A 52,503-nucleotide genomic window follows, 5' to 3' on the forward strand; every position below is an offset into this window, starting at 1 on the left:
CGCGGTTGTCGGCGAGTGCGTCGGCGTCGACACGGAACAGCGGCTGCGGCAGCGCGAGCTTGTACTTCAGCGTCTCGTTGCCGCGCAGGCGCGACCCGACGACGACGAGCGCATCGCACGTCCGATAGAAGCTCTCGACAGCCGGATGCACGTTGAACGCGCCGAGCGTGGCCGGATGATCCTCGGGCAGCACGCCGCGCCCCTGCACGCTCGTCACGACGCCGAAACCGAGCGCCACGAGCCGCTCGACCGCAGCGCGCGCACGGCGCGCGCCGCCGCCGAGCCACAAGAGCGGCCGCTTCTTGCTCGCGAGCGCATCGGCAAGCTGCGCGACACGCGCGCTGTCATGCGTGAGCGGGCTCACGTGCGGCGCGGCCAGGTCCGCGGGCCAATCGACGAGCGCGGCTTGAATGTCGATCGGAATCTCGACGCTGACCGGGCCGCTCGGCGCGGTCAGCGCAACGCGCACCGCTTCGCGGATCGTCGGAAACGCGGTTTCGACCGAGCGCACGCGGTATGCGGCCTTCGAAATGGACTTCAGCATCGACAACTGGTCGGGCGCCTCGTGAATGTAGGCGAGGTCCTGGTCGAGATATTCGGTTTCGATCTGCCCGGTGATGTGCAGCAGCGCCGTGCCGGCCGTCAGCGCCTCGACCATTGCACCCGCCGCATTGCCGGCAGCCGTGCCCGTGCTCGTGAACGCGACACCCAGGCCGCCCGACACGCGCGCGAGCCCATCGGCCATATTGAGCGCGCCGGCCTCGCCGCGCGCGCCGACATAGCGGATGTTGCCGCGCCGTCCTATCGCATCGAGGATCGGCATGTTGTGAATCGAAATCACGCCGAACGCCGTGCGCACGCCGCATTGCTCGAGAAATGCGGCGATCAGCTCGCCAACGGTGGTTTGATCAGACATGTCGTGCAACGCCTCCAGAAACATCGATATGACTGCCCGTCGTGTACGACGAGAGCGGGGTAGCCAAATAAAAGAGCGCCTGCGCCGCCTCTTCGGGGCGTCCGAAGCGGCCAAGCGGAATATTCTTTTTGCGCGCGAGCTCCCCAGTCCAGTCTTCCCAGCTCTGGCCCGGTTGAGCCTCGCGCTCGAAGCGGCGCCGCCATTGTCCGGACTCGACGATGCCGATCAGGATCGAGTTCACGCGGATACGCTGCGGCGCGAGTTCCGTCGCGAGCGACTTGGCGAGGCTCAGCACGCCGGCGCGCGCCGACGATGTCGCGACCATATGCGGCTCCGGTTGCAGCGCGAGCAGCGAGTTCACGCAGACGATCGACGGGTGGGCCGCGCCGCGCAGCATCGGCAGGAATGCGCGCGTCGGACGGATGATGCTGAAATACTTCAAGTCGAACTCTTCGCGCCAGGCCTCGTCGGTGGTGTCCGCAAAGGTCGACACGCGCCCCTGGCCCGCGTTGTTCACGAACATGTCGGTGCGGTGAAAGCGCGTCCCTACGGCTTGCGCGAACGCATCGACATCGGCGGCGTCGAGCACGTCGCAGCGCATGGCGAGCAGTTCTCCATTGGGAAACTGCTCGCTCAACGCTGCTTGCGCACGCGCGAGACGCTCGCCGTCGCGGCCGCAGATCGCCACCGAGGCGCCTGCTCGCAGGAACAGCTGCGCGGTCGCGAAGCCGATGCCGGACGAGCCGCCCGTCACCACAGCCACCTGGCCGGTCAAATCGATCTCGATCATCGGAGCCCCAACGCCTTCATGTATTTGGCCTCTTTGGCGGGCCGGTAGTTGAGCCGCAGCGACAGCTTATCGGCGGCACACAGCACCTTGTCGACGAGACCGGCATCGAGCAACGACGTGTCGATCTCGGGGCGAGGGATCGTCGTCGTGATGACGGCCACGATGCCTCCCGTGTCGTTGCGCACCGGTGCGGTGACGACCGAGATGCCGCGCTCGAACGACGAATTGCTCACCGCGTAGCCGCGCTCTGCGTACTCGTGCACGCGCTCGTAGAGTTCGTCGACCGTTTCCGGCGTCGACTTCGTGTAGCGCTCGAGCGTTGCCTCCGGATACAGCGCCCGCAACTCGGCGAGCGACAAATCCCCCATCAGCACATGGCCGTGCGTCGTCGCATGGGCGGGCAGACGCGTTCCGACGTTCACCTTCACCGAACTGAAGATCGGCGCGTGGCTCTGAGCTTTTGCGACGAACACGACGTCGCGGCCATCGCGAATCACGATGTGGCTCGTCAAGCCGGTCTCGTCGCGCAGCGCTTCGATGATTGGCAGCCCCAGATCCGTCAGCTCGAGCGAGCTCAGATATTCGAAACCGAGCCGCAAGACGGCCACACCGAGACGGTAGTTGCGATCCTTGTCGGCACGCTCGAGAAAGCCGAGCGCCTCGAGCGTCTGCAACAGACGGAACACCGTGGTGCGCGGGATGCGCAAGCGCTTCGCCAACTCCGGCGCGCCAAGCACCGGTTCGCGCGGTGAAAACTCGGTCAGGATCTTCAGCCCGCGTTCAAGGCCCGGCACCATGTAGGTCGTCTCGGCCTTGTCGTCTTCTACGCCAGATGCGCCCGCTGTGTCGGGTGTCATTCCATTACTCCGTTATCCTATCTTTATGCCGGATTTGCGCGGCAACATGCGCCGATGATCGCCGAGTACGCATCGGGCGCTTCGACATGGCGCGAGTGTCCGGCGTGCAGCGCGCCGGACACTCGCGCAAGCCTGGTCTCGAAGGGCGCGGCATGCTCGTCAGTGGCGAAGGTGTCTCTGCCCATCGTCGCAGCCCCCGCCGCTTAGCGCTTGATCTTCGCGAGCGGCGAATCGGGCGGATACGTCGGCGTGATCGGCTTCGGCGAACCGAGCATCACGCACATCAACGCATCTTCGTCGCCGATGTTGATTTCCGTGCGATAGACGCCCGGCGGCACCGAGATCAGGTCCCGTTCGCCGACGATCGTCTCCCACGTCTCGCCATCCTTCTCGCAGATCACCTTCATCTTTCCGCGAATGACGAAGAAAATCTCTTCGACGTCGATGTGGATATGGCTCGGGCCGACGTTGCCGGCCGGAATCACCATCGTCGAAAACGTGAAGGCGCCCGCGGGGACCGTATTCACGTCCTTTGCGACACCGGTGCCGCCCGTGCCGACATAGCGCATCTGCGCACGGCGATACTTCGGGTCGTAGTCGGCCTGGAACTTCAGCGCGTCCCAGTCGTACTTGCGCGAGGCAAGACGCGCGACGCGTGACTCCATCCATTCGGCAAAGCTCGCCCGTGCGGGCTGTTCCCATGATTTGCGTTCGAGATCGGCATCCGCCATCGTTTTCTCCGTTTCAGTTGAGACCATCAATTCATCACGAAGCCGCCGTTGACCGGCAGCAACTGGCCGGTGACGAAGCGCGCGGCATCGGACAACAGGAAAAGGACCGGACCGGTCACGTCGTCGGGCACCTGCGCGCGCGCGAGCGCGCGGCCCTGCAGGTAGTAGGCGTGGCGCTCGGCCGGCACATATTCGGTCGCCTCGACCTCCGTGAGTCCAGGCGCGATCGCATTGACCGTGATCCCGTACGAGCCGAATTCACGCGCGAGCGAGCGCGTCAGCGCGATGACCGCGCCCTTGCTCGCGACGTAGGCGGCAAGGTTCGGCGCGCCCCAGAGGGCGGTGTCCGACGCGATGTTGACGATGCTGCCGCGCCCCGAGTCACGCAGATGCGGCAGCGCCGCGCAGCTCGCGAGCCACGTGCCGCGCACATTGACGTTCATGACGGCGTCCCACGTGGCCACCGACAGACTCTGCGCGGGCTTGCCGCCGGAGTTCGTGATCGCGGCGTTGTTCACGAGCGCGTCGACGCCGCCGAGCGTGACGGCGCTCGTTGCGACGAACGACTCGACGCTCGCCGGATCGGCAAGATCGAGGGGCACGAAATGCGCGGTGTGGCCGTCGGCGCGCAGCGCGTCGGCAAGCGCACGTGCTGGTTCTTCGAGCACATCGCCGAATGCCACTTGCGCGCCGGCTTGAACGAGCGCCTTGACAAAGGCTGCACCAAGACCGCGTGCGCCGCCCGTCACGAGTACGCGCCTGCCTGCCAGGAGCGGATGATCAGCCTCATGCATGGATGTGCCTCGTCGTGGAGCCGCCTTCACCGGCGCCCGCGCCGGCGCGCAGTGTGTCGAGCGCGTCGAAATGCTGCTGCGCGCGCTGGCGCAGCATGCGGCGCACGCGCGTCATGCCGACGTCGTGCTGATAGAGGAATTCGTGATCGCGCGCATTCGGCGCCATGCTTTCGAGCACGTAGCGATCCTGCTCGAGCACCGCCCAATGCAGGCCTTCGAGCCGGTTGCGGTACAGGAAGCGCCATGCGTCGCGCTGCCAGCCGCTGACTTTGCGCGTGCGCCAGAAATAGACCTGGCAGTTGTTCTCGTCGACGGGCGTCGCGAAACCGATGATCCCGAAGCTGCCGCCCGGGCCGAACTTCTTCTTGTACGGAATGGCAAGGCGCATCCACAGGCAGCCGGTTTCGCCGAGCTCGACCCAGTCGAAATTGACGCCTCGCTGGTTGACCTTTTCGAATATGAGGCCCGTTTCCGTCTTGCGCACGCGCATGTCAGCCTGCTTGTCGCCTTCGGCCATCGAGTGCGAGCTCGCGTGCAGATAGGCCCCGTGCATCGGGTCCATCACGTTGTCGATCGCGTATTGGTAGTTGCACTTCCAATGCGACATGCACAAGAAATGCGAATGCTCGTCGCTCACGAGTTCTTCAGGCAGATCGAGCGGCGCGGGTTCCTTGTGCGCGTCGTCGCCGAACCACAGGAAAATCGCGCCGGCGCGCTCCTTCACCGGATACGACTTCACGCACTGCTGCCCTTCGAGCGGACAGTTCGACACGGCCGGCACCTTCGTCACCGTGCCGCCGCCGTTCACTTCGACGCCGTGATACCAGCAGGCCACGCGGTCGCCGAGATTCCAGCCGAGCGACAGGCGCGCGCCGCGATGCGGGCAACGGTCTTCTAGCGCGTGCACGTGGCCGTCTTGATCGCGCCAGAGCACGATCTGTTCGCCAAGGCGCGTTAGCCCGATCGGCGCGTTCGCGACCTGCCAGCTCGGCGCGACCGGGTACCAATAGTTGCGAAGACCGCGATCGAGGTAGGCCTGAATCGGGTCGGCGGCGCTGCTTGTATTGGAGGGGGATGTCATCAAGAGACTCCGAATGCGCATGCGTTGAGTACGCGGGAGAAGCCGAGGCCGTCGTACAGACGCTTGCGGCTTGCCACGCGCGTCTTATTCGGCAAGCGCGCGAAATTCGGCGGCCAGCCGCTCGGCGGTCCAGGGCGCGCCCTCGGGAGACCGAAAGCCGACCTGGTTCAGCCCGGCCACCACGTCGTTGAGCTCGGTCGCTCCGGCTTCGAACACTTGCTCGAGCGCATCGCCGAAGTCGTTTTCGTATTGGGTCGGCTCGGCCTTGCGTGTTTGCCAGATGAAGTTTTCGGTCTTGCCCGGCTGCTCGATCGCGCCCTTGCCCGCGACGTTGTTCGGCTGCGGCGCGAGCCAGGGCTTCAGATAGGGATTGAAATTCACGGTGACCTCTTGCATGTCATTGCACCTTGATCTGGATTTCTTCACCGGCAAGACGCACGGCGTACGTCTTCAGGTCGCGGCCGCCGGGCTCTTTCAGGCACTTGCCGGTGGGGATATGGAAGACCGCTTCGTGCAGCGGACACTCGACGGTGTCGCCGTCGACAAAGCCTTGCGTAAGCAGCGCATACGCGTGCGGGCAGACGTTTTCGAGCGCGTAGAGCGCGTCGCCCACCTTGTAGATGCCGATCTCCGTACCGTCGAGCTTGAACTCGATCGGCGCGTCCTCGGACAAGTCGCCGGCATGTCCGGCGCAGCGCCATTCTTCAGACATCTCACTCACCTTCCTCGTGCCATATGTTCCATACAAGGAACAATAGTTTATGTATGGTCATTATAGAAAGGCAAACTGGGAAAGCAAACAGAAATCCTCGCGTCTAGGGGAAAGTACCGAGTCTGCGCCGGGGATTCGTTGCGCGCGCATCCAATCGCTTCTGTCCGGACGCGCCGGGGACCGTCGGATAAGGCGATCGGCAATTTCGATCCGCGCCTTTATTGGCGTTCCGGAGCGTCGCCGACACGCAAAAAAGTATTTCTTTTCGCACGCCGATATGCCTATACTTTCCATAGGAAAGACAGTTGTCCATATATGGAACAAAGAGGACGCTAGCTTGCCTGTGTTGGCGGGTGGAGACAATCCAGATTCGAACCAAGGATGAGGCGAGCCGGCGACGGTTCCTGGCTTGCATCATGTGATTAGGATAACGAATGGTTAAGCAAACGATTGCAGGAGCATTGATCGGGGCCGGCGTCATGTCGGGAGCATGGGCGCAAAGCAGTGTGACGCTATACGGCAGCATAGATGCCGGCGTTGCGTACATCAGCAACGTCGGCGGCGGCACCACGTGGATCGAGGAGCAAGGCAACACGCAGCCCGACCGCTGGGGCCTTACGGGCACTGAGGATCTGGGCGGCGGATTGAAGACGATCTTCAAGCTCGAGAACGGCTTTCATACGAACACCGGCACGCTTGTGACGAGTCTCTTCTCTCGCCAGGCTTATGTCGGTCTCAGTTCCGATCAGTTCGGCACGCTGAGGCTCGGCCATCAGACGCCGTTCAGCTTCGACGTCCTGAGCCCCTTCAGTACCGCTTATCTTGGGCAGAGCTGGTTTGCCTTCCATCCTGGCAACCTCGACGAGCTTGCCGATACCCTCGGCGTTCCGTTCGATAACTCGGTGAAGTACAACTCGCCCAACTGGTATGGATTCTCGTTCGGCGCAATGATGGGGCTCGGTAACACGACTAACTTTGCTACGGGCCGCAGAATGAGCTACGCGCTCAGCTATGCGAATGGTCCGCTGAAGGCCGGCGCGACGTGGTCGGACGAGAATAACCGGATGGTGTCGATCGCGCCCACGGGCATCGCGACCTTTCAGGGGCAACCGAGCGCAACGTACGTTGCCGACAAGCTTCAAAACATGGGAGCCGGCGCCTCATACCAGCTCGGCAAGCTGCTCTTGCATGCGCTCTACACGCGCACGAAGCTGCAGTCGAACGGACACTCCGATACGTTCCAGAGCTACGATGCCGGCGCCAACTATCAGTTCACGCCGGCCAACAGCATCGCGGGCGGAGCTGCCACGACGACGCTCGCCGGCAAGCGCTGGACGCAGTTCGAGCTGGGCGACATCTACGCGCTGTCGAAATCGACGCAGCTGTATGCGAACGTGCTGTACGAGCATGGAAGTTCGGGCACGAACGCCGCATTCTTCACGGCCGGTGTTTCAAGCAGCCAAAATCAGGTCATCATCCTGACCGGGATCCATCACTCGTTCTGAGGCTCCAACGCGCGCCCGTCACGTCGCCGCAAAGGTTTTGCGTTGGGCGCGCGCGAAGGTGGGGTCGTCCGCACGGGGGCGGTAGTTCAAGCGAATCGAGAGCTCGTTTGCAGCGCCGCACGCGGCTTCGATGAGCTGCTCCTTCTCGTGCGGCTCGCCAAGATCGGAGCGCGGCACGGTCACGGTCACCGCGGCCGCGATCTTGCCCGCCTGGTCGCGCACCGGTGCGGTTACGACGGATATCCCGCGTTCGAACGACGCTTCGCTGACCGCGTAGCCCTGCAACGCACATTCGCGCACGCGCTCGTACAGTTCTTCGATAGTCGTGGGCGTGCGCTCGGTAAACGGCTCGAGTCGCGCGTGTCCGTAAAGCTCGCGCAATGCAGCGAGCGTCAGGTCGCCCATCAGCACGTGACCGTGCACCGTTGCATGCGCCGGCAAGCGCGTGCCGATCTGCACCTTGACCGAACTGAATATGGACTGCTGACTCTGTGCCTTCGCGACGAACACGACGTCGCGCTGATCGCGTATCAGCAGATGGGCGGAGAGCCCGGTCGCATCGCGCAGACGTTCGAGAATCGGCGTACCGAAATCGGTCAATTCGAGCGAGCTCAGATATTCGAAACCGAGCCGCAGCACCGCGACGCCGAGCCGGAAGTACCGGTCGCTGTTTACGCGCTCGAGAAAACCGAGTGCCTCGAGCGTTTGAAGGAGACGGAAGGTCGTCGTGCGTGGAATGCCGATGCGCTTGGACAGTTCGGGCGCGCAGAGCACCGGATCGTGCGCCGAAAACTCGGCGAGAATGCGCAGGCCGCGCTCGAGGCCGGGCACTAGATAGGACGAATTCGACGTCCCCGATTCCTCGTCGTTTGCTTCGGCCGGTTCGAGGTTTTCAGCGGCAGGCTCACACGCCGCATCTGCCGCTTCTGACGCATCGCGTGATTTTCTGGGTGCCTTCTTTGCGGCCGCAACCGTGCTTGCTTTTGCCATGTCGGCTTCGATTGAGCTAATGACCAAATCGAATCATAGCGCGAAGGCGGTCACGGCACTGCCGCGCTCGGCTCGCGCCAGGCGAGGCTCCGAGAAGCAGGCCGCCGATCGAGGACAAGAAGACCAACCCCGGTGGGATTGGGCAACGCCGCTTTGCGGCGCTCGAGGGCTCTGGTAGCGAATGGATTGCGATGCTTTGTTCGCCACCCATGCAGAAGTAAATCAGTCGTGACGCCAGCACGCAGTGGGCCGCGGCGCCCGACTGAGACGAGCCAGCCGAAATCATGCGACTGCAACGGAACGGCTAGCAGACCACCTACCTGGCGCCCGGCACGTGAACTGCGGCCAAGGGCCGGGCGTCCGGCCTAGGCCGTTCTGAGGCATAGAATCTGAGCGATGTTCGGATGGCGTCGTAACGGCTCCGGCATAGCACATAAGCAAAAGACAACGTCAGAGATGCTAAAGAGGTGAACAATGGACGAACAAGAATTGCGGGCTGCTCAGCGGCAGCTGCTGGAATCGGTTATCGCGGCAGCGGGGGCAGAGTATAAGACGCTCTCCGATACGTACGAGATGATAGACACCAAGGCTCAGGCGGCAACCACGATTGCAGGGGTGTTCCTAGCCGCAATGTTTTCTTTAAGTGCCCTTCGTTTCCACGACAGCGTCAGCGCCATTACGATAGGGTGCGTCTTCTTTATTATGCTATTGCTCTTGGCGTGCATCGTCTTTGCAATAGCCGCCATGTACACTCGTGAAACAGAAGACCCGCCATGCACGAATCAGTGCCTTCCGGAAGCCGTAAAAGTGTTAGAAACGAAGGATATTGCTACGTTTCAAGATGAGCGCTTACGCTTGATGAAAGGCTGGGGAGATGGATGGGTAAGGGCAAACGTTTCTGTTCAAAAGGCTAATGGGGAGAAGGCAGTTTGGCTGCATCGAGCCCAGCTTACGATACTCGCGGCGGCGTTTATCACCGTCCTCCTCGGGGCACTACTGTTGTTTTTGCCTGCAACACTGATTCCTGCCAGTGCTACGCCCGCGCAGGTTGCAACGCACGCGCAAGATCAGCCGCAAACCGCACCGAATTCGATTACGATCTCGCCGACCATCACCGTAGACGGTCAACAAGAGCGCCCGAAGGACCCTCTTGTCCAATGTTGCTGTACGTCAAACGATGCCGCCTCGCATAGCCTGCCGCCCGCTCGTAAAAAGGCTTGTCACTAGATAATGGTGCTTGCCAAGGTGCCGCTTGAAGTCCGATTACCGTGGTCTGCCGTAGCCCATTTTGCGAGGAGCACCCACATGATGCCCATCGACGATTCCGCTGCGGCAGGCGCGCCGTTCAAGACGCAGCCAGTGCAGCCTTCGGACCGTAGCAGGGGGTGCATTCGCATCCCGGTTGCCTCGATGTCGCTGTTCCCGCCATCAAAGGCCGTGCTGAAAGTCATCTTGCGCGGGTGACCAATCGACGATGAACGCTGGGCCCCCAAGACAGACCCGACAAGCAGCGCTCCGGGAGGATCCGCGTTGGAATAGACGCGCTGCGGGAACTCGTGCTCGACAGCGACAGGCTTACCATTGGCCCGGCTGGGATCGAACCAGCAACCCCTGCCTTCGGAGTTTTGCTGGCGCGCAATACATTCTTATAAATCAAAGCCTTACGCAACTCGCAAACTGCAAAATCAAGTCTCCACAAGGTCATTCAAGGCCAATCCAGCTCGTTCAAGCTGCAATTTAGCTGCACGGTCGGAAGAGCAACCGCCGCGTAGCTCAACGGGTCCGCGGCCGCCTGTAGTCGCCCAATCCTGTCAACCGTTCACACACGGACCCGCGCATCCGTGCGTTGACATATGGTGTCAATAGTGACACCATTTCATCACGGCGAACGAACAAAAAATCCTCGAACAAATGCGGCGCGAGCCAGCGAATGTGCGGTTCAACGATCTGTACAAGGTCTGCGAGGCGCACTTCGGGAAAGCCCGCCAATCCGGCTCCAGTCACGCGATCTTCAAGACACCGTGGCAAGGGGACCCCCGAGTGAACATTCAGAACGATCGCGGCAAGGCCAAGGCGTACCAAGTTCGGCAGGTCCTCGAAGCGATCGACAGACTGAAGGAGAAGAAGTAATGACCCAAGACCACTTTACGTACCGCGTAACGTGGTCCCCGGAGGACGGGGAGCACGTTGGTCTCTGCGCGGAATTTCCGTCCCTTTCGTGGCTCGACGCGACACCGGAAGGTGCGTTGGCCGGTATTCGGCGGGTTGTCGCCGACGTCGTGCGCGATATGGTCGAAAACGGCGAAAAGGTACCTGAGCCGATCGCCGATCGCACGTATAGCGGCGAGTTCAAGGTTCGGATTCCGCCGCAAGCGCACCGCGCGTTGGTTATACAGGCGGCCGAGCAAGGGGTAAGCCTGAATCGCCTTGCGAGCGCGAAGCTCTGCGCCTAACGCCACACCTTTTGGCCGCAGGCATGGGGCGCCCGGCTTCCAGTATGGGGCCGGGCGTTCGCATGTGCGCGCGCCGAAGTGGCCGCGCGATCGATCGCGCGCAGGCCGTCCGCGCTTCGGGCCGGGAAATCCGGGCGCGAACCGACACTGCGGTCGGCTTTCTGGAAAAGTCCCGGTAGCGTTGCATCAATCCGCACTCACACGCATCAAAACGCGCGACTTTTTCGGCACCGGAAACGCCCGGAAATCCGTGCCACAAGGACCGGCAGGCCAGGTGGGTGGGTGCACCAAAACCACCCTCTCAAGCAAAGCCCGCAGGCGGGGAGGGGACTGCAATTTTGGGGGCATGGGGTCGGGTGCCCGCCCGGCCTGGCACCCCCGATCAGAAGTGGGTGCCGCCTCGCGGGAATACAGGCGCGTGGCGGGCCTCGTGACGGTGGCGGAGTGCCCGGCGGGTGTGCTGGCCCGCGCATCAACTGTGCAACGCCATGCTGAGAAGTGTCTTGCCGTCAACTGCAGTTGACATAGCGTGATCTATAGATCACACTTACCCCATGCTGAACATCCGCACAACCGAAGTATTCGACACATGGTTCGACGGCCTGCGCGACCGCATCGCCAAGCGCCGCATCCAGGCGCGCATCGATCGGCTCGCGATGGGAAATCCGGGCGATTGGAAGTCGGCGGGCTCACCGGTCGTAGAGATGCGTATCGACCACGGCCCCGGCTACCGGGTCTACTACGTTCAGAGAGGATCTGTGTTGGTCATCCTGCTGTGCGGCGGCGATAAATCGACACAGGAGACCGATATCCGCGCAGCTCACAAGATGCTCGCGCACCTTGATACGGAGTAAATGATCTATGGACAAGATCAAGACCCGGCCGTGGGATTCGGCCGAGCACCTGAAAACGGAAGACGACATTGCCGACTACTTCGAAGCCTGCCTGCTGGAGGGCGGCGACGATCCGGCATTCATCGCGCACGCGCTAGGCGTGATCGCACGTGCGCGCGGAATGTCTCAGGTGGCGCGCGATGCGGGGATCTCGCGCGAAGGGCTGTATAAGGCGTTGTCGGCCGAAGGCAATCCGAGCTTCGGCACCATCCTGAAGGTGATCAAGGCGCTCGGCCTGCAACTGCACGGGTCGAAAGCGCCTGCATGATGGCTGCCCCGAGTCGCAGCGGCCTCGGCGGCGGCCAACCGCGCGAGCGCCGGCCGGCCTCGATATCCCTCCCTCTCACCGCGTTAGCGGGTCGAAGCGCCGTCCCCCAGCGCGTCACCGACGCCCGGCACATTATTTCGATGAGGAAGCCAAATGAACGCGAGAAAAAGCGCTTTGCACAGCGACTTGGCGAAGGCTGACGCCAGCGGCGTCACATCCGCCGACTTTGACGAAATCCCGGAACTCGACGACGACTTCTTCGAACGCGCGGACGAGTATCACGCCGGCGAGCTCGTGAAGCGGGGGCGCGGCCGGCCCGCGGGTTCGAAGAAGGCGCAGATGAATCTGCGTATTGATATTGACGTGATCGAAGCCTACAAGGCGCAGGGCGATGGCTGGCAGACGCGAACGAACGACGCGCTGCGAGACTGGGCGAAAACGCACGGCATGATGCGTTAAGCGGCCACAGGCGCCGGCGGAATCTCGTAGTCGTCGAACTGGACGACCTCTTCGCCGAGCCACTCGTTCAACTCGGCAAAGCGGGTCTGCAGCGGCTTGATTTCGTTGCGCCCGAACACGCGCGCAGCCGTGTCCGGCGTGCCGAATCCGCCCGAGTTGCTCGGCACGATGCCGAGCAGTTGCGGCGGCACCCGGTGCGCGGCGAGCAGGTCGTCGCGCGTGACGTTCTTGATGTTGAAGAACTCGTCTTTCGCGGCGACCTCGGACACCGGAATGAGCTGGATCCCATCCTTCTTCCCGTTCGGCGCGTACATGAACACGTTGCGGAAATTGCCCGGCCCCTTCGCGTTCTTCAACGCTTCGCGCATCGTGTCGACGTCCTGCTGGTTCTGCGCAGCGTCCGTCATGTACAGGATGAAACCGGCGTGACTGCCGTTCTCGTAATACTTTCGCCGGAACAGCGTCGAAGCCTCGTTCAGCCAGGCCGAGTGAAGCGAACTGAGGTACTCGGGCAGCCCGTACACCTCCTGGTTGATGTCCGGCCGCACGAGCTGGAAGATGCTGCCGGGCTCGAACGCGTGCCGGTCCTGCCAGCCATTGACGTACACGAAGCCGCTGAAGTCTGCCTTGCGCCGCGTGTACTTTGCCAGGGCGGGCTCGAACCGCAGCGTGCCGCCAAGCTGATTCGCGCGACGCTCGAGGTAGCCGTTGCCGAACGTCAGGAAATCGAGCGCCCATCGTTCGAAGGCATGCCGCGACAGCCATTTGTGCGGGCGGAACGTCGACGCGAGCACGTTCGCCTTGAAGTACAGCGCCGAGCTGTGGTGCGTGCTCGCGCGGAACGACTTCGCCAGGCCCGCGAAGCTCACGGGCGGCTCGAACCAGTCGCCGTTCGACCAGCATTCAACGTAGTCGAGAATCTCGGCCCGGTTCATCACCGGCGTGGGATCGTCGAAGGTGAAGACCTCGGTGCGCGACGCGCGCGATCGGCGCTTGCTCATGAATAGAACTCCGTGAAAGATGAAGAATTGACGCCGCCGCCGGCAAGCGGCTCGCGATCGATTGCGTGCAGGCAGGCCCACGCCAGATCGGCGTGGCCGGTCTCGACGTTTCGGTCGGCCGCGAACGTCGACTGCCGACCGCTCGCCGTCATGGTCTGCTTGATCGCCATGAACGCTGCGGCCAGGTCGGTCCAGCCGGCGTCGAATTGCAGCCGGCCGTTGCGGATCACCGACTGGCCCTTCAGCACGAGGCGAGTTTTCACCTCGGGCGAATAGTTCAGCGCGACCACAGCCGGGTAGAACTTGCGCACGAGCTGATAGACGCCCTGCCCCATGCCCGTCGTGTCGATCGCTATGTAGCCGACGTTGTAGCGCTGCGTGATCTGCTCGATTGCCGCCGCCTGCTCCTCGAAGTCGTTGCCGCGGAACTGGTGACGCTCGAGCACGCGGAACGGCCCGCCCTCAACGCGCGGCGGCGCCACGACGACGAGCCCGGCCGAGTCGCCCGTGAGCGCCGGGTCGTAGCCGACCCACACCTCGCGATAGCCGAACGGGCGCAACAGCAGCGGCGAGAAGTCATCGGACCATTCCTCCCACGAGTCGACCATGCAGCGCTGCAGCTCGGCCAGCTTGAACACCGACACCGAGTCGTCGATGAACTGGCACATCAGCAGGTTCGCGAACTCTTCCGGGCTGTACCGCCGCCGCAGGTCCGCCAAATCGAACAGGCTGCAACCGCCCGCGATCGCGTCCAACACCGTGACGACCTGGCGCCACTGCTCGTCCGCGCACAACCCGCCAGCCGCGAGCGCCTCGTGGCTCGTGTCGATCTGGATGCGGTCGCCCGCGGCGCGGCCGCGGTTCACGTGCGCACCGCTCCAGAATGCATACGCCTCGTGCGTGATACTCGACGGCGTGCTGAAGTAGGTCATGCGCCAGTGCTTGTGCATCGCCATGCCCGACGCGACCTTGTTCAGCTCGCGGAACTTCGGCACCCAGAAGTACTCGTCGAAATAGAAGTTGCCGTGGTACGACTGCGCGGTACGCGCGTTCGTCCCCAGGAAATACAGCAAGGCGCCGTTCGGCAGCAGGATCGGATCGCCCGTCAGCTCGACGTCGGCCGCCTCGCGCGCGAGTTGCAGAATGTAGTGCTTGAAGACGTGCGCCTGCGCTTTGCTGGCCGACAGAAAAATCTGGTTGCGCCCCGTGTCTAGCGCGTCGACGAGTGCCTCGCGCGCGAAATAGAATGTCGCGCCGATCTGCCGCGACTTCAGGATGTTGCGCGTGCGCTGATCGCCGTTGCGGTACCAGACCTTCTGATAGTCGAAGAGCGATTCGCGGAACGCCGTCACGATCCGCTCGTGCTGTTCCTCGCTGATATCGTTGCGCGGCGGCCGCCGCTTCGGCCCCGCGTTGCGCGCGGCGATATTCGGATTGAGGTCGCCCTCCTTCCCCGTCTCGCCGTACTTGCGCACGCGCGCCAGCCGCTCAACCTGCCGGCCGAGCAGGTCGATTTCCTTGTAGTCCGCGCCGTCCTTCTTGTCCTTCGCGATGAGGACCATCAGGCGCGTCTCGAGCGACGCCTCAATGCGCTCGACAGGCGTAGCGTCCTTCCACTTGTCGCGGCGACACCAGGACGCCACCGTCGCCGGCTTCAGTTCGAGATGCCGCGCGATCGACGTGATGCGCCAGCCTTGCCAGTAGAGCGAACGCGCGATCTTGCGCACGTCCGCTTCGCGTTGATTGGGGTCCGTCGTGTTGAGCATGCGGCAAGCGTAGGGCGCCGCGCACGCGCGAGCACGCGGAGCCGTACGTCCCCGCGCGAGTGACGCACGCCGTTCGTTGAGCCCTGGCGCGCGAAGTTCGAACATGAGCACCACATTCACTGACCTACGGTTCGACACCTCGCTATGGCAAGCAACACGAAATCGAAATTCTTCCGCGTCGCGGTGGAAGGTGCGACCGTCGACGGTCGCGAGATCAAGCGCGACTGGCTCACGCAGATGGCGAAGCACTACAACCCCGAGCTGTACGGCGCCCGCGTGAACATCGAGCACATCAAGGGCTGGGCGCCACTGTCGAACGCCAACCCGTTCGGCTCCTATGGTGATGTACTGGCGCTCACGGCAAGCGAGATCGAAGATGGGCCGCTGAAGGGGAAGATGGCGCTGTACGCGCAAATCGATCCGACCGACGACATGCTCGCGCTCTCGAAGAAGCGCCAAAAGATCTACACGTCGGTCGAAGTCAATCCGTCGTTCGCGGACAGCGGCGAGGCCTATCTTGTCGGCCTGGCCGCGACCGACGATCCGGCAAGCCTCGGCACCGAAGCGTTGCAGTTCGCCGCGAAGCGCTCAAACAATCTCTTCTCGGCAGCGTGTGAGACGTCGATCGAATTCGACGGCGAACCCGAATCGCCCAGCCTGCTGTCCATCGTGAAGGGCATGTTCGCGCGCACCAAAGCGACCGACGAACAGCGATACCAAGACGCTCGTCGCGCCGTCGAAGAGGTCGCCGATTTCGCAAGCAAACAGGATCGTGCCGTGGCCGCGCTGCGCACTGACCTCACCGCCACGCAGCAGGACGCCGCCAATGCTAAGAAGCGCGCCGACGAGGCTGTCGCCGCCGTCGAAGCGCTGACCGCGAAGCTATCGAACACCGACAACGGCGCACCGCGGCGGCAGCCGTCGACCGGCTCGACCGGCGAGCTCGTAACCGACTGCTGACCCCTTCCACGCTCTCACCCCGGAGAACCCACCTCATGAAGAAGGAAACGCGCCAGGCATACGAGAAGTACGCCGCGCAAATCGCCAAGCTGAACGACACGGGCGACGTGTCGAAGAAGTTCGCTGTCGAGCCGACCGTGCAACAGCGGCTCGAAACCAAGATGCAGGAATCGAGCGCGTTCCTGAAGCGCATCAACGTGTTGCCCGTCACCGAGCTCGAAGGCGAGAAACTCGGCCTGTCGGTGTCCGGCCCGATCGCGAGTCGCACCGATACGACGAAGGCCGAGCGGCAACCGGTCGACCCGACTGGCCTCGACAGCAATAAGTACCGCTGCGAGAAAACCGACTACGACACGGCGATTCTGTACCGCAAGCTCGACGCATGGGCGAAGTTCCCCGACTTCCAGCAGCGCATCCGCGACGTGATCGTTACGCAGGCGGCGCTCGACCGGATCATGATCGGCTGGAACGGCGTGAAGGCTGCGCCGACGACAGACAAGGCGGCGAACCCATTGTTGCAGGACGTCAACATCGGCTGGCTGCAGCAGTATCGCGACCGCGCAGCGCAGCGCGTGCTGCACGAGGGCGCGAAAGAAGCTGGCAAGGTGCTCGTCGGCAAGGCAGGCGATTACGAGAACCTCGACGCGCTCGTGATGGACATCGTGTCGTCGATGATCGACCCTTGGTTCCAGGAAGACACGGGCCTCGTCGCGATCTGCGGCCGCGAGCTGCTGCACGACAAGTATTTCCCGATCGTCAACACGACTCAGGCACCGACCGAGCAGCTCGCGGCCGACCTGATCGTCAGCCAAAAGCGCATCGGCAATCTGCCGGCCGTGCGCGTGCCGTTCTTCCCGAAGCGCGCGTTGATGGTGACGAAGCTCGAAAACCTGTCGATCTACTACCAGGAAAGCGCGCGCCGGCGCTCCCTGATCGACAACCCGAAACGCGACCAAATCGAGAACTACGAATCGTCGAACGACGCGTACGTCGTCGAAGACTTCGGCTGCGGCTGCGTTGCAGAAAACCTTGAGCTGGTGGCGGCATGACGATCAGCACGCCCGCCCGCGCCCACTTCGCTCGCGTGAGCGCCGCTCAGGCGGCGGCCGCGGCGACGCCTGGTCAAACGATGGCTGGAGCCACGCCCTACGAGCTGATGCTCGCCAAGCTCGCGGCCGACCGCCGCGCCCTGAAGGGCGTGCAGTCGGTCGCCCGAAAAGTCGAACTGAAGCGGAAGTTGCTGCCGGAGTACGCCGACTACGTGGCGGGCGTGTTGAACGGCGGCCGCGGTGCGCAGGACGACGTGCTCGTCACGGTGATGGTCTGGCGCATCGATGCCGGCGACTTCGACGGCGCGCTCGCGATCGCCGCCTACGCGCTCGAACATGGCCTGTCCCTGCCCGACCAGTTCGAACGGTCGCTCGCATCGCTTGTCGCCGAACAGTTCGCCGACGCCGCGCTGTCGTCCTTCATGGACGGCGGCACGTTCGACGCGGCGAGCCTCGCACGCGTCGACACGCTGACACGCGACCAGGACATGCACGACCAGGTGCGCGCGAAGCTTTACAAGGCGCTCGGCTACGCGGTGCAGGAAGTCGATCCGCCGCGCGCCCTCGAATATCTGCGCCGAGCGCTGTCGTTGAACGACCGCGTCGGCGTGAAAAAGGACATCGACCGGCTCTCGAAGCTGATCGAAGCCACGGGCCGTGCGGGCGATAGCGCCGCCGGTACCGACGGCACGTAAGGAGCCCACCCCGGCATGGCGGCACCGGCGTTCATTCCCCACACCTGACGGCAACGGGATTCGAACGCCGGTCCACCGCCACCTCTTCACCGCCTCGACACCATGAGCAGCTTCATTGCGACCGCTGATCCGACCGTGCCGGCCTCGCCGGCCGACGCCGCGACCGTCACGAACGACGGCTGGTTTCCCGACATCGACCTGACCGACCTGCGCGATGCGATGCGGCTCGACGGCACGGTGACACAGGAGCGCCTGCGTCTGGCCGCCGTCGATGCGATCGCGAGCGTCAACAACGAGCTGCGGGCGTGGCAATCCGCCCAACGTGCGGCAGGCCGTGCGGCTTTGGCGAGCGTCCCGGCGCCACAGCTCGGCGGTGTAAGCACGCACGTGCTGCGCTACCGCCGCGCGGTCTACAACCTGACGCGCGCCGACCTGACCGAGCAGTACCGCGCCTATGACGCCACGAGATCTGGAGGCCAGCATGCCGAAGACCTCGAGGCGACGATCTGCGAGTCGCGCCGAAACGTCCGCTGGGCGCTGAACGATCTGCGCGGCATCGCGCGCTCGACGATCGAGCTGATTTGACCATGATCGTCCGCGCACTTCAGGGTGACACCGTCGACGCGTTGTGCTGGCGTCACTACGGCCGCACCGACGGCACCGTCGAGGCGGTGCTGGAGGCGAACGCGGGCCTCGCCGACATGGGCGTCGTGCTGCCCGTCGGCACGCCCATCTACCTGCCGGCACTCGAGAACGTGACAAGCACGAAGCCGCTGCTGCAACTGTTTGACTGACCTGGGAGCCGCCTAGATGGCCGAACCGAACACCACCACCGCCGCGGCGCTGTCAGCCGCGATCGGCCTCGCGGCCCTCGCGCCCGGCATCGACGGCAATGCGCTGATCGGCGCCTTCACGGGCGCGGCACTCGTCGTCGTCACCTCGAGGGACATCGGCGTCGTTCGGCGCGCAGCCTACATGCTGATTTCGCTCGTGATGGGCTATCTCGCCGCACCCGAAATCGTCGACGCCACGCCGATCCACTCGACAGGCGTCGCGGCGTTCTTCGCGGCCGCGCTCGTGATCACCGTGACGCTGCAGCTCATCGAGCGAATCAAATCGATCGACCTGCTCGCGTGGTTGAAGAAAGGGAGCTGACATGCATGTCTCGTTCGCACTGATCGCGCTCGCCGCGCACCTCGCGGCACTCGTGCGCGTGCTCACCTACCAGAGAAACGGCGCGCGCCACCGCCGCCACGTGTCGTGGATCGCCTGGGCACTCGTCACCGTGATGGGCGGCTCGTCAATCGAGCTGGCGCTGCGCGCGCCGCGGGTCGATTTTTTTGAGGCGGCCACCGCAGTGTTGCTTGCCCTGTTCGTGTACGGCGTGCGCGGCAACGTCGCGCGCCTTCTCCGGAGTGAATGACTGATGAAAACCCATCGCCTCGGCGACTACGGCGACGACGTCGGCCTGCTGCAGCGCCGGCTCGGCCGCGCGGGCTTCCCGCTCGACGTGACGCACCTCTACGACGACGCCACCGAAGCGACCGTCATCGCCTTCCAGCGGAGGACCGGCCTCGTCGACGACGGGATCGCCGGCCCAAAGACCTACGCCGCGCTCGCCACCGGCCGACGCGATTCCAAGCACCTGAGTGCCGCCGACCTCGAGCTCGCCGCGCAAACGCTCGGCGTTCCCGTGGCCTGCGTGCGCGCCGTGAACGAGGTCGAATCGCGCGGCTCGGGCTTTCTGCCGGACGGGCGCCCCGCCATCCTGTTCGAGCGGCACGTCTTCTGGAAGCGCCTGAAAGCGCGCGGCATCGATCCCGCGCCGCTCGCGGCGAAGTATCCGATCATCGTTTCGCAGACGCACGGCGGCTACCAGGGCGGCGCCGCCGAGTACACGCGGCTCGCCGCGGCCGAGCTGATCGACGCCAGCGCGACGTGGGAGTCGGCGAGCTGGGGCGCGTTTCAGGTGATGGGCTACCACTGGGAGCGCCTCGGCTACGCGAGCGTCGACGACTTCGTCGCGCGCATGGAGAGCGGCGAAGTCGACCACCTCGACGCGTTCGTGCGGTACGTCGCGGCCGATACGGCGCTCGCCGCGGCACTCAAGGGGCGGAAGTGGGCCGCGTTCGCCAAGGGCTACAACGGCCCGGATTACGCGGCGAATCTCTACGACGTCAAGCTGGCGCGCGCGTATGACCGATACACCGCGCTCGCGACGGCAACCACGGCGGCCGTCGCATGAAGGGGCTTGCTCCGAAGCTGATCGCAGCGCGCCAGGCGAAGGCTCAGCCGGCCGTTGCCGGAGAACGCATTCATGATTAAGCCCGCCAGCCTGCGGCGTGCGCTCGTCGCCGCGATCCCGTCGCTCGAAGCGGAACCCGACAAGCTGTCCGTGTTCATCGACCAGGGCTCGATCGCCGCGACCGGCACACGCTCGCTGTCATTCGAATACCGGTACATGGTGCACGCGCTCGTGTTGGATTTCGCGGGTGACGCCGACACCGTGTTCGTCGCCCTGGTCGAATGGGCGCGCGCGAATCAGCCCGACCTCGTGACGAACCCGGACGAGCGCGATCACGGCATGACGTTCGAAGTCGACATCCTCAACCACGCGACGGCGGACCTGTCGATCAAGCTGCGGCTCACGGAAAGCGTTGCCGTTTCGATCGGGCCGGACGGAACGCGCGTCATCGAGCATGTCGACGACACGCAGGTCGACGCAGCCAACACCCTGACGTGGGTAAGCCAACCGAGAGGGGCGTGAAAGTCCAAAGAGCGCGGCGAAGCCGGGCTTAGCTTGCCATCGTCTTTACGCCGATGGAGATGAGTTCACGCACCGCCGTTTGTAGCAAATCTTTTGCTGAGCCCTTGGCGGCATTCACCATGCGTTCGCCGAGAGGTTGCGGATTGTTGAGCGAGTCCGGCACGGCATTCAGCGCTTCGAGTCCCTTCGGCGTGAGAACGCAGTCGCTAAAGGCGTGCTGTGTCTCAGACCCAGAAATGTAACCGGCTGACCGCAGCCAGCTTACGGTGTGCATGAAGAAGCCCGCCTCGGGCGTCAATTCGGCTCCTGTGAAGCCTGTTGGATCGAGAACCGCACTCTCGCCACCGTCAATGAATTGTCCGGGCAACAGCGGGCGCGGTGTGGGGAACACTTCGTAGAGAGCGGCCAGTACCTGGCCTGCATAGTCGTTAAACCGTTCGATGTTGGAGAGTGTCATGAGCAGCCCGTCCATGAAGGAAAGGACCGATCATATCCAAACCATTTCGACTGCCGTCCGATGGCAGGTTCGCCGGGACATGGACGCGGTGAGGGCGCGCTCCTTCTGGCTTGCGCTACTGGAAAAAGTGCCGTCCGACGTCGTTGCGGAGGCACTCGCGATGGCATTGGGGAGTGGATCGTATCAGGAAGTGCCGGTATGTCAGTGCTGCACTACCGGTTACGTTCGCTGCGCGCGCCGGTGAAGAATATATGGTGTCCCCAGTAACTGGCAGCGGGATGGAAGCCCTTGAAACGTGGGCCGGCTCGCTGCTTGCGCAGCTTTCGCCCGCCGGCCGCCGCGCGGCAATGCGGGACATCGCGCGCGAGCTGCGCCGCAGTCAGCAAACGCGCATCGTCGCGCAGAAGAATCCTGCCGACAGCGCATACGAGCCGCGCAAGGCGAAGGCTGGCGCGAAGAAGCTGCGCGACAAGCGCGGGCGGCTCAAGCGAACCGCGATGTTCATGAAGCTGCGCACGACGCGCTGGATGAAGATCGAAGCCACCGACAGGGAGCTGGCGATCGGCTTCGCGGGGCGCGTCGCCCGCATGGCGCGCGTGCATCAGTTTGGCGAGAAAGCCCTCGTCTCCTCAAGTGGGCCGGAATACCGCTATCCCGCGCGCGTGCTGCTCGGCTTGACGGACACTGAGCGCGAAATGGTCCGAGACCGGCTGCTGAGGCACGTCACGGAAATGATCGGACCGCAATGAAATAGAGCCGTACGGCTATCTGCCGCTGCGGCTGTTCGACACGTAGGCAAGGGCCTTAGTCGGCCAGATCCGGCCGTCTGCGTACGCAACTGGGAGGACGTTCAAACGACGATTCCACACGGACAGCAGACGCTCGCTCCGGCGATGACAGGCGTCGCTTAGTCGACTCGTCTGCGGCATTTGTTGGGGCGCGCCCGGAAATGGAAAGCCCGCGCAGGGCGGGCTCGGTCAAGCTCAATAAAAAATCGGCAGCTGTTGAAACTGGCAGATGTAGCCGAAGAATTCATGTCGGCACTGAGCCGACTAATTGAACCAACCTGAAGCTTTCTTCACTTCGGCGGTGCCAGTGTCCTGCAAAAGCGTCTTCTGCCCTTGCGAAATATTCCGGTTGGCATCCGCCTTCGACTGAACTAGATCAGTCTCGGCCGTATCGCGCTTAAGCTGCTGATCGATCAGCTCATTTTCGCGGTTGACTTGCGTTTGTCGCGCCTGCAGTTCCAGCTTCTTTTGCTGCAGTTCAAGCTCTTTGAGTTGATCTTGATACGCCTCATCGTTTGCTTCGCGTGCTTGACGGGCCGCAGCAATACGATCCTGTCTCGCCTGCTCCCGTGCCCGAGCATCGGCTGCGGCACGAGCCTGTTGCGCGGCAGCGCGTTGTTGTGCGAGCTGTTGCTGTCGGTATTGTTCCTCTCTGGCAGCTTCCGCTTCAGCCTCTTGCTGTTTTTGTTGCGAAACCGCCGAGTTTACTGCGCCAATCTGATCGCTCAAATTTGTCTGGGCAAGCACTGCCGACGAGCCAAACAGCAATGCGGCCCCTATGAATCTGAAATGGCGCATTTGTTACCCCTGTTTCTGTGCCGGAGGTGGGCAAACGGCATTGGGCTGTATGCGAGTCTCGTTTGGTCCGGACGATACGATGATTGCGGTACCGGGCTGAAATTGACAGAGCTGCCCAACTTGCGCCGAGTTATAAACCTTGCCTTCCTGCTTGTAAGCGATCGATACGCCGTCCACCAAGACAGTTCCCGGTACCAACGATCCTAGCGCTGCGCCTGCTACGCCACCGCCTGCGGCACCGAGCACAGTGTTTTGCTGGTGATAGTGGCCGACGTTTGCTCCAGCCACGCCGCCAGCTAGGGCCCCGAGTACGCCACCCGCAATTGCGGCCGCGCGCTGGTTCTGCGCGTTGCTGACTTGAACTTTTGCCGGCAGCACCGCCAGGATCTGGACGGTTGCAGCTTCCTGCCTGGTATTCACTTGTCCGGCGTTATAAACGTTAGCACCGTATTCCTGACCGGGGGTCTGGCACCCCGCCAAACCAGCCATCAGTGCCACAACCCCGACTACCCCGATTGCTTTCTTCATTTTTGGTATTCCCCGTAAAAAATGTAATTTTTTGAAACCTTTTGTGAGTTTTTGTATTCTCAGACAAAAAACACAACTTCGCAACGGCATCGATGCGCGCTTGGACTTTTAAAGCTGCCAACAACGAAGCGCTCGGTCGAAGGGCGGGAACGGGTCGGCAAGCGACCCTCGTTCCCCCCGCAGATAGACGAAGAGCTTTTCTCGGTCAGGCGGCCTGAAGGGACGGCGTGTCAGCGCTGTGTAACCGCTCCGTTGCCACGCCGTAATACACATCGTTTGCTTCACACCCCACCCAGCGCAGCCCGGCATCTTTCGCAGCAACGAGGAACGTGCCCGATCCAGCGAATAGATCGCACACAACCCCGCCTTTCGGCACGAGCCGCACGACCTCGCGCGCCAGCTCGAGCGGCTTTTCGGTCAGGTGTTTCTTCGGCAGTTGCAGCGCGCATGGGAATTCCCCCCGGCAGGTAGATGTCGTTCGCTTTCACCGCCCCTTTGCTTGCCCATACGATGAATTCGGCCTGCTGCTTGAAGCCGCCGCGGCGCGGCCGTGCGCGGCTCGGCGTTTTATCCCATACAGCGATCCCGCGCTGAATGAAGCCGGCCGCCTGAATCACGTCAGTCAGCGTTGGCAACTGTCGCCAGTCGATGAAGCACACCAGTAGCCCACCTGGTTTCAACGCCCGACGTCCTTCGGCCAGCCACGCGTGACACCAGAACGCCCACGAGCGCTGGTCCATGTTGTCCGACTCGAAATCCTCATACACCGTCTTCGTGTTGGTATTGATGTATTTCTGCATCGTCGACTGCGCGCGCGTGCTGGCGTGCAGCCCACCCGATGAGTATGGGGGATCAGTAAAGAGCATGTCGATCGATTGATCGGGCAGCGTCCGAGCGAATTGCAGCGCGTCGGTGCGATGCAGACGATTGAGCAATGGCGCGATGTCGGGCGATGGCGAGTTCGGGCGAGTCCTATCGGTCATGTTTCAAATGCGTTTCGAGTAAGAGGCCCGCGATTGTCTGCTCGCGGCCCCGCGCTTCGCACGCCTGAAGCGATGTAGTTCGCGTCGGCACATAAGCGAGAGCTCGCATCGCGCGCGTGCGGTGGGCAACATGCCCGGCATGGACGCAAATGAAATTCAACGGCAGGCACGCAACGCGGTGCGCAAGGGATCGATCCTCGATATCGACCATGCGGCCGCGTTGTGTCGCGTGTCGGTGGGCGACCCCGACGACGACAACGGCCACCTCGAAACGAACTGGATTCCGTGGATCGCAACGGCCGCCGGCACGACCCGCGAATGGTTGCCCCCGACCAAGGGCGAGCAGGTCGTATTGCTCTGCCCCATGGGCGATCCGGCGCAAGGCGTCGCACTGCGCGGCATCTTTTCGGACGAAGCGCCGGCGCCGAGCGAGAGCCCCGACGCACACACGCGCGTCTATCCCGATGGCGCGCGCATCGAATACGAGCACGCCACGCATTCCCTCACAGCTGAACTACCCGCCGGCGCGACGGTGCTGATCGTCGCGCCAGGCTCGGTCACAGTGCAGACGAAGGACGCCACGGTGACGGCAGATAACGTCACGCTCGACGCCGAGCTAACCACCTGCACCGGCGGCCTGCTCGTCAAAGGCCCTTTCGCCTTCGAATCCGGCATGACCGGCAAAGGTGGCAAGGGCGGTGCCACGATGAAGATCAACGGCGGCGCCGAGTTCTCGCAGGACGTGATCGCCGCGGGCGTGAGCGTGTCGCAGCACCCGCACGTGGCGCAGGGCGCCAACGCGCAAACCAGTAAGCCGATCGCGGGGGCAGCATGAAGGGCATGAGCGCCACGACCGGCCGCACCATCAGCGGCCTCGAGCACCTGTATCAGTCCATCGGGCAGATACTGACCACGCCGCTCGCGACGCGCATCAAGCGCCGCCCGTTCGGCTCGAACGTGCCTGACCTAGTCGACGCGCCGAACAATGGCACCACGCGCACGCGCCTATACGCGGCGATCGCCACGGCCTTGATGCGCTGGGAGCCGCGCCTGACGCTCACGCGCGTGCTGCTGTCGACCGAAACGAGCGAGACCGGTCAGGGCGTGCAGGTCGTCGATATCGAGGGGATGACTAGCGAATCCGGCGAGCCGGTGTCCACGCGTGTTCGCCTCACGGGCGGTGCCGCATGAGCGCGACGCCAATCGATCTCTCCCAGCTGCCGTCGCCCGATATCGTCGAGACGATCGACTACGAAACGCTGCTCGCCGAGCGCAAGGCGCGACTCGTGTCGCTCTATCCGATCGACGACCAGGCCGAAATCGCCGCGACGCTCGAGCTCGAATCCGAACCGATGGCGAAGCTCCTGCAGGAGAACGCCTATCGCGAAGTCCTGCTGCGCCAGCTCATCAACGACAAGGCCCGCGGCATCCTGCTTGCATACGCGCGCGGCACGACGCTCGAACACATCGCTGCGCTATTCGACGTGGAGCGTCTCGTCATCTCCGCGGGCGATCCCGAGAACGGCGTTGATCCGGTCTACGAAGACGACGAGAGCCTGCGCGAACGCGTGCAGCTCGCACCACGCGGTTTCTCTGTTGCCGGCCCGAACGAGGCGTACGTGTTTCACGCGCGAGGCGCAGACGGTCGCGTGCTGTCCGCGTCGGCGTATAGCCCGGAACCGTGCGTGATGGTTGTCACTGTGCTGTCGCGGGAAGGCGACGGCACCGCGAGCGAAGAGCTGATCAAGATTGTGAAGAAAGCGCTCGAAGGCGTGCGCCCGCAGGCCGACGAAGTGATCGTGCAGAGCGCGAATGTCGTGCGCTACGCGATTCGCGCGACGCTGCGCTTCTTCTCCGGTCCGGATCGCGCCGTTGCGCTCGCGGAAGCGAACAAACGCACCGCGAAGTTCACGGCCGACATGCACCGCATCGGCATGGAAGTGACGGTCGATGGGCTGCACTCGGCAATGCGCGTCGCGGGCGTGCAGAAGGTGCTGCTCGACTCACCGGCCGGCGGCGTCGCCGTAACGGCTGAGCAGGCGCCGTATTGCATTGGGATCGAGCTGATCGACGGCGGGGTGGCGAATGAATAGCTTGCTGCCTCCGAACGCGACCGTGCTCGAACGGCGACTCGCGCAGGCCAACGCCGGCGTCAGCGACATCCCGGTCGACATCGGCACGCTGATGAACCCGGACGACATCCCGCTGCCGTTCCTGCCGTGGCTCGCCTGGCACGTCGGCGTCGAGACCTGGAAGGACTACTGGCCCGAGCAGGTGAAGCGCGCACGCGTGAAGACGGCGATCCGCATCGCGCGCATCAAGGGCACAGCCGAAGCCGTGCGCCAGGTGTGCACGTCATTCGGCGCAAACGTCGCGATGCGCGAGTGGTTCGAGATGACGCCACGCGGCAGGCCCGGCACGTTCGAAATCCTGCTGACGGTCGGCGCGCGCGACGGCGTGCCGGCCACCGTCGAATACGTCGCCGACATCCGCGCCGAAGTCGATCGAGCGAAGCGCGGCACCGCGCACTACACCTTCAAGCAGGGCTATGACGCGACCGGCGCGCAGCGCATCGGCGCCGGCGCACGCGCCGCGGTCTATCGCCGCCTGTCCCTCTCGGATACCTGAACATGGCTGGAAACCTGATTCAAATCACCGACGCCGGCCGCGCAGCGCTCGTCGACGCGGGCAACACCGGCACCGTCGCGCGCCGTGTCGTCGAAATCGGCATCGGCACCGCGGGGTTCGCGTTCGACAAGGGCATGAAGACCCTGCCGAACGAGCGCAAGCGCGTGACCACGTTCGGCGGCGAAAACGTCGCCCCGGACACCATACACGTCGTCATCCAGGACGACTCAGACGACCAGTATTCGCTCTACGCGTACGGCCTGTACCTGGACAACGGCGTGCTGTTCGGCGTCTATGTGCAGAACACGCCGATTCTCGAAAAATCGCCGGCGGCCACGCTGCTGCTGGCGAGTGACGTCGTGTTCGCGTCGATCGATGCCGCGCTGCTTCAGCTCGGGCCCGCAACGTTCCTGAATCCGCCGGCGACGATCGCGCGTCAGGGGGTCGTCGAGCTGGCAACGCAGGCCGAAGTCGACGCGGGAATCGACGATGCGCGCGCGATCACGCCGAAGACCGCGGCAAAGCGCTACGCGGCGCTTGCGGGCGCCGCATTCGTCGGGCCGGTGAGCTTCGCCGCCTCCGCGACCGCTATCACGCCACCGGCCGGCGACTCCTCGAAACAGGTCGCAACCACCGAGTTTGTCGTCGCCGCCATCGTCTCCGCGACGATCGGACAAATCGTCATGGAAGCACGCACGAGTGCACGCGCGGGCTTCTTGAAGCTGAACGGCGCCTTGCTCAACCGCGCCGACTATCCGGCACTTTGGGCCTACGCACAGGCGAGCGGCGCGCTCGTCACCGACACGACCTGGTCAGCGAACAATTGGGGATGCTTCTCCAGCGGCGACGGCGCGACGACCTTTCGACTGCCTGAGCTGCGCGGCGAATTCCTGCGCTGTTGGGATGACGGGCGCGGCGCAGACTCCGGCCGAGGCATCGGTACCTTTCAAGCCTCGCAGAATCTGAACCACGGCCACGGGGCCAGCTCGTCGACCGCTGGCGATCACATACACAGCGCATGGACGGACGGACAGGGCTGGCACGGCCACGGCGTCGGCGATCCAGGCCACGAGCACACGATCGACACAGGACACGGCGGGGGCGTAAACGGCCAAGTCAACATCAACGGCGGTAGCGCAGGAACGCGGCAAGCAAGACGGGCTTGGACCGGCATCTCCATTGCTGGCGACGGTTACCACGGCCACAACGTCGGCATCGGCTCGACCGGCGCACACGGCCACGCGATCACCATCAACAACGACGGCGGCGACGAAGCGCGACCGCGAAACGTCGCACTGCTCGCGCTGATTCGCGCTTACTGAGGATATCGAACATGCTCATTCACCAATACGACGCCTTGACGGGCCAATACATTTCGAGCCGACTGGCCGACTCCGACCCGCGCAACCTCGACTGCTGGCTCGTGCCCGCATTCAGTACGGTCGACGAGCTGCCGGCACGCACGCCGCTTACATGGCCGTTCTACCTCAACGGCGCATGGAAGCTGCTGCCTGACTATCGCGGCCGGATGCTGTATCGCCAAGACAACGGCGAGGCGGCCGAAATTCTCGTCGCCGGTATGACGCCGCCCGATGCCGGCCTGACGGAAACACCGCGCCCCTCGGCGGAGCACGTTTGGCACGATGGCGCATGGGTGATCGACCCGGCCGTTGTCGCGCAGAACGTCCGCGCGAGCGCGATGGCCGAGTTTGAAAAGCGCCTGGCGCACGCACGCGACATGAACGCCGGCAAGGCCGACGCGCTCGCGGCAGGGCTGCTCACGCCCGAAGAAGCCTATTACTTCCGCGCGTGGTCGACGTATCAGCTCGACCTTGTGCGTGCGATCCAGCGCGACGGGTTCCCCGAAACCGTGACGTGGCCGGCCGAGCCGATTTCGTTCGACGAAGCAATGGCCCCCGTAATGGCCGAATTCAATGCGCGCATGGCGAAGGCGAGGACCTTCACGGACGGCAAGGCCGAGGCCTATGCGGCCGGCACGCTATCGGACCGGAAAGCCTACGAATACTGCGTGTGGAGCGACTACGAGACCGCGCTTTCGCTCGCGCTCGAGCGCGACCCGCTGCCGGCCGTGCGCTGGCCGGCCGAGCCGCAACCCTATCCACTGCCCGCAGACTCGGAAATTGCCGACGAGTCCCCGGCCGAGAGCGCGCCGGATACCTCGGCCTCCGCGTAACGCCGCAAGCGTCGCGAGCTGCAACCCGCCTTCTTCACTGTCTTACTGCCCCTAACGAGGATCACACATGGCAACTGACTATCACCACGGCGTGCGCGTGTTGGAAATCAACGAAGGCACGCGCCCGATTCGCACCGTGTCGACGGCGATCGTCGGCGTCGTTTGCACGGCCGACGATGCCGACGCTACCGCGTTCCCGCTCGATACGCCGGTGCTGCTGACCAACGTCGTCGCCGCGCTTGGCAAGGCCGGCACGAAGGGCACGTTGCGCAAGACGCTCGATGCAATCGGCAAACAGACGAAGCCGGTCACGATCGTGGTGCGCGTCGCTGAAGGCAAGGAAGCCGCCGAAACCACGTCGAACGTGATTGGCACCGTGACCGCAGAAGGCAAGTACACCGGCATGAAAGCCCTGCTCACGGCGCAGGCCAGGCTCGGCGTGAAACCGCGCATTCTCGCCGCGCCCGGCCTCGACACGCAGGCCGTCGCCACCGCTTTCGCCACGCTCGCGCAATCGCTGCGTGGCTTCGCCTATGTGGCGGCGCACGGCTGCAAAACGAAGGAGGAGGCAGCCGCTTACCGCAAGCAATTCAGCCAGCGCGAAATCATGGTGATCTGGCCGGACTTCCTCGGCTGGGACGACGTGACCAGCTCGACCGTCGTCATCCCAGCGACGGCGATCGCCGCAGGCCTGCGCGCGAAGATCGATAACGATACCGGCTGGCACAAAACGCTCTCGAACGTTGGCGTGAACGGGGTCACGGGTATCAGCGCTGACGTGTTCTGGGATCTGCAGGACTCGGCGACCGACGCTGGATATCTGAACGAGCAGGACGTGACGACGCTCATCAACCGCGACGGCTATCGCTTCTGGGGCTCGCGCACCTGCTCGGCCGATCCGTTATTCGCGTTCGAGAACTACACGCGCACCGCGCAGGTGCTCGCCGACTCGATCGCCGAAGCGCAAATGCCGGTCGTCGACGGGCCGTTGAATCCCTCGCTCGCGCGCGACGTGATCGAAAGCATCAACGGCAAATTCCGCGAATGGATCTCGCAGGGCTATCTGATCGGCGGCTCGTCCTGGTTCGATCCGGAGCCAAACACCACTGACGTGCTGAAGTCCGGCAAAGCGTACCTCGACTACGACTACACGCCCGTACCGCCCCTTGAAAACCTGATGCTGCGCCAGCGCATCACCGATCGCTACCTCGCCGACTTTGCTGCGCGGGTCACCGCGTGAGCGGTCGGCCTAACTAGGAGCCACATACATGGGGATGCCTCGTAAACTGAAGGGATTCAACCTTTTCCAGAACGGCGAAAACTTCGTCGGCCAGGTCGCCGAAGTCACGCTGCCCAAGCTCACGCGCAAGATGGAGGACTACCAGGGCGGCGGCATGAGCGGCCCGATCAAGATCGACTTCGGCCAGGAGGGCATTCAGCTCGAATGGACGTGCGGCGGCTTCATGCGCGCGGTGCTTGCGCAATACGGCATCACGAAGCATGACGGCGTGCTGCTGCGCTTCGCCGGCGGCTACCAGTCCGAGGATTCGACCGGCGTCGACTCGATCGAAATCGTCATCAAGGGCCGGCACATGGAGATCGACCCCGGCACCGCCAAGACGAAGGAAGACACCGCGTTCAAGGTGACGACCGTCGCGAGCTACTACAAGCTCACGATCAACGGCGAGGACGTGATCGAAATCGACTTCATCAACATGGTCGAGAAGATCAACGGCAACGATCTGCTCGCCGCGCTGCGCACGGCGATCGGCCTGTAACGCTTCCCCGTCCTGCCCGCCTTGCGGGGCAGGCCTCTGACTCTCACTCGAACCGAATACACCATGCAGACCAACGCACAGGCTTTGAACGACACCGCCGCCGCCACCGACACCGCGGCCACGGATCCGAACACCCACACCCTCGACACACCGCTCGTGCGCGGCAACCAGACCATCGAAAAAATCACGTTGCGCAAGCCGAAATCGGGCGAGCTACGCGGCGCGTCGCTCTCCGATCTCGTCAATCTGGACGTCATCGCGCTGTCGAAGGTGCTGCCGCGCATTAGCTCACCGACCCTCACCGAAGCGGACATCGCCAACATCGACCCGGCCGACCTCGTGATGCTGGGAGGCATTTTTGCGGGTTTTTTGATGCCGAAGGCCGTCAAGTCGAAACTGGACTCCCTGAACGGGTAGAAGACCCGATGGCCGATATTGCGACGGTGTTCGGCTGGGCGCCGTCGACGATGGACGAGTTCAGCCTTGCCGAGCTGATGGACTGGCGCGAGCGCGCCCGACTGAGAAGCGGAACCGAATAGCGATGGACAACGTCCTGAAACTGCGCGTCATGTTCGACGTGATCGACAACATGACGAAGCCCCTAAAAAGCCTGCTGGCTGGTAACAAGGGGCTGGCGAGCTCGCTCAAGGAAACCCGCCGCGAACTGGCCGAGATGGGCAAGACGCAAAAGCGCGTCGCCGAGTTCCGCGAAATGCGAGGCGGGCTTGCCGCAACCGCCTCGCAGCTCAATGCGGCACGCGAGCGCGTGAACAGCTTGGCCGGGTCGATACGGGGGTTCGGCCCGCCGTCGCGCCAGATGATTGCCGAGTTCGAAAAGATGAAGCAAACGACCGCGCGCCTCACGGCCGAGCATGACAAGCAAGCCGGCCGCGTGCGCACTCTGCGCGACCAGCTCGCAGGCGCAGGCGTCAACACACGCAACCTTGCGCAGCACGAGCGAGAGCTGCGGGCGAGCATCGCGTCGACCACCTCGGCGATGAGCGACCAGATGCGCAAGCTTGAGGCGCTCGGCGAGCGTGAGAAGCGCGTCGCGGCCGCGCGCGCGAAGATGCAGTCCGCACAGGGTATCGCGGCCAATATGGCGATCGGCGGCTATGCAGCAAAGAGCACTGGCGCACACATCCTTGGCAGTGTAGGCAACACACTTAACGAGGCCAAAGCCTACGAACAACAGGTTTCGCAATTTCGAGCACTTGGCGTCGGCGAATCGAAACTCAAAGACGCGATTACCTTTGCCGACAATATCGATGTAAAGGGGCTGAGCAAACTTGACAAGCTCAAGCTGTTAAAGGAAACGTACACCATCACGCGCGACATGCACCATGCAGAGGAAATGGCGCCGATCCTCGCCAAGATGAAGGTGGGGATTGAATCTGTCATGGCGCGGCGTGGCCTTGGCGAAGGGCATGGCGAAATCGCCGAACAGATGCTGATGGATCTGGTAAAAACCACTGAACTGCGCGGATCGCTAAAAAGTCCAGAAGCATTTAAGCAGGCGGTCGACAATGCGACAAAGGCCTATGTCGCGTCGGGCGGTACTGTAAAACCCGAAGAATTCTTGAACGCGATTAATACTGGCGCCATCGCGGCCAAGCAACTCGGCGACAACAGTTTCTATTTCGGGCTGCTGCACACGATGCAGGAAATGGGAGGCTTTCGCGCCGGGACCGGCTTGATGAGCGCTTATAGCAACTGGGCGCAGGGCCGTACCACGCAGCAAGCATCGGAGGATTTAGTCAATATTGGGCTAATTGACCCGAAATCTGTGAAGTACGGAACGACCGGGCATGTGACAAAGGTAATGAGCGATAACCTCAAACAGGTCGAGCTGTACAAAACCGATCCGTTCGAATACCTGATGAAAGTCGTGGTACCCAAAATCAATCCGAACGGCAAGCTTGACGACCAGCAGGTCGTCAGCCGTATCGGCCAGCTATTTTCGTCCCGCAAGGGCGGCGACTTGTTTGCTTCGCTGTATCTCGAACGGGCCAACATCATGAAGCATCGAGAAAGCGCGCCCAAAGCGTACAGTGTCGATGCGCTGTATGACGAAGGGATGCGCGTCTCGTACGGCAAAGAAATGGATGTTCTCGCCAGAAAAGCCACCCTGGAAAAGGAGATTGGAGAGAAAGTCCTGCCGCTCTATAACCGTGGACTCGAAATCACGGCTAGGCTGATCGAGCGCGTGAGTGTTTGGATGGAGCGAAATCAGGATACAGCACGGATACTCGCGATCAGCATGGCGGCGCTCGGCGGTCTACTGGTCACGGGCGGTACGCTGACGCTTGGCCTTGCGGCGATCATCGGGCCTTTGGCGCTCACGCGCTACGGGATGACGATGCTGGGCATCAAAGGTGGGGTGGTGCGCAGAGTTTTCGGGCGGTTGGCGTCCTTATTGCGTGGTGGCATTGCGCGTGGCTTTACGGGTGCATTTCGCAGCACCTTGATGCTTTGGCGCACGTTGAGGGGCATGTCGACGTTCTTGCGCAGTGCCGCGGTACGCAGTGTCATGGCACTGGCTCGAGCAAGCACCAGTCTCGGGCGCGGACTTCGCATCGTTTCCTCACTACTTCGGAGTGGCTTCATTCGGGGAATTGCAATGGCCGGCCGGGCGTTGGGCATGCTAGGTCGGGCGTTCATTGTTTTAGGCCGTCTCGCACTCGCGAATTCAGTGCTGTCGATCGTTACGTTGCTCGCCCTTGCGGCCATCTACGTGTGGCAGAACTGGGATACGCTGGGGCCAAAATTCACGGCACTGTGGGAGAGAATCAAGGGCGCATTCGGTGCCGTCGGCGACTGGATCAAGACGAAATGGGACGAGACAGTCAAATGGGTGAAATCAGCTCTCGAAGGTATTGGCGACTGGTTCGGTAACGTTGGCTCTCGGTTCACGGGGATTGGCGGCCATCTGATTGACGGTTTGGCTAACGGCATTAGGAACGGGCTGGGCACGGTGAAAGACGCAATCGTCAAGGTGGCCGACAGCACGATCGGATGGTTCAAGGACAAACTCGGAATCCACAGCCCGAGCCGCGTATTCGGCGAGCTGGGCGGCTTTATCAGTCAGGGGGCGGCGCTCGGCATGGAATGCGAACAAGGGCGCGTCGTGAAGGCGGCGATCAGCCTCGCGACGGTCGCCGCGACCTCGTTCGGTGCGCCAGCGCTCGCGTCCGGCGCGCCGCTCACGCAGTTCGCCCAGGCGGCTGCCGTGCCGCTCGTGCGTCCAAGCGTACCAATTGACCGCCGGCCAGCGCTCGAAGCGGCGCCCACGACCGCCAGCGTGGCGGGCGCTGCATCGCAAATCGTCATCAACATTTACCCGGCCGCTGGTGCAGACCCGACCGCGATCGCGCAGGCCGTGCGCACCGAGCTGGACCGCCGGGAGCGCGCGAAGCAATCGCGCATCGGCTCGCGCCTGTCGGACTCGGCAAGCTAAGAGGGCGACCGCTCATGATGATGTCGCTCGACCAGTTCGTTTTTAGCCTCGCCACGGTTCCCTATCAGGAGCTGCAGCGACAGCGTAACTGGAAGCACCGGACCAGTTCGCGCGTCGGCGCGCGCGACGCCAGCCAGTTCACCGGGGCCGGCGAGGACACGATCACGCTGAACGGCATGATTGCGCCGGAGGCCATCGGTTCGATTGCCTCGCTCGACGAGCTCGCGAAGATGGGCGATGCGGGCGACGCCTATGTGCTCGTCGACGGCATCGGCAATGTGTACGGCGCCTTCGTCATCGAGAGCCTGAACGAGACGGCGAGCTACCACACGAAAGAGGGCATCCCGCGCAAGATCGAGTTCAACCTCGCGTTGAAACGCGTCGACGATAGCGTGCTGTCGGCCTCGAGGAGGAAGGAAGGCAAGGCATGAGCAGCCAGAGCACCACCACGACCAGCAAGCCCGCCCGCCTCGATCGCACGCAACCGCAAGCCGATTACCGCATCACGCTCGACGGCCGCGACCTGTCGCGTTTGATCGCGCCGAGCCTGATCAGCCTGTCGCTGTCGGAATCTCGCGCCGAAGAATCCGACATGCTCGATATCGTGCTCGACGATTCGCAAAACACATTCGCAATACCGAAGCGCGGCGCCAACATCAAAGTCTCGATCGGATGGGTTGGCGAACCGCTCGTCGAAAAGGGCACGTTCACCGTCGACGAAGTCGAGCACAGCGGCGCGCCCGACATCATCACGATCCGGGCGCGATCGGCATCGATGACCAACGCGATGCACGAGAGACGCGAGCAAAGCTGGCACGGGCAGACGATCGGCTCGATCGTGCGCGCCATTGCGGGGCGCCACTCGTTGAAGGCGACCATCGCCGAGACTTTGGCAAAAGTCGCGATCGCGCATATCGACCAGACACACGAATCAGATATGTCGTTTCTGACGCGCCTTGCGAAGCGCTACGACGCGGTAATGAACGTGAAGGATCTGAATCTGCTGTTTATGCCGATCGGCACAGGCAAGACCGTGAGCGGCAAGACGCTCGACGTGCTGCAACTTACGCGATCGAGCGGCGACCAGCATCGGTATCACATCGCGCAGCGCGAAAGCTATTCGGCCGTGCGCGCGCACTGGCACTCGAACGGCAAGGCGAAGCGCAAATCGGTCGTGATCGGCGGGGAAAACAACAAGAACGTAAAGGTGCTGCCGGAAGATTACGCGACCGAAGCCGAAGCGCGCGCAGCGGCTGAAGCCGAGTTCAAGCGGACGCAGCGCAGCCAGGCGACCATGTCATACACGCTTGCGCTCGGCCGGCCGGAGCTGTTTCCTGAATTGCCCGTTACCGTGTCCGGTTTTAACCCGGAAATCGACGAAACGCCGTGGCTCGTGAAGCAGGCGACTCACACCATCGGCGAAGGTGGATATACGACCGCGCTCGATCTCGAAGTGCGCGACGATCCGGCTACGGATCGACACCGTTCACACTTCCGCAAGGGCCATCGATAACGTAGTTACAAAAACTTGTTGCGACGAAATGTTTTTGTAACTACAATAACCTCATGAAAACGGCCCACGACAAAGCGAAAAGCGAAGCCAACGAACAGAAACATGGCATTTCTTTGGCACTCGCCGAAGCGATCGATTGGTCGTCTGTTTGGTGCGCACCCGACGATCGCAAGGATTACGGCGAGCTGCGCGAGATCGGCTATGCGGTGATCGGAAACCGTCTCTACTGCGTGGTCTTCACGCAGCGCGGCGAGACGTTTCGAGTTATCAGTCTGCGCAAGGCAAACAACCGGGAGATTGAGCGCTATGAAGAAGCAACCCAAATTGATCCGTAACACGCCGGCCGAAGAGGCGGCGATCGCGCGCGGAATTGCGGCGGACCCCGACACGTTCGAGCCGACCGATGAACAGTTCGCGCAAATGAAACGGCGCGGCGGCCGCCCGAAGCTCGAGCAGCCGAAAATCGCCGTGACGATACGATACGACGCCGAGATCATCGAGCGGTTTAAGGCCAGCGGCGAAGGCTGGCAGACACGGATGAATAATGCGTTGCGCGACTGGCTCAAGACGCACCCCGCATGATCGTCCCAGCAATGCGACGCTCGCACCGAGCAAGATTCGGATCATCGACGGGCCGCGTGGATAGGCGGCCACAGTTCCCCGCGCGCCTGGGCTTAGTCTAGGCGGCGTACGGACAAAACGAAGCGCGTGAGCGGCTACGCGAAGCATCGCGCGCGAGAATCGCCGCGGCGCTTGGCATCACGCACGAACGGCCTGATTTCTGCGCACGGTCCCAGCTGCTCGCTCGCACGGGAAGCCGCGGATAGCGCCGCCTGAGGCTTTTCTATTTGCAGTGCCAGTTGCGACCGAATCGCGGTAAGCCGCGACATCAGGCTCAACGCGGACTCCAGAATCAAACCGACCTCGCCTATCACCTCCGCTATCTGTTCGAGAGCTTCCCTGCTCCCCGTGTCGCGCCGACTGTGTACACGAACCGCGCACGGCCAAAGGACTTCCTGAAAATACTCACCGCCCACGTTACCCAGAATTTTGTATTTGTCGTTGTACTTATTAATTGACTCACAAGCTGACTGCATCAACTTCCTCCCCTCTCAGTTACCCATGTCCGACCGAGCGCGAGCACTGCGTACTATGCAGCGCTCGTTTAAAACAGACGCTTCCTATTAACGCAGAAAACGGCGCCTTTGGGAACGAAACCGCTAGGTCAACACAATGCAACCGTAGGGCTTCCTTCTCATGCTTATTGCATAATCTCGCTGCGTTCAAATTTAGGCATTCAGCAGTCGCCACCCACCCGCACAAAACATGGAGGCTTTGTAGATGGGCGCTCCGAAAAGAAAGGATGGGCTTAATTGGAATCTGCTAAGGGATTTTTCAAACCTGATTCGCCACGAGACGTTCAGCGATGCCGCTGATGCACTAGGAATATCGCGGCCGGCCGTCAGCAAGCGCATAGCCGAATTGGAAGAATCCCTCGGCTTTTTGCTCGTCGAGCGCACGCGCGGAAAACGTGAGCTGCGGCTCACTGAAAGCGGCCGGCGACTGCGGGCCGCTGTGATCGATTTTGAGCAGAACCTGGCGGCACTGCGCGGAGACACGGCGCGCTCCGAAATCGATGTTCTGACGCAAGCGGAAGACATTTTTCTCGCGGCCCACGATCTCGTGATAACGCTGCAAAGACAACGGCGAGTGCGCACTCCGCCGGAGTGACTGGGCCGGGCGCTGCGTCGCTCGGGCCTTACTCGCCCTTGCCGCGCGCCGCGCGCTCCGCTCGTAGGCGTTCAACTTCCTTCATTGCCCTGTCGACGTTCTCGACCGTGCGCGCATCGAGCGCTGCGCGACGGTTTTCGGAGAGGCGCTTGACGCGACGCTCTGCCGGTGGCGGCTTGCCGCTCAATGTCAGCGCACCGGTATTGATCCAGGTGGCAAGCATCGCTTGCATCGACGCTTTGCCGGCCTCGTTGAGCTGGTTGTAGGCGTCCAGGATTTCCCGTTCTTCGCTGGTTAGCGAGCTTTCCGCTGTGGGGGCCTCGGCGGGTGTGTCCATCGCCGTTTGTCCGGTCAAGACGTACCACACGTTGACGCCGATACTCCGCAAAGCAATTAGGAAATTTGCGTCAGGCGCCCTTTCGCCCGTTTCGTAGTGGCGAAGCGCGTTTCGACCCAACCCGCCGACAGCGGCGAATTCATCTTGACTGAGGCCAATTCGTAGGCGCTCCTCACGCAAACGCGTGCCAACCGTATTCATTTGATTGCGCTTATAGTTTATGCATCCTTTTAGATGCATTACACTGGCCTTACGTAATGCAAGACTACCCAGGAAAGTATACCTGCCATGACTACCGCCAAAGGCCCGAGCCGCTCGCCGCGCGGCACCCTCTCCGACAAACCTTTGTACGTCGGTCTCACGCCCGCCGAGCACCTCGCCGTTAAAACGCTCGCTCGCCAAATGAATTGGGGGATGTCGCTTGCTGCGCGCGCGCTCATCGTTGCCGGCCTGCAAGGCACCGACATCCCGAAGCCAGAGGCCGCTCCTGACCTCAACGCCTGAACCTGGAGACGCCCGCATGTACCCCGATCCCAAACGCGTCCGCGACCGTCGCTTGACGTTGCGGCTCGACGAGTACGAACACGCCGTTGTGGTCGCACTTGCGAACTATCAAGGCGAGCAACCGGCAGCCCTGCTTCGCACGTTGGTCATGCGAGAAGCGGCAACGCTGCTTGTCTCTCGCGACGACAGCATTCTCGACCGTGCGAGCGCATAAACGAAGCCGACAAAGAGCTGCTCAAGAGAGGCTTCCGATTAAAACCGTAGTCACTATTCTTGATACCGAGCGCGATGTTCTGGAACGCATCCGTAGGCAATACGGATTGTCGAGTATCGAACAGACCGCGGAATGGCTCGCGAAGCGCCACCTGCGGCGCGCGGCGAAACAACTGAACGGCCGCGGCCGCGCCCTGTATCTCATCCGGAGTAAGCAGTGAGGATCCTGAACCGTTGCCCGCATTGCCAAACTCGAGCCACCGCGCGCAGCAGCCGGGATATGTCCCTGACCCTCCGCGAGGTGACGTTCATGTGCAACAACCCCGAATGCGGGCACACGTATGTCGTCAACATGGAATTCGCGCGCACGCTTTCGCCGTCGGCAATGCCCAATCTTGCGCTCAATCTTCCGCTCTCGCCCCACGTACGTGAGCGACTTGCGCAACAGCTAGAGCTGCCCGTCTAGCGCCCCTAACCGATCCCCGTTTTCCCCTTGCATCGTGCCTGAACGGCGCGAGGGGATTTTTTTGCCTGAAAAAAGGAGAAATACATGCAGCAAACCTCGGTTCTCGTGTTTGAAAACGTCGAGTTCGACGTGGTCGATATTCACGGCGTGCCGTGGCTAAGGTGCTCGCAAGTTGCGAGCGCCTTGGGCTACAAAAACCCACGCGCGGCAATCAGCGAACTCTACGACCGCAACGCCGACGAATTCACCGCCGAGATGACCCAGCTCGTCGAGCTCGACACCGCCGGCGGCCGTCAACAGGTCCGCATCTTCAGCCCGCGCGGCTGTTATCTGCTCGGCATGCTGGCCCGCACCGAGCGCGCCAAGGGTTTCCGCGCCTGGGTGCTCGACGTGCTCGAGGGCCGGCTCGTACCCCACGCCACCGGCCGCCTCACCGTAAGCCAACGTTTGGCCGCGCTGCGCTACCGCGGCTCCCTCGCCAAAGACCTCGCCGGCACTAGGCACCGCGGCGTCGCGCTGGAGCTGTACGCCAACCTGCGCCACCTCTCCCGCCTACTCGGCATGCCCGTCACCGATCTCGAAACGCTGGCGCCGGGCCTCAAGCAGCAGAACCTCGTCAACTGACCTTTGGAGATACCCATGAACGACCCCTACAAAGACATCGCATTCATTTTCGAACGGTATCCGGAGCCGGATACCGCACCGTTTATCGACGGCTGGCAATCACCGAGAAATATCGTTTTGGACATCAAGTTGAGCCGCGACTGCGGGAGCCTTCTCGTCAGCAAATTTGTTGCATGCAGCACGATCAGGTACCAACCCCCGAGCGCGGCACCACGCTGGGAAGGTATCCGGGTCGATGTACACGCAGACGACACGTGCACGGGTGTCCTTAGCGTAGCGTTTAGCCATGGTCTCAGCATCCTTCTGCCACTCGTCGAAAGGCTTCGTCAACGTCTCGCCATCGACCAGCAAAACCCGCATCCGCTCGTAGTCCGATTCGTTTGCGAACCAAGCCATGCCGATTGCACCGCGTGATCGGTCAGTCATATGCACTCCTGTGTGGTGGGTTGATGAAAGAGAGCCTTCGATTCTGTCACACAGGAATCCAATACCTAAACGGCATACAAACAGCCCCTTGTATGGAGACCACCATGGCTCGCGCTGCCTCCGCTCCGCTGTTCCTATTCCCCGCCCCTCGTCACGTCGTGCTGTCGATGGAGCACCGCCGCGCCTATTTGCGCGACCTGTGGGAAGCCGACGTCGACCCGCTGGTCTTCCGCGACGCCGCGAGGCGTCTCGGCTACGTCGTCCGCTGCCAATGGGACGAGCGCGCCGGCATGCCGATACTCACGCCGAAATTGGTGCTCTTGCACTGATCGCCATGCAAGCGCCCCTCACCGATGCCGAGCTGCGCGCCGCGTGGGAACGACTGCGCATGACTGGCGATTTCGACGAATCGATGCGTCACCGCGCTGTGCGGCGTGCGGTGGAAAGCGCAGCGCGCGCGCTGCAAACCCGCGAGCACGTCCGCAGATTGCGCAGTTACGACGCCAAGCGCCGCGCGGCGAACGATTTCAACGATTAACCGAACCGGCGCCGGCCATCGGCGCCAATACGAGGAACCAACCCGATGAAAGCCTACGTTTTCGGCATCGGCGTGTTGCTGATGCTTTCCACCTCGCTCGCCGGCTGGACGTGGACAGCCGCTCTCACGCTTCGTCGTACGTCTGCTCGAACCCGCCCGCTGACAGCCATTGCGATCGGTTTCGCATCGCTGATTGTGCTGATAGGCGCGCTCGCTTGGTCCGTTCCGCCACGGGGGTGAGCGATGAACTCTTTGAAGGATTCGAATCGACGCTGGTTACTCGAAATGATCGCCGAACTGCCGGACACCACGCTCGGCTCCTGGGCCTGCGTGCTCTTGAAATTGCAGATCATGAGCACCCTATACCGACTTGGCGGCCTTGCGGGGGAATGGTGAACCATGAGCAATTCCTCTCCCACCCTCGACGACGCATTGCTGGCCGTCCTCATTCAGCGCGCCGCACACGACCTGCCCTTCAACAACCGCGCCGGCAGTGAAGCACGCGCCCGCACGCTGTCGCTATTGCTGGCGACGGTCTCCGGAAGCCTGGGCGTTCTCGAATTCAGCCAGTCCGCACACGCCCTCGAAATCGTTCTGTTCGGCCCGCCGTCGATCGGCAGTCCGTTCGCTGCTTCGTAACCAACATCAAGGGAGATCAACATGAACAACAATAGCCTCTATCCCCGGTCCCGTACGCCGCATCAGCCGCTCGCCACGCGCGCCTCGACGCCGCTCACGCTCGGCCGCCACACCGTCCAGCGCTTCCACGTTCAGGGCGACCTCTACACGCGTTACGAGCTGCGCTACCGAGGTGTCATCGTGCTGAGCCAAATCAGCCCGCCGAGCGCCGATGACTGCACCAGTGCGGTTCGCGCTCACCAGCGCCGACAGCGCCGTTTTGTCACGCACAACTGGTCGCGCGAATCGATCACAGCCGCTTCGGACGGAACAGGGCAAGCATAACGATGGCATCGATTGACGAACTGAAACAGCGCATCGACTTGCACGACCTCGCCGACCGCCTCGGCCTCAAGCGGGGTCGCGGCGGCGACAAGGCGCTCTACCACTCGCCGCAGCACGAGGACAAGAGCCCATCCCTGTCGATCTACGTCAACCACCCGAAGCACGGCACCGGTTGGCGCGACCATAGCGCCAACGTCGGCGGCTCATGTGTCGACCTGGTGATGCACGCGCGCGGCGGCACCATCGCCGATGCCATCCGCTACCTGCACGAAGCCTATGCGATTCCATTCGACCGGCCGGCACCGGCCGAGCGGCGCGAAAAATCTACCGTCGAATTCATCGCCGATCGATGCTACGCAGAACGCGATCGCGCCCGAGACTACCTCGCCGGCCGTGGCATTTCCGACGCTGCGATCGACGCGGCGCTCAACGCAAAGACGCTTGGCTTCAACGACTGGACAAGCTCGCGGGTGCAAGCCGGCGAAGTTGGTCACGGAGGCCCCGCTGCTGCGTTCATTGTGCGTGCACCCGATGACGGCCGCGTCGTGGCCGTCGACACGCGTTATCTCGATCCGGCACTCAACGGCGGCGTCAAGACGCAAACCCAAGGTGAGAAATCCGGCTACTTCTGGACCGCCGTCCCTCGCAAGCTCGAGGAGGCGATGCGCGTGATCGTCGTCGAAAGCGCGATCAACGCGCTGTCGGTCGACACCTGTGCGCTTCCCGAGACCGCTGCACTCGCGCTACGCGGCCTGGCAAACGTCGACGCGATCGACTTCTCGTTCCTGCGTGGCAAGCAGGTCGTGATCTGCCTCGACAATGACGAGCCGTTCCCGGACGGCCACCCGCGCGCCGGCCACCGCCCCGGCCCCGAGGGCATGTGGGCACTGTACGAGCGCCTGACGAGCCTCGACATCAGCGCCGTGCTCGTCGACCAAGCCGAGTGGCTCGCCGAACGCTCGGAAGGCGAGTCGGCACGCAAGCCGATCAACGACGTCAACGACTACCTGCAACTGTTCGGCGCGCCCGCGTTGGCGCGTGCACTCGAGCAGTTCGAGCCGTGGCTCATCGCCGGCATGGCGGGCGACGCCACACGCCGCGGCCGGTCGCGCATCTACCTGCCGTCACACGACTTCGCGCAATACTGGCGCTTCCGCGTGCGGCCCGACTTCACGAGCTACATCACGAAGATGGAGCGCAACGACGAAAGCGGCGTCGAAACGCCTGTCACGACAGATCTGTGCGGCTTCCGCATCGCCTCGATCAGCCGCGTATCGGTCGCGAGTGCAACGTCGACGATGACCGGCGATACCGACCAGGCGCCGACCGTCTACTTCGGCGTGTCGGTTCAAGCACCGCGCCACGGTGCCGAGCTCATCCGCCGCGTCATGTTCGACGACCAGCTCCACAACGTCGACCAGTGGGGCAAGTTCGGCCCGATTTGGGCACCCGCTCCGTTCAAGCGGATGGTGAACATCCTCGAGCGCGGCGCCAACCTCGGAGCGCGCCAGGCGGCGAACTTCGTCGGGCTCGCCTAGCGCGACGGCCGCCTGATCGTCAACGAAGGCCCTGACTGCTACTTCACGGACGCGAGGCAGCAGTGCGCATACCATAACCTGACATTCCCATCCGGCCCCGTGAGCGACGCGCGGCGCGTCATCACTGCCTACCAGGAAACGTTCAAACAGAACGCCGCGACTATCCCGCTCGTGTGGGCGCTGGGCGGTCACCTGAAAGTGCTAGTCGGCTTCTGGCCGCACATGACCATACAGGCCGACAAAGGCGTGGGCAAATCGACGCTCATCAAACGGCTCGAGCGCACGCTCGCCTTCACGATGTTTTCGGCGCAGTCGATCCAAACCGAATTTCGGCTCCTGACAAGCATCAGTCATACAAGCCACCCAGTCGGTTGGGAAGAGCTGTCCGCGCGCCGGCAAGACGTGATCGACAAGGCGGTAGGGATGTTGCAGGAGAACTACCAGTACACGGTGACGCGCCGCGGCACTGACATGACCGAATACCTGTTATCCGCACCGGTGATGCTGGCTGGTGAAGACGTGCCGGTGCGCAGCCTGATCGGCAAGCTGATTCGCACGACGCTAACGCACGGCAAGCGTGGGCCGCTGATGCCGGAAGACCTGCCGCGCTTCCCGGTACGTCAATGGCTCGAATTTCTGGCGGGCCTCGGCAAGCGCGACGTGCTCGAGCACTACCGGCTGATTCGCGAGAAGTGCCTCGCGAACAGCCGCGCAAGCGGCACGGACAACGGCGCGCTGCGCATGGCCGGTAACTACGCGGCCGTCGGGCTCGCCTGGCGCTACTTGTGCGAATTCGCCGGCATGGATCACAGCGAAGGCGACTTCGGGCGCGACCTGCTTGCGGAGATGAACGGCCATATCGGCGAGACCAGCGCCGACCGCGAGCCGTGGGTGTGGATTATGGAAACCGTGCTGTCCGAGATCGACGGCGGCAACTACAAGCACCCGTACACGTTCGACATGGTCGACGGCGAGTTCTGCATTCTGCTGCGCACCGGGCACGTAATGGACCATATCGCACACACCAGCAGCTTGCGCGACAAGTGGAACGGCCTACCGGTCAAATCGGACCGCGTGTTCAAGAAGCAACTGCACAGCGCCGGCGTCGTCGTGGGCGAGAAGGAAGTCGAGCGCCGCATCTTTACGCGCCGCGTGCCCTACCTGACGCCGGTCTCGATGCGCCGCCTCGAAGGCTTCGGCTTGCATGTGTCCGTGCGGGACGATCTCGTGCGGGAGGGGCTGTGCTGACGCTTCCTAGCCGTTCCCGGCCGCTCGGCCGTACCCCGTGCTCTGCTCATTCTGGCCGCGTAGCGGCCGTGGCTTTGTGTTTCAACTGCGCGCGCCGATGCGCGTTGAGGATCGCACACACCGTCGCCCGCGCGTCGCTCGGTTTCCTTCCCCCCGTTCCCCCAGCGAATCGAAACGGCCGGGCAACGGCGCAAACCGAGAAGGCCGGGGGCCGAGCAGGCGGATTTTTCCGCGACCGCGGCACAGGCAGCGCACGTAACGCATGGTTTTCGCGGGTCAGCGTACGTAAGTCATTGATTCCGGAAGCGAGTGCCGCCACGAATCGCCCTGCGTTTGCCACGAGTTACGCCCGCTTTGCCACGAGTCGGTTTTTTGCGCTCGGCCGCATCGCCCCTTCTTTCTCTCTCTCTAATTCATTGAAGATAAAGAAGAAAGAAAGCAGGGAAGGGCAGGAAATCGGTCACACCGACATGCCACGAGTCGATCGCGTTTTGCCATCAATTCGGTGTGCTGCCTATTTTTTGGGCCACGAGTTACAGATCACGAAAACGCCCGACTCATGGCAATTGATGGCGCGCAATTCCTTTCAAATCAATCCGTTACGCGCGCAAACCGGGTCCACCACGTGTCCATGTGTTGCGCTGCGTGTGGTCCCCCCGCGCGCCGTCGCGAAGGGGGCGCGATGACGACGCTCGACACGATCGATTTGACCGCCGCGGCCGCGCTGCTTGGCGCGCATCCCGAGACGGTGCGGCTCAAGGTCAAGGCGGGCGAGCTGCCCGGCCGCAAGGTCGGAAAACGCTGGATGTTTTCGGTGGTTGCCCTGGAACGTTACCTCGCCGGAGAATGGACCCCGCGAGTTGTGCAGGGCGATCAGGCTAAGGAAACACAAACATGTCGCTCTTTAAACGTAGTTCAAGTCCCAACTGGTATTACAAGCTGTACCCGCCGGGAGGCGGACAGGCATTACAAGGCAGCACTGGCACCCAGGACAAAACGAAAGCGCAGGAATTCCACGACCGGATGAAGGCGGATCTGTGGGATCAGGCGAAGCTCGGCCACAAGCCGCGCTACACCTGGAACGATGCGGTCGTCCGCTATGTCGCCGACCGCGAAGGTCTGTCGAGTCTCGAGACCAGCAAGACGCACCTGCGCTGGCTCGATCAGCACCTGTCCGGCGTGCAATTGGTGGATATCGACCGCAACCGTATTGACGCAATTGCGCACATAAAGCGGATGGAGCCCCGACTCGTACAGACGCGCAAAGGTCCAAAGAAGCTCGGGCGTAACGTCAGTGCAGGAACGGTGAATCGCGTCATCGGCGTGCTCAAAGCCGTGCTGAACGCCGCGGTCGAATGGGAGTGGATCGACCGGGCGCCAAAGATGAAAAGGACGAAAGTGGTGTCGCGCCGGATACGCTGGCTGACCCCAGCGGAAGCCGAACGTCTGCTGGCCGAGCTGCCGACGCACCTTGCCGACATGGCGCAGTTCAGCCTCGAAACCGGGCTGCGCCGCGCCAACGTAACGGGCCTGCTGTGGTCACAGGTGGATGTCGTGCGGCGCGTCGCGTGGATTCATCCGGACCAGGCGAAAGCCCGCAAGGCGATCACGGTGCCGCTGTCGGACACGGCAATCGCGGTGCTGCTGCGGCAGCGCGGGAAGAAGCGGAAGCCCGAGCACGTCGAAAGCGTGTTCGTGTACCACGGCAAGCCGGTCTACCAGACCGTAACGGCCGCGTGGACAAAGGCGCTCAAACGCGCCGGCATCCGCGATTTCCGCTGGCACGATCTGCGCCACACGTGGGCAAGCTGGCATGTGCAGCGCGGCACGCCGTTGCAGGTGCTCAAGGAGCTGGGAGGATGGGAAACGCTGGAGATGGTGCAGCGGTACGCGCATCTGTCGGCCGGTCACCTGGCCCAGTGGGTGCAGCCGATGATGGCGCCAGCAATACCGCAGTTAGCTGCAATTTAGCTGTAGTTCGGAGGGGGAGGAAACGGGTGGGTTCGCTGAAACCCTTGTCAGACTTGGCGCGCCCGGCTGGGATCGAACCAGCAACCCCTGCCTTCGGAGGGCAGTACTCTATCCATTGAGCTACGGGCGCTTTAGCGACGGCGCCACCCGTTTAAAGGGACATAAAGGGGCGACGCGCATGCGAGGAGACCGAGAGAATACCCGGTTTCGCCCAAACCGTCCACCGCGCGGCCCGTTGGACGCCTTTTGAGGGCATTTCCAGCCCCTTTCCCCTCCGTTTCACCCCCTCCCGCTGCGGGTAAACGCCTGCTGAAGAGCCCCGTGCCGCGCTCGCCCGCGCCAAAACGTTGCGTCTATAATCGTCCGTGTTTGATCAAAGACAAGCTGTTGCCGTTGCCGTCGCGCTGTAGCGCTCACCTAACAAAATCCTTGGGAGACGACACAAGCATGAGCGAAGCACCACACGGAGCACCGATCAAAACACCTGGGCAGCTCATCGCCGCGATCGTCGCGAGCTTTGCCATCCCGGTCGTCATCATCATCCTTCTCGTCAACTACGTTAACGAGTCGACCCGCACCGGCGCCGGCACGGACGGCCTTTCGGACGCCGCCGTCGCCCAGCGCATCGCGCCGATCGCGCAGCTCAATCTCCGCGACGTCAACGCCCCGCACGTCTACAAGACCGGCGAGCAGGTCTACCAAGCCGTCTGCTCTGCCTGTCACGCGACCGGCAACGCCGGCGCGCCGAAATTCGGCAACGCCGGCGATTGGGCGCCGCGCATCTCGCAAGGCTTCGATACGCTCTGGCACACCGCGCTGACCGGCAAGGGCGCGATGCCCGCGCGCGGCGGCACGAGCCCCGACGATTACAGCGACTACGAAATCGGCCGCGCGGTCGCCTATATGGCCGACCACGGCGGCGCGCAGTTCGCCGATCCACCCGCTCCGGCAGCGAGCGCGCCTGCGGCGCAAGGCGCGTCGGCGGCAGCGGAAGCGTCCGAGGCTGCGGCGACGAGCGCCGCCAGCGCGCAAGCCGCGGCCGCAATCGCCGCGCTTTCCAACGCGCCGCAAGCGAACGCCGCCGCGGGCGCCGCACCCAGCGCGGACGCGGCGCAAGCGGGCAAGGCGCTCTATCAGCAGGTCTGCCAGGCCTGTCACGCGACGGGCGTGCTGAACGCGCCGAAGTTCGGCGACAAGGACGCCTGGGCCCCGCGCCTGAAAGACCCGATGGACGTGATCTACAACTACGCGCTGCACGGCAAGGGCAACATGCCGCCGAAGGGCGGATCGACCGCGTCGGATGCGGACGTGAAGGCCGCCGTCGACTACATGGTCAGCGCGGCGAAGTAACGAACGGCGAATCGGCGTCCAGCGACGCCGATTTTCATCCCTGCGAGCGCCTCGCGCCGCAGGTTTTTTACGTCCGCCGCTGTCGATAAGAAGAGACTCGACACCCCTCGATCAAGGCTTCTGCAACAACGCCTTCAGGCTCGCGAGCCGGTCCTTCGGCGTCATCGGCGCTTCCTCCGGCGCCGGCGGCGGCGCGTCGTCGAGTCCCATTTCGGGGATGAAGCGCGACGGCTCGCACACCACCGTCTCTCTCGCTCGCTTGCGCTTCTTGCACCAGTTCAGATGCAGGCTGCGCTGCGCGCGCGTGATCGCCACGTACATGAGGCGCCGCTCTTCTTCGATGCGCGCGTCGTCGATCGGCTCGTCGTCGGCGCCGCCGCGGTGCGGCATGATGCCTTCCTCGACGCCCACCAGAAACACGTGCGGATACTCGAGTCCCTTCGACGCGTGCACGGTCGACAGGCGGACCGCATCCGGATCCTCTTCCTTGCCTTCGAGCATCGACATCAGCGCGACCGTCTGGATCAAGCCGAGCAGGTTCTTGCCTGTGTCGGCGAGGCCGTCGGCGTTGTCGTAGCCGGTCGCTTCGCTTTCGCCGTCGTCCGAGATTTCGCGCTCGGGCTTCGTCCCCTTGCGCTTGAGCCATTCGAGAAACTCGAGCACGTTCTGCCACTTCGACTGCGCCTGGCGTTCGTCGAACGCGTCATACAGGTACGCCTCGTAATGGATCGCTTCCATCAGGCCGTCGAGCAGCGTCGTGGCCGGATCTTTGTCGGCGCGCTCGGTGATGCGCTGCATGAAATCGCAGAACGCGCGCAACGGCTCGATCTGCCGCGGCGACAAGCGCGCTTCGATCCCGCCCATATACACCGCCTCGAACAGCGACACCTTCGCCTGCCCCGCAAACGCGCCCAGCGCTTCGAGCGTCGTATTGCCGACGCCGCGCCGCGGCGTGGTGATCGCGCGGATGAATGCGGGATCGTCGTCGGCGTTCGCGACGAGGCGCAGGTACGCGCAGATGTCCTTGATCTCGGCCTTGTCGAAGAACGACTGGCCGCCCGACAGCACATACGGAATCCGCTCGCGGCGCAGCACCTGCTCGAAGATGCGCGCCTGGAAGTTGCCGCGATAGAGGATCGCGTAGTCGCGAAACTGCGCGCGCCGCTCGAACTTGTGCGCCGACAGCCGGAACACGACCGATTCGGCCTCATGCTCCTCGTCGTTGCACGGCGTGACGGTGATCGTGTCGCCCATCCCGTGCTCGGACCACAGTTTCTTCTCGAAGAGCTTCGGATTATTCGCGATCACGTTGTTCGCGGCGGTGAGAATGCGCACCGTCGAGCGATAGTTCTGCTCGAGCTTGATCAGGTGGAGCTTCGGAAAATCCTTGCCGAGTTGCGCGAGGTTTTCGAGGGTGGCGCCGCGCCAGCCGTAGATCGCCTGATCGTCGTCGCCGACCGCCGTGAACGCCGCGCGCGGCCCCGCGAGCCGCTTCACGAGCTCGTACTGGCACGCGTTGGTGTCCTGGTATTCGTCGATCAGCAGGTAACGCAGCTTGTTCTGCCAGCGGTCGCGCACCGGCTCGTTCTTCTTGAACAGCTCGGCGGGCAAGCGGATCAGGTCGTCGAAATCCACCGCCTGGTACGCGTGCAGCGTCGCCACGTAGTTTCGATAGACGATCGCGGCCTGATGCTCGTCTTCGTTCGACGCGATCGCCATCGCTTCGTCCGGCATGATGAGGCCGTTCTTCCAGAGCGAGATGATCGTCTGGATCTTGCGGATGAAGCCCTTGTCCGTCGTGCCGACCTGCTCCTGGATCATCGCGAAGCAGTCGTCCGAATCCATGATCGAGAACTGCGGCTTCAAGCCGACGTGCTCCGCCTCCTGCCGCAGGATCTGCACGCCGAGCGAGTGGAACGTGCAGACGGTGAGCTGATTGACCGGCACCTTGCGTCCTTCCTTGCCGGGCGCGGAAAGCGTCTTGCCTTCGAGCAGCTTGCCGACGCGCTCGCGCATTTCCGCGGCGGCCTTGTTCGTGAACGTGACGGCCGCGATGTGACGCGGCTCGAAGCCTTTGTTTTCGATCAGGTGCGCGATTTTCTGCGTGATGACGCGCGTCTTGCCGCTGCCCGCACCGGCGAGCACGAGACACGGACCGTCGAGATAGCGCACCGCTTCGCTTTGGGCGGGATTCAGGCCTGCGGACATCGTCTGTGGAGGGGTCAAGGTTGGCGGCTCGCGGGCCGGGAACGTTTCCGGTGCGCTGCCAATGAAGTTGCTACGGGGAAGTGCGCGATGCTAACACGGATGGGTTTCGCCGGACGGCCGCCGCCCCGGACACACCGAATCCGCCATGCCAAAATAGCCGCTGTTACGCGCGGCACCTCGCCGCGCGCGCCATTCGATGGAAGCTCTCATGACATCACCCTTGAAAATCGGTTTGATGGGCTACGGCTACGCCGGCAAGACCTTCCACGCGCCGGTCATCGCGCATTGCGGCCACGCCGAGGTGGCGGCGATCGCGACGAGCCAGCCGGATCAGGCACGCGCCGACTACCCGGCGGCTCAAGTCGTCGCGGATCTGGACGCGCTCGTCGCGCTCGACGCCGTCGAATGCATCGTCATCGCGACGCCGAACGACACGCACTTCGAACTCGCGGCGCGCGTGCTCGAAGCAGGCAAGCACGTCGTCGTCGACAAGCCGGTCACGCTGACCGCCGAGGACGCCCGCACGCTCGCGCTGCTCGCCAAGAAGCACGGCGTGCTGTTCGCGCCGTTCCACAATCGCCGCTGGGACGGCGATTTCATGACGGTGCGCGCGCTGATCGAAAGCGGCCAACTCGGGCGCATCACGCACTTCGAATCGCACTTCGACCGCTTCCGCCCGCTCGTGCGGCCGCGCTGGCGCGAGGAGGCGTCGCGCGGCGGCGGCCTGTTGTTCGACCTCGGGCCGCATCTGATCGACCAGGCGCTCGCGCTGTTCGGCGCGCCCGACACCGTCAGCGCGACCGTGAAAATCCATCGCGACGAGGGCACGGCGCCCGATTACGTCCATCTCCAGCTCGGCTACGCGGACAAGGAAGTGGTGCTGCACGCCACGGCGCTCGCCGCGCTCGAGCCGCCGCGCTTCGCGATCCACGGCACGCTCGGCAGCTACGTGAAGCGCGGGCTCGACACGCAGGAAGATCAACTGAAGGCAGGCCTGCGTCCGGGCGACGTCGATTTCGGTGCGGGCAATCTGCCGGCCCTGGTGCGCCTGCTGCAAGGCGAGCAAGAAGTGGAACACTCGCAGCCGACGCAAGACGGCAACTACGCCGGCTTTTACGGATCGCTTGCGGCATCGATCCGCGACGGCGTGCCGTTCCCCGTCGCGCCGCAAGACGCGATCGACGTCATGACCATCGTCGAGCTCGCCAACCAAAGCGCAGAAGAAGGGCGTCGCCTGCCGTTCGCGCGCGTCGGCTTCGAATAAGAAGGCGGCACGCGAATCTGACATTCCGAAAGGAACAAACCGTTACAAAATATTCGGCTCGCGGGGTCGTCGCTTTGCCTCCGCGAGCCGTTTTTGTCGCGACGGTCATCCCGTCCCAAGATGACAAGGAGAATGGAATGCAACGCTTGATTCGCGCGGTCGCTGGCTGCGCACTGGTGGCGTCGCTGGCGGCGTGCGTCGTGCAGCAGCCGCAGGTGGCCGCGCCGCCGCCGAACCCGCATGAAGTGGCGATGCGGCGCCTCGGGGAAGTGAACACGCGCATCGACAATCTGAGCCGTCTCATCGACGCTCGCGTCAACCAGGGCTACTACCCGCCGCCGCAAGGTGGCGCGCTGCATCACCGCCTCGACGTGATCCGCCAGGAAGCGCACGATATGTCGGCCTCGCGCGGCGGCGGCTTGTCCGGCGACGAGCAGCACGTGCTGAACCAGGAGCTCGACGGCGCGGCACGCGCAATCGGCCAGTAGGACGGAGGTTCGAGTCCAGGCAGCGTTGCATGGGACCCGAGTCACCGCCGAAGCGCTAACTCGGGTCGACCGCTGTGCATGGGACCCAAGTAAGCGCTGAAGCGCTAACTCGGGTCGACCGCTGTGCATGGGACCCAAGTAAGCGCTGAAGCGCTAACTCGGGTCGACATGCGAGAAAGGCGGCGGACGCGATGTCCGCCGCCTTTTTTATCGGCCCGCCACGCGGCGCTCGATCCGCCCGCAAGCCTCATTTGACAAGCCTTTTGCGCTCGCGTACATTCGCCGCACGCGTCGGGAGAGCGCGCAGGCCACGGGTGTCCATTGCGGATTCCGATCAGGCCGCGCCGCCGAAGGGGCACACCCGCAAACTCTCAGGCAAAAGGACCGACAGCGTCGAAAAACCCGCTTGAAAACGTCACGATCCGTGAAATTGGCGCCAGCTTTGGGAGGCCTTCTCGCGGTTCCGCAACCGATTGACTGCGGCACGTAAAGCACCGGTTTTTCGCACTCTGGAGAGCGGCAGCGGCATAGGCTGATTGAAAGCCAAGCAGGCTGCCCACCGAAGGGGCGCGCGTTCGAAGGGGCTTATCCCGGGCAACGCAATCTCTCAGGTACCGAGGACAGAGGGGTCATGCAGGGCCACATCGCTTGCCGCCGGAAGGCCGCAAGGGTGAGCCCACATGCATGGCCTTTTTTGTTTTCGCGAAACACCTGACGAGGCCCCGATGACCGAACTGAAACACACCCCGCTCCACGCCACCCACTGCGCGCTCAAGGCGCGGATGGTCGACTTCGGCGGCTGGGACATGCCCGTCAACTACGG

At 63.3% G+C, this 52,503-nt stretch carries 67 protein-coding genes, 1 tRNA gene, 2 pseudogenes and 2 riboswitches (1 of these 72 only partly in view); of the genes and pseudogenes, 51 read left to right on the forward strand and 19 right to left on the reverse strand.

The window, feature by feature from the left end; translation table 11 throughout:
• The 8 genes from J3489_RS28155 to J3489_RS28190 all read right to left on the reverse strand — a co-directional run.
• On the reverse strand, nt 1-916 hold a 916-nt coding region (locus J3489_RS28155), incomplete at its 3' end, for a thiamine pyrophosphate-binding protein (protein WP_207003826.1).
• Nucleotides 909-1,706, reverse strand: coding sequence for an SDR family oxidoreductase (locus tag J3489_RS28160; protein WP_207003828.1), 798 nt, complete (start codon nt 1,704-1,706; stop codon nt 909-911). The genes J3489_RS28155 and J3489_RS28160, both read right to left, overlap by 8 nt.
• Nucleotides 1,703-2,563, reverse strand: coding sequence for an IclR family transcriptional regulator (locus J3489_RS28165; RefSeq protein ID WP_207003830.1), 861 nt, complete (start codon nt 2,561-2,563; stop codon nt 1,703-1,705). The genes J3489_RS28160 and J3489_RS28165 overlap by 4 nt, the downstream gene beginning before the upstream one ends.
• Before the next feature lie 203 nt (nt 2,564-2,766).
• Complete coding sequence (locus J3489_RS28170; RefSeq protein ID WP_207003832.1) at nt 2,767-3,294, reverse strand: cupin domain-containing protein; 528 nt, start codon at nt 3,292-3,294, stop codon at nt 2,767-2,769.
• A 26-nt stretch (nt 3,295-3,320) separates the two neighbouring features.
• Entirely contained in the window at nt 3,321-4,088 is a 768-nt protein-coding gene (locus tag J3489_RS28175; RefSeq protein ID WP_207003834.1) for an SDR family oxidoreductase, read from the reverse strand.
• Nucleotides 4,081-5,169 (reverse strand): aromatic ring-hydroxylating dioxygenase subunit alpha, encoded by a 1,089-nt coding sequence (locus J3489_RS28180; RefSeq protein ID WP_207003836.1) that lies wholly within the window; start codon nt 5,167-5,169, stop codon nt 4,081-4,083. Before J3489_RS28180 ends, J3489_RS28175 begins: the two co-directional genes overlap by 8 nt.
• 84 nt (nt 5,170-5,253) lie before the next feature.
• Nucleotides 5,254-5,565, reverse strand: coding sequence for a recombinase-like helix-turn-helix domain-containing protein (locus J3489_RS28185; protein WP_207003838.1), 312 nt, complete (start codon nt 5,563-5,565; stop codon nt 5,254-5,256).
• A 1-nt stretch (nt 5,566) separates the two neighbouring features.
• Nucleotides 5,567-5,881 carry a non-heme iron oxygenase ferredoxin subunit gene (locus J3489_RS28190; RefSeq protein ID WP_207003840.1) on the reverse strand — a complete coding sequence of 105 codons (315 nt, stop codon included), beginning with the start codon at nt 5,879-5,881 and terminating at the stop codon, nt 5,567-5,569.
• A gap of 434 nt (nt 5,882-6,315) precedes the next feature.
• Here J3489_RS28190 and J3489_RS28195 point away from each other — a divergent pair, with 434 nt between their 5' ends.
• Complete coding sequence (locus J3489_RS28195; protein ID WP_207003842.1) at nt 6,316-7,386, forward strand: porin; 1,071 nt, start codon at nt 6,316-6,318, stop codon at nt 7,384-7,386.
• A gap of 18 nt (nt 7,387-7,404) precedes the next feature.
• On the opposite strand, the gene J3489_RS28200 is transcribed toward J3489_RS28195, so the two are convergent.
• Nucleotides 7,405-8,376 carry an IclR family transcriptional regulator gene (locus J3489_RS28200; RefSeq protein ID WP_207003844.1) on the reverse strand — a complete coding sequence of 324 codons (972 nt, stop codon included), beginning with the start codon at nt 8,374-8,376 and terminating at the stop codon, nt 7,405-7,407.
• A gap of 474 nt (nt 8,377-8,850) precedes the next feature.
• Between J3489_RS28200 and J3489_RS28205 the strand changes: the two genes are divergently transcribed.
• From J3489_RS28205 to J3489_RS28235, 7 genes are all read left to right on the forward strand, one after another.
• Nucleotides 8,851-9,603 carry a hypothetical protein gene (locus tag J3489_RS28205; protein WP_207003846.1) on the forward strand — a complete coding sequence of 251 codons (753 nt, stop codon included), beginning with the start codon at nt 8,851-8,853 and terminating at the stop codon, nt 9,601-9,603.
• A gap of 78 nt (nt 9,604-9,681) precedes the next feature.
• A complete protein-coding gene (locus tag J3489_RS28210; RefSeq protein ID WP_207003848.1) occupies nt 9,682-9,840 on the forward strand; it encodes a hypothetical protein in 159 nt (52 codons plus the stop codon).
• 468 nt (nt 9,841-10,308) lie between these two features.
• Complete coding sequence (locus J3489_RS28215; RefSeq protein ID WP_309491435.1) at nt 10,309-10,506, forward strand: toxin HicA; 198 nt, start codon at nt 10,309-10,311, stop codon at nt 10,504-10,506.
• Nucleotides 10,506-10,829 (forward strand): type II toxin-antitoxin system HicB family antitoxin, encoded by a 324-nt coding sequence (locus tag J3489_RS28220; RefSeq protein ID WP_207003852.1) that lies wholly within the window; start codon nt 10,506-10,508, stop codon nt 10,827-10,829. Before J3489_RS28215 ends, J3489_RS28220 begins: the two co-directional genes overlap by 1 nt.
• Before the next feature lie 554 nt (nt 10,830-11,383).
• Nucleotides 11,384-11,683: a type II toxin-antitoxin system RelE/ParE family toxin gene (locus J3489_RS28225; protein WP_207003854.1), complete on the forward strand. Its 300-nt coding sequence runs from the start codon at nt 11,384-11,386 to the stop codon at nt 11,681-11,683.
• 7 nt (nt 11,684-11,690) lie between these two features.
• Nucleotides 11,691-11,990: an addiction module antidote protein gene (locus J3489_RS28230; RefSeq protein ID WP_207003856.1), complete on the forward strand. Its 300-nt coding sequence runs from the start codon at nt 11,691-11,693 to the stop codon at nt 11,988-11,990.
• Between the two features lie 153 nt (nt 11,991-12,143).
• Nucleotides 12,144-12,449 carry a BrnA antitoxin family protein gene (locus J3489_RS28235; protein WP_207003858.1) on the forward strand — a complete coding sequence of 102 codons (306 nt, stop codon included), beginning with the start codon at nt 12,144-12,146 and terminating at the stop codon, nt 12,447-12,449.
• Here J3489_RS28235 and J3489_RS28240 read toward each other — a convergent pair.
• Both J3489_RS28240 and J3489_RS28245 read right to left on the reverse strand, forming a co-directional pair.
• Nucleotides 12,446-13,450, reverse strand: a complete 1,005-nt coding sequence (locus J3489_RS28240; RefSeq protein WP_207003860.1) for a phage portal protein — start codon at nt 13,448-13,450, stop codon at nt 12,446-12,448. The two genes, J3489_RS28235 and J3489_RS28240, sit on opposite strands and share 4 nt — an antisense overlap.
• Nucleotides 13,447-15,216 carry a terminase ATPase subunit family protein gene (locus J3489_RS28245; protein ID WP_207003862.1) on the reverse strand — a complete coding sequence of 590 codons (1,770 nt, stop codon included), beginning with the start codon at nt 15,214-15,216 and terminating at the stop codon, nt 13,447-13,449. Before J3489_RS28245 ends, J3489_RS28240 begins: the two co-directional genes overlap by 4 nt.
• Before the next feature lie 144 nt (nt 15,217-15,360).
• On the opposite strand from J3489_RS28245, the gene J3489_RS28250 reads away from it, so the two are divergent.
• The 9 genes from J3489_RS28250 to J3489_RS28290 all read left to right on the forward strand — a co-directional run bounded on the left by J3489_RS28250 (nt 15,361) and on the right by J3489_RS28290 (nt 20,687).
• Entirely contained in the window at nt 15,361-16,176 is an 816-nt protein-coding gene (locus J3489_RS28250; protein ID WP_207003864.1) for a GPO family capsid scaffolding protein, read from the forward strand.
• 35 nt (nt 16,177-16,211) lie between these two features.
• Entirely contained in the window at nt 16,212-17,225 is a 1,014-nt protein-coding gene (locus J3489_RS28255) for a phage major capsid protein, P2 family (RefSeq protein ID WP_207003866.1), read from the forward strand.
• Nucleotides 17,222-17,920, forward strand: a complete 699-nt coding sequence (locus J3489_RS28260) for a phage terminase small subunit (RefSeq protein WP_207003867.1) — start codon at nt 17,222-17,224, stop codon at nt 17,918-17,920. Before J3489_RS28255 ends, J3489_RS28260 begins: the two co-directional genes overlap by 4 nt.
• Nucleotides 17,921-18,022: 102 nt before the next feature.
• Nucleotides 18,023-18,505, forward strand: a complete 483-nt coding sequence (locus J3489_RS28265; RefSeq protein ID WP_207003869.1) for a head completion/stabilization protein — start codon at nt 18,023-18,025, stop codon at nt 18,503-18,505.
• A 2-nt stretch (nt 18,506-18,507) separates the two neighbouring features.
• Nucleotides 18,508-18,714 (forward strand): tail protein X, encoded by a 207-nt coding sequence (locus tag J3489_RS28270; RefSeq protein WP_207003982.1) that lies wholly within the window; start codon nt 18,508-18,510, stop codon nt 18,712-18,714.
• A gap of 16 nt (nt 18,715-18,730) precedes the next feature.
• Nucleotides 18,731-19,075, forward strand: coding sequence for a putative holin (locus J3489_RS28275; RefSeq protein WP_207003871.1), 345 nt, complete (start codon nt 18,731-18,733; stop codon nt 19,073-19,075).
• Between the two features lies 1 nt (nt 19,076).
• Nucleotides 19,077-19,343 (forward strand): phage holin family protein, encoded by a 267-nt coding sequence (locus J3489_RS28280; RefSeq protein WP_207003873.1) that lies wholly within the window; start codon nt 19,077-19,079, stop codon nt 19,341-19,343.
• 3 nt (nt 19,344-19,346) lie between these two features.
• Entirely contained in the window at nt 19,347-20,165 is an 819-nt protein-coding gene (locus J3489_RS28285; protein ID WP_207003875.1) for an N-acetylmuramidase domain-containing protein, read from the forward strand.
• Between the two features lie 72 nt (nt 20,166-20,237).
• A complete protein-coding gene (locus J3489_RS28290; protein ID WP_207003877.1) occupies nt 20,238-20,687 on the forward strand; it encodes a phage tail protein in 450 nt (149 codons plus the stop codon).
• A 28-nt stretch (nt 20,688-20,715) separates the two neighbouring features.
• Here J3489_RS28290 and J3489_RS28295 read toward each other — a convergent pair whose 3' ends face one another.
• Nucleotides 20,716-21,144: a hypothetical protein gene (locus J3489_RS28295; protein WP_207003878.1), complete on the reverse strand. Its 429-nt coding sequence runs from the start codon at nt 21,142-21,144 to the stop codon at nt 20,716-20,718.
• Between the two features lie 278 nt (nt 21,145-21,422).
• Between J3489_RS28295 and J3489_RS28300 the strand changes: the two genes are divergently transcribed.
• Nucleotides 21,423-21,893 carry a phage virion morphogenesis protein gene (locus J3489_RS28300; protein ID WP_207003881.1) on the forward strand — a complete coding sequence of 157 codons (471 nt, stop codon included), beginning with the start codon at nt 21,423-21,425 and terminating at the stop codon, nt 21,891-21,893.
• Between the two features lie 303 nt (nt 21,894-22,196).
• Here J3489_RS28300 and J3489_RS28305 read toward each other — a convergent pair whose 3' ends face one another.
• From J3489_RS28305 to J3489_RS28315, 3 genes and pseudogenes are all read right to left on the reverse strand, one after another.
• Nucleotides 22,197-22,730, reverse strand: a complete 534-nt coding sequence (locus J3489_RS28305) for a DUF5384 family protein (protein ID WP_207003882.1) — start codon at nt 22,728-22,730, stop codon at nt 22,197-22,199.
• Nucleotides 22,731-22,733: 3 nt separating this feature from the next.
• Nucleotides 22,734-23,258, reverse strand: coding sequence for a hypothetical protein (locus J3489_RS28310; protein WP_207003884.1), 525 nt, complete (start codon nt 23,256-23,258; stop codon nt 22,734-22,736).
• 205 nt (nt 23,259-23,463) lie between these two features.
• Nucleotides 23,464-24,124: pseudogene (locus J3489_RS28315) on the reverse strand (DNA-methyltransferase).
• 256 nt (nt 24,125-24,380) lie between these two features.
• Here J3489_RS28315 and J3489_RS28320 point away from each other — a divergent pair.
• The 16 genes from J3489_RS28320 (at nt 24,381) to J3489_RS28395 (ending at nt 37,542) form a co-directional block, all read left to right on the forward strand.
• Nucleotides 24,381-25,076, forward strand: a complete 696-nt coding sequence (locus J3489_RS28320) for a phage baseplate assembly protein V (protein WP_207003886.1) — start codon at nt 24,381-24,383, stop codon at nt 25,074-25,076.
• On the forward strand, nt 25,073-25,432 hold the full coding sequence (locus J3489_RS28325) for a GPW/gp25 family protein (RefSeq protein ID WP_207003888.1): 360 nt from the start codon (nt 25,073-25,075) through the stop codon (nt 25,430-25,432). The genes J3489_RS28320 and J3489_RS28325 overlap by 4 nt, the downstream gene beginning before the upstream one ends.
• A complete protein-coding gene (locus J3489_RS28330; protein WP_207003890.1) occupies nt 25,429-26,334 on the forward strand; it encodes a baseplate J/gp47 family protein in 906 nt (301 codons plus the stop codon). Before J3489_RS28325 ends, J3489_RS28330 begins: the two co-directional genes overlap by 4 nt.
• The gene (locus J3489_RS28335; protein ID WP_207003893.1) at nt 26,327-26,869 is read left to right on the forward strand and encodes a phage tail protein I; all 543 of its coding nucleotides are present in this window, start codon (nt 26,327-26,329) and stop codon (nt 26,867-26,869) included. Before J3489_RS28330 ends, J3489_RS28335 begins: the two co-directional genes overlap by 8 nt.
• A 2-nt stretch (nt 26,870-26,871) precedes the next feature.
• Nucleotides 26,872-28,191: a phage tail protein gene (locus tag J3489_RS28340; RefSeq protein ID WP_207003902.1), complete on the forward strand. Its 1,320-nt coding sequence runs from the start codon at nt 26,872-26,874 to the stop codon at nt 28,189-28,191.
• A gap of 11 nt (nt 28,192-28,202) precedes the next feature.
• Nucleotides 28,203-29,063 (forward strand): tail fiber assembly protein, encoded by an 861-nt coding sequence (locus J3489_RS28345; protein ID WP_242540381.1) that lies wholly within the window; start codon nt 28,203-28,205, stop codon nt 29,061-29,063.
• 67 nt (nt 29,064-29,130) lie between these two features.
• Nucleotides 29,131-30,303, forward strand: coding sequence for a phage tail sheath protein (locus J3489_RS28350; RefSeq protein ID WP_207003903.1), 1,173 nt, complete (start codon nt 29,131-29,133; stop codon nt 30,301-30,303).
• Nucleotides 30,304-30,331: 28 nt separating this feature from the next.
• Nucleotides 30,332-30,841, forward strand: a complete 510-nt coding sequence (locus tag J3489_RS28355; protein WP_207003904.1) for a phage major tail tube protein — start codon at nt 30,332-30,334, stop codon at nt 30,839-30,841.
• 63 nt (nt 30,842-30,904) lie between these two features.
• Nucleotides 30,905-31,258 (forward strand): phage tail assembly protein, encoded by a 354-nt coding sequence (locus J3489_RS28360; protein WP_207003905.1) that lies wholly within the window; start codon nt 30,905-30,907, stop codon nt 31,256-31,258.
• An 8-nt stretch (nt 31,259-31,266) separates the two neighbouring features.
• Nucleotides 31,267-31,380: a GpE family phage tail protein gene (locus tag J3489_RS28365; RefSeq protein WP_207003907.1), complete on the forward strand. Its 114-nt coding sequence runs from the start codon at nt 31,267-31,269 to the stop codon at nt 31,378-31,380.
• 2 nt (nt 31,381-31,382) lie between these two features.
• Nucleotides 31,383-34,298, forward strand: a complete 2,916-nt coding sequence (locus tag J3489_RS28370; RefSeq protein ID WP_207003909.1) for a phage tail tape measure protein — start codon at nt 31,383-31,385, stop codon at nt 34,296-34,298.
• 14 nt (nt 34,299-34,312) lie between these two features.
• A complete protein-coding gene (locus J3489_RS28375; RefSeq protein ID WP_207003911.1) occupies nt 34,313-34,729 on the forward strand; it encodes a phage tail protein in 417 nt (138 codons plus the stop codon).
• Nucleotides 34,726-35,811: a phage late control D family protein gene (locus tag J3489_RS28380; RefSeq protein WP_207003913.1), complete on the forward strand. Its 1,086-nt coding sequence runs from the start codon at nt 34,726-34,728 to the stop codon at nt 35,809-35,811. The genes J3489_RS28375 and J3489_RS28380 overlap by 4 nt, the downstream gene beginning before the upstream one ends.
• Before the next feature lie 53 nt (nt 35,812-35,864).
• Nucleotides 35,865-36,146 carry a BrnT family toxin gene (locus J3489_RS28385; protein ID WP_207003915.1) on the forward strand — a complete coding sequence of 94 codons (282 nt, stop codon included), beginning with the start codon at nt 35,865-35,867 and terminating at the stop codon, nt 36,144-36,146.
• Nucleotides 36,118-36,393 carry a BrnA antitoxin family protein gene (locus J3489_RS28390; RefSeq protein ID WP_207003917.1) on the forward strand — a complete coding sequence of 92 codons (276 nt, stop codon included), beginning with the start codon at nt 36,118-36,120 and terminating at the stop codon, nt 36,391-36,393. The genes J3489_RS28385 and J3489_RS28390 overlap by 29 nt, the downstream gene beginning before the upstream one ends.
• A 759-nt stretch (nt 36,394-37,152) precedes the next feature.
• On the forward strand, nt 37,153-37,542 hold the full coding sequence (locus tag J3489_RS28395) for a LysR family transcriptional regulator (protein ID WP_207003919.1): 390 nt from the start codon (nt 37,153-37,155) through the stop codon (nt 37,540-37,542).
• Nucleotides 37,543-37,570: 28 nt separating this feature from the next.
• Here J3489_RS28395 and J3489_RS28400 read toward each other — a convergent pair whose 3' ends face one another.
• Nucleotides 37,571-38,080 carry a helix-turn-helix domain-containing protein gene (locus J3489_RS28400; protein WP_207003921.1) on the reverse strand — a complete coding sequence of 170 codons (510 nt, stop codon included), beginning with the start codon at nt 38,078-38,080 and terminating at the stop codon, nt 37,571-37,573.
• Between the two features lie 87 nt (nt 38,081-38,167).
• Between J3489_RS28400 and J3489_RS28405 the strand changes: the two genes are divergently transcribed.
• The 4 genes from J3489_RS28405 to J3489_RS28420 all read left to right on the forward strand — a co-directional run bounded on the left by J3489_RS28405 (nt 38,168) and on the right by J3489_RS28420 (nt 39,686).
• Nucleotides 38,168-38,383, forward strand: a complete 216-nt coding sequence (locus tag J3489_RS28405; RefSeq protein WP_207003986.1) for a hypothetical protein — start codon at nt 38,168-38,170, stop codon at nt 38,381-38,383.
• 16 nt (nt 38,384-38,399) lie between these two features.
• A complete protein-coding gene (locus J3489_RS28410) occupies nt 38,400-38,597 on the forward strand; it encodes a hypothetical protein (protein ID WP_207003923.1) in 198 nt (65 codons plus the stop codon).
• 216 nt (nt 38,598-38,813) lie between these two features.
• A complete protein-coding gene (locus J3489_RS28415) occupies nt 38,814-39,062 on the forward strand; it encodes an Ogr/Delta-like zinc finger protein (protein ID WP_207003925.1) in 249 nt (82 codons plus the stop codon).
• Nucleotides 39,063-39,146: 84 nt separating this feature from the next.
• Nucleotides 39,147-39,686, forward strand: coding sequence for a BRO-N domain-containing protein (locus J3489_RS28420; protein ID WP_207003927.1), 540 nt, complete (start codon nt 39,147-39,149; stop codon nt 39,684-39,686).
• Nucleotides 39,687-39,785: 99 nt separating this feature from the next.
• On the opposite strand, the gene J3489_RS28425 is transcribed toward J3489_RS28420, so the two are convergent.
• Nucleotides 39,786-40,112 (reverse strand): hypothetical protein, encoded by a 327-nt coding sequence (locus J3489_RS28425; RefSeq protein ID WP_207003928.1) that lies wholly within the window; start codon nt 40,110-40,112, stop codon nt 39,786-39,788.
• 104 nt (nt 40,113-40,216) lie between these two features.
• Between J3489_RS28425 and J3489_RS28430 the strand changes: the two genes are divergently transcribed.
• The 9 genes and pseudogenes from J3489_RS28430 (at nt 40,217) to J3489_RS28465 (ending at nt 46,370) form a co-directional block, all read left to right on the forward strand.
• Nucleotides 40,217-40,441 (forward strand): hypothetical protein, encoded by a 225-nt coding sequence (locus J3489_RS28430; RefSeq protein ID WP_207003929.1) that lies wholly within the window; start codon nt 40,217-40,219, stop codon nt 40,439-40,441.
• A gap of 5 nt (nt 40,442-40,446) precedes the next feature.
• Complete coding sequence (locus J3489_RS28435) at nt 40,447-40,650, forward strand: hypothetical protein (protein ID WP_207003930.1); 204 nt, start codon at nt 40,447-40,449, stop codon at nt 40,648-40,650.
• 45 nt (nt 40,651-40,695) lie between these two features.
• Complete coding sequence (locus tag J3489_RS28440) at nt 40,696-40,890, forward strand: hypothetical protein (protein ID WP_207003931.1); 195 nt, start codon at nt 40,696-40,698, stop codon at nt 40,888-40,890.
• A gap of 3 nt (nt 40,891-40,893) precedes the next feature.
• Nucleotides 40,894-41,046 (forward strand): hypothetical protein, encoded by a 153-nt coding sequence (locus J3489_RS28445; protein WP_207003932.1) that lies wholly within the window; start codon nt 40,894-40,896, stop codon nt 41,044-41,046.
• Between the two features lie 3 nt (nt 41,047-41,049).
• Entirely contained in the window at nt 41,050-41,289 is a 240-nt protein-coding gene (locus J3489_RS28450; RefSeq protein ID WP_207003933.1) for a hypothetical protein, read from the forward strand.
• Nucleotides 41,290-41,310: 21 nt separating this feature from the next.
• On the forward strand, nt 41,311-41,613 hold the full coding sequence (locus tag J3489_RS28455) for a hypothetical protein (protein WP_207003934.1): 303 nt from the start codon (nt 41,311-41,313) through the stop codon (nt 41,611-41,613).
• Between the two features lie 2 nt (nt 41,614-41,615).
• A pseudogene (locus tag J3489_RS28460) lies at nt 41,616-44,399 on the forward strand (toprim domain-containing protein).
• A 682-nt stretch (nt 44,400-45,081) separates the two neighbouring features.
• Complete coding sequence (locus tag J3489_RS37935; protein ID WP_242540383.1) at nt 45,082-45,426, forward strand: helix-turn-helix domain-containing protein; 345 nt, start codon at nt 45,082-45,084, stop codon at nt 45,424-45,426.
• Nucleotides 45,339-46,370: a tyrosine-type recombinase/integrase gene (locus J3489_RS28465; RefSeq protein ID WP_255555294.1), complete on the forward strand. Its 1,032-nt coding sequence runs from the start codon at nt 45,339-45,341 to the stop codon at nt 46,368-46,370. The genes J3489_RS37935 and J3489_RS28465 overlap by 88 nt, the downstream gene beginning before the upstream one ends.
• 54 nt (nt 46,371-46,424) lie before the next feature.
• On the opposite strand, the gene J3489_RS28470 is transcribed toward J3489_RS28465, so the two are convergent.
• Nucleotides 46,425-46,500 (reverse strand) — tRNA-Arg (locus J3489_RS28470).
• Nucleotides 46,501-46,817: 317 nt separating this feature from the next.
• Here J3489_RS28470 and J3489_RS28475 point away from each other — a divergent pair.
• Nucleotides 46,818-47,720: a c-type cytochrome gene (locus J3489_RS28475; RefSeq protein WP_207003938.1), complete on the forward strand. Its 903-nt coding sequence runs from the start codon at nt 46,818-46,820 to the stop codon at nt 47,718-47,720.
• A 111-nt stretch (nt 47,721-47,831) separates the two neighbouring features.
• Here the strand turns inward: J3489_RS28475 and J3489_RS28480 are convergent, their stop codons facing one another.
• Nucleotides 47,832-49,928, reverse strand: a complete 2,097-nt coding sequence (locus J3489_RS28480; RefSeq protein WP_207003984.1) for a UvrD-helicase domain-containing protein — start codon at nt 49,926-49,928, stop codon at nt 47,832-47,834.
• Between the two features lie 208 nt (nt 49,929-50,136).
• Between J3489_RS28480 and J3489_RS28485 the strand changes: the two genes are divergently transcribed.
• The 3 genes from J3489_RS28485 to gcvT all read left to right on the forward strand — a co-directional run.
• Complete coding sequence (locus tag J3489_RS28485; protein WP_207003940.1) at nt 50,137-51,192, forward strand: oxidoreductase; 1,056 nt, start codon at nt 50,137-50,139, stop codon at nt 51,190-51,192.
• Between the two features lie 137 nt (nt 51,193-51,329).
• Nucleotides 51,330-51,680 carry a hypothetical protein gene (locus J3489_RS28490; RefSeq protein WP_207003942.1) on the forward strand — a complete coding sequence of 117 codons (351 nt, stop codon included), beginning with the start codon at nt 51,330-51,332 and terminating at the stop codon, nt 51,678-51,680.
• A gap of 282 nt (nt 51,681-51,962) precedes the next feature.
• A riboswitch (glycine riboswitch) is annotated at nt 51,963-52,077 on the forward strand.
• A 102-nt stretch (nt 52,078-52,179) separates the two neighbouring features.
• A riboswitch (glycine riboswitch) is annotated at nt 52,180-52,314 on the forward strand.
• A 91-nt stretch (nt 52,315-52,405) separates the two neighbouring features.
• Nucleotides 52,406-52,503, forward strand: the 5' end (the start) of a protein-coding gene (gcvT, locus tag J3489_RS28495) for a glycine cleavage system aminomethyltransferase GcvT (RefSeq protein ID WP_207003944.1). 1,024 nt of this gene lie beyond the right edge of the window; 98 of the gene's 1,122 nt are visible here — the first part of the coding sequence; its start codon is at nt 52,406-52,408; the stop codon falls past the right edge of the window.

The sequence above is a fragment of the Trinickia mobilis genome, from assembly GCF_017315705.1.
GTDB lineage: Bacteria > Pseudomonadota > Gammaproteobacteria > Burkholderiales > Burkholderiaceae > Trinickia_A > Trinickia_A mobilis.

Bases quoted from the DNA above. Each gene is read 5' to 3' on its own strand.
- J3489_RS28180 (WP_207003836.1), bottom strand. From the start codon at position 5,169: ATGACATCCCCCTCCAATACAAGCAGCGCCGCCGACCCGATTCAGGCC.
- J3489_RS28355 (WP_207003904.1), top strand. From the start codon at position 30,332: ATGGGGATGCCTCGTAAACTGAAGGGATTCAACCTTTTCCAGAACGGC.
- J3489_RS28435 (WP_207003930.1), top strand. From the start codon at position 40,447: ATGCAAGCGCCCCTCACCGATGCCGAGCTGCGCGCCGCGTGGGAACGA.
- J3489_RS28195 (WP_207003842.1), top strand. From the start codon at position 6,316: ATGGTTAAGCAAACGATTGCAGGAGCATTGATCGGGGCCGGCGTCATG.
- J3489_RS28340 (WP_207003902.1), top strand. From the start codon at position 26,872: ATGGCTGGAAACCTGATTCAAATCACCGACGCCGGCCGCGCAGCGCTC.
- J3489_RS28305 (WP_207003882.1), bottom strand. From the start codon at position 22,730: ATGCGCCATTTCAGATTCATAGGGGCCGCATTGCTGTTTGGCTCGTCG.
- J3489_RS28405 (WP_207003986.1), top strand. From the start codon at position 38,168: ATGACTACCGCCAAAGGCCCGAGCCGCTCGCCGCGCGGCACCCTCTCC.
- J3489_RS28240 (WP_207003860.1), bottom strand. From the start codon at position 13,450: ATGAGCAAGCGCCGATCGCGCGCGTCGCGCACCGAGGTCTTCACCTTC.
- J3489_RS28250 (WP_207003864.1), top strand. From the start codon at position 15,361: ATGGCAAGCAACACGAAATCGAAATTCTTCCGCGTCGCGGTGGAAGGT.
- J3489_RS28185 (WP_207003838.1), bottom strand. From the start codon at position 5,565: ATGCAAGAGGTCACCGTGAATTTCAATCCCTATCTGAAGCCCTGGCTC.
- J3489_RS28270 (WP_207003982.1), top strand. From the start codon at position 18,508: ATGATCGTCCGCGCACTTCAGGGTGACACCGTCGACGCGTTGTGCTGG.
- J3489_RS28420 (WP_207003927.1), top strand. From the start codon at position 39,147: ATGCAGCAAACCTCGGTTCTCGTGTTTGAAAACGTCGAGTTCGACGTG.
- J3489_RS28200 (WP_207003844.1), bottom strand. From the start codon at position 8,376: ATGGCAAAAGCAAGCACGGTTGCGGCCGCAAAGAAGGCACCCAGAAAA.
- J3489_RS28280 (WP_207003873.1), top strand. From the start codon at position 19,077: ATGCATGTCTCGTTCGCACTGATCGCGCTCGCCGCGCACCTCGCGGCA.
- J3489_RS28310 (WP_207003884.1), bottom strand. From the start codon at position 23,258: ATGAAGAAAGCAATCGGGGTAGTCGGGGTTGTGGCACTGATGGCTGGT.
- J3489_RS28220 (WP_207003852.1), top strand. From the start codon at position 10,506: ATGACCCAAGACCACTTTACGTACCGCGTAACGTGGTCCCCGGAGGAC.
- J3489_RS28275 (WP_207003871.1), top strand. From the start codon at position 18,731: ATGGCCGAACCGAACACCACCACCGCCGCGGCGCTGTCAGCCGCGATC.
- J3489_RS28330 (WP_207003890.1), top strand. From the start codon at position 25,429: ATGAGCGCGACGCCAATCGATCTCTCCCAGCTGCCGTCGCCCGATATC.
- J3489_RS28380 (WP_207003913.1), top strand. From the start codon at position 34,726: ATGAGCAGCCAGAGCACCACCACGACCAGCAAGCCCGCCCGCCTCGAT.
- J3489_RS28450 (WP_207003933.1), top strand. From the start codon at position 41,050: ATGAGCAATTCCTCTCCCACCCTCGACGACGCATTGCTGGCCGTCCTC.
- J3489_RS28260 (WP_207003867.1), top strand. From the start codon at position 17,222: ATGACGATCAGCACGCCCGCCCGCGCCCACTTCGCTCGCGTGAGCGCC.
- J3489_RS28345 (WP_242540381.1), top strand. From the start codon at position 28,203: ATGCTCATTCACCAATACGACGCCTTGACGGGCCAATACATTTCGAGC.
- J3489_RS28445 (WP_207003932.1), top strand. From the start codon at position 40,894: ATGAACTCTTTGAAGGATTCGAATCGACGCTGGTTACTCGAAATGATC.
- J3489_RS28170 (WP_207003832.1), bottom strand. From the start codon at position 3,294: ATGGCGGATGCCGATCTCGAACGCAAATCATGGGAACAGCCCGCACGG.
- J3489_RS28360 (WP_207003905.1), top strand. From the start codon at position 30,905: ATGCAGACCAACGCACAGGCTTTGAACGACACCGCCGCCGCCACCGAC.
- J3489_RS37935 (WP_242540383.1), top strand. From the start codon at position 45,082: ATGACGACGCTCGACACGATCGATTTGACCGCCGCGGCCGCGCTGCTT.
- J3489_RS28235 (WP_207003858.1), top strand. From the start codon at position 12,144: ATGAACGCGAGAAAAAGCGCTTTGCACAGCGACTTGGCGAAGGCTGAC.
- J3489_RS28205 (WP_207003846.1), top strand. From the start codon at position 8,851: ATGGACGAACAAGAATTGCGGGCTGCTCAGCGGCAGCTGCTGGAATCG.
- J3489_RS28225 (WP_207003854.1), top strand. From the start codon at position 11,384: ATGCTGAACATCCGCACAACCGAAGTATTCGACACATGGTTCGACGGC.
- J3489_RS28475 (WP_207003938.1), top strand. From the start codon at position 46,818: ATGAGCGAAGCACCACACGGAGCACCGATCAAAACACCTGGGCAGCTC.
- J3489_RS28265 (WP_207003869.1), top strand. From the start codon at position 18,023: ATGAGCAGCTTCATTGCGACCGCTGATCCGACCGTGCCGGCCTCGCCG.
- J3489_RS28335 (WP_207003893.1), top strand. From the start codon at position 26,327: ATGAATAGCTTGCTGCCTCCGAACGCGACCGTGCTCGAACGGCGACTC.
- J3489_RS28210 (WP_207003848.1), top strand. From the start codon at position 9,682: ATGATGCCCATCGACGATTCCGCTGCGGCAGGCGCGCCGTTCAAGACG.
- J3489_RS28440 (WP_207003931.1), top strand. From the start codon at position 40,696: ATGAAAGCCTACGTTTTCGGCATCGGCGTGTTGCTGATGCTTTCCACC.
- J3489_RS28350 (WP_207003903.1), top strand. From the start codon at position 29,131: ATGGCAACTGACTATCACCACGGCGTGCGCGTGTTGGAAATCAACGAA.
- J3489_RS28385 (WP_207003915.1), top strand. From the start codon at position 35,865: ATGAAAACGGCCCACGACAAAGCGAAAAGCGAAGCCAACGAACAGAAA.
- J3489_RS28245 (WP_207003862.1), bottom strand. From the start codon at position 15,216: ATGCTCAACACGACGGACCCCAATCAACGCGAAGCGGACGTGCGCAAG.
- J3489_RS28320 (WP_207003886.1), top strand. From the start codon at position 24,381: ATGGACGCAAATGAAATTCAACGGCAGGCACGCAACGCGGTGCGCAAG.
- J3489_RS28370 (WP_207003909.1), top strand. From the start codon at position 31,383: ATGGACAACGTCCTGAAACTGCGCGTCATGTTCGACGTGATCGACAAC.
- J3489_RS28325 (WP_207003888.1), top strand. From the start codon at position 25,073: ATGAAGGGCATGAGCGCCACGACCGGCCGCACCATCAGCGGCCTCGAG.
- J3489_RS28255 (WP_207003866.1), top strand. From the start codon at position 16,212: ATGAAGAAGGAAACGCGCCAGGCATACGAGAAGTACGCCGCGCAAATC.
- J3489_RS28285 (WP_207003875.1), top strand. From the start codon at position 19,347: ATGAAAACCCATCGCCTCGGCGACTACGGCGACGACGTCGGCCTGCTG.
- J3489_RS28375 (WP_207003911.1), top strand. From the start codon at position 34,313: ATGATGATGTCGCTCGACCAGTTCGTTTTTAGCCTCGCCACGGTTCCC.
- J3489_RS28400 (WP_207003921.1), bottom strand. From the start codon at position 38,080: ATGAATACGGTTGGCACGCGTTTGCGTGAGGAGCGCCTACGAATTGGC.
- J3489_RS28190 (WP_207003840.1), bottom strand. From the start codon at position 5,881: ATGTCTGAAGAATGGCGCTGCGCCGGACATGCCGGCGACTTGTCCGAG.
- J3489_RS28290 (WP_207003877.1), top strand. From the start codon at position 20,238: ATGATTAAGCCCGCCAGCCTGCGGCGTGCGCTCGTCGCCGCGATCCCG.
- J3489_RS28395 (WP_207003919.1), top strand. From the start codon at position 37,153: ATGGGCGCTCCGAAAAGAAAGGATGGGCTTAATTGGAATCTGCTAAGG.
- J3489_RS28300 (WP_207003881.1), top strand. From the start codon at position 21,423: ATGGAAGCCCTTGAAACGTGGGCCGGCTCGCTGCTTGCGCAGCTTTCG.
- J3489_RS28455 (WP_207003934.1), top strand. From the start codon at position 41,311: ATGAACAACAATAGCCTCTATCCCCGGTCCCGTACGCCGCATCAGCCG.
- J3489_RS28430 (WP_207003929.1), top strand. From the start codon at position 40,217: ATGGCTCGCGCTGCCTCCGCTCCGCTGTTCCTATTCCCCGCCCCTCGT.
- J3489_RS28390 (WP_207003917.1), top strand. From the start codon at position 36,118: ATGAAGAAGCAACCCAAATTGATCCGTAACACGCCGGCCGAAGAGGCG.
- J3489_RS28230 (WP_207003856.1), top strand. From the start codon at position 11,691: ATGGACAAGATCAAGACCCGGCCGTGGGATTCGGCCGAGCACCTGAAA.
- J3489_RS28480 (WP_207003984.1), bottom strand. From the start codon at position 49,928: ATGTCCGCAGGCCTGAATCCCGCCCAAAGCGAAGCGGTGCGCTATCTC.
- J3489_RS28410 (WP_207003923.1), top strand. From the start codon at position 38,400: ATGTACCCCGATCCCAAACGCGTCCGCGACCGTCGCTTGACGTTGCGG.
- J3489_RS28160 (WP_207003828.1), bottom strand. From the start codon at position 1,706: ATGATCGAGATCGATTTGACCGGCCAGGTGGCTGTGGTGACGGGCGGC.
- J3489_RS28295 (WP_207003878.1), bottom strand. From the start codon at position 21,144: ATGACACTCTCCAACATCGAACGGTTTAACGACTATGCAGGCCAGGTA.
- J3489_RS28485 (WP_207003940.1), top strand. From the start codon at position 50,137: ATGACATCACCCTTGAAAATCGGTTTGATGGGCTACGGCTACGCCGGC.
- J3489_RS28165 (WP_207003830.1), bottom strand. From the start codon at position 2,563: ATGACACCCGACACAGCGGGCGCATCTGGCGTAGAAGACGACAAGGCC.
- J3489_RS28425 (WP_207003928.1), bottom strand. From the start codon at position 40,112: ATGACTGACCGATCACGCGGTGCAATCGGCATGGCTTGGTTCGCAAAC.
- J3489_RS28175 (WP_207003834.1), bottom strand. From the start codon at position 4,088: ATGCATGAGGCTGATCATCCGCTCCTGGCAGGCAGGCGCGTACTCGTG.
- J3489_RS28490 (WP_207003942.1), top strand. From the start codon at position 51,330: ATGCAACGCTTGATTCGCGCGGTCGCTGGCTGCGCACTGGTGGCGTCG.
- J3489_RS28365 (WP_207003907.1), top strand. From the start codon at position 31,267: ATGGCCGATATTGCGACGGTGTTCGGCTGGGCGCCGTCGACGATGGAC.